46 protein-coding genes and 1 tRNA gene (1 of these 47 running past the window's edge) are annotated in these 57,671 nt (G+C 71.5%); 33 read left to right on the top strand and 14 right to left on the bottom strand.

The window, feature by feature from the left end:
* A protein-coding gene (locus tag ABZZ74_RS05995) for a DEAD/DEAH box helicase (RefSeq protein ID WP_356762102.1) crosses the window boundary here: on the bottom strand, positions 1–2,294 show its 5' portion. 466 nt of this gene lie to the left of the window's left edge; only the first 2,294 of its 2,760 coding nucleotides appear in the window; it begins with the start codon at positions 2,292–2,294; its stop codon lies off the left edge, out of view.
* A 471-nt stretch (positions 2,295–2,765) separates the two neighbouring features.
* Between ABZZ74_RS05995 and ABZZ74_RS05990 the strand changes: the two genes are divergently transcribed.
* Positions 2,766–3,503, top strand: coding sequence for a ferritin-like domain-containing protein (locus ABZZ74_RS05990; RefSeq protein ID WP_207929807.1), 738 nt, complete (start codon positions 2,766–2,768; stop codon positions 3,501–3,503).
* A 203-nt stretch (positions 3,504–3,706) separates the two neighbouring features.
* Here ABZZ74_RS05990 and ABZZ74_RS05985 read toward each other — a convergent pair whose 3' ends face one another.
* The 4 genes from ABZZ74_RS05985 to ABZZ74_RS05970 form a co-directional block, all read right to left on the bottom strand.
* Positions 3,707–3,976 (bottom strand): hypothetical protein, encoded by a 270-nt coding sequence (locus tag ABZZ74_RS05985; RefSeq protein ID WP_356762298.1) that lies wholly within the window; start codon positions 3,974–3,976, stop codon positions 3,707–3,709.
* Positions 3,977–4,177: 201 nt separating this feature from the next.
* Positions 4,178–4,405 carry a DUF3107 domain-containing protein gene (locus ABZZ74_RS05980; protein WP_133044496.1) on the bottom strand — a complete coding sequence of 76 codons (228 nt, stop codon included), beginning with the start codon at positions 4,403–4,405 and terminating at the stop codon, positions 4,178–4,180.
* A 177-nt stretch (positions 4,406–4,582) separates the two neighbouring features.
* Positions 4,583–5,227, bottom strand: a complete 645-nt coding sequence (locus ABZZ74_RS05975) for a TetR/AcrR family transcriptional regulator (protein ID WP_133044497.1) — start codon at positions 5,225–5,227, stop codon at positions 4,583–4,585.
* A gap of 201 nt (positions 5,228–5,428) precedes the next feature.
* The gene (locus ABZZ74_RS05970; RefSeq protein ID WP_133044498.1) at positions 5,429–5,653 is read right to left on the bottom strand and encodes a hypothetical protein; all 225 of its coding nucleotides are present in this window, start codon (positions 5,651–5,653) and stop codon (positions 5,429–5,431) included.
* A gap of 268 nt (positions 5,654–5,921) precedes the next feature.
* Between ABZZ74_RS05970 and ABZZ74_RS05965 the strand changes: the two genes are divergently transcribed.
* The 12 genes from ABZZ74_RS05965 to moeZ all read left to right on the top strand — a co-directional run bounded on the left by ABZZ74_RS05965 (position 5,922) and on the right by moeZ (position 20,871).
* Positions 5,922–7,112, top strand: a complete 1,191-nt coding sequence (locus ABZZ74_RS05965) for an alpha/beta hydrolase (protein WP_356762101.1) — start codon at positions 5,922–5,924, stop codon at positions 7,110–7,112.
* Positions 7,113–7,120: 8 nt separating this feature from the next.
* On the top strand, positions 7,121–8,773 hold the full coding sequence (locus ABZZ74_RS05960; protein WP_356762100.1) for a DUF3152 domain-containing protein: 1,653 nt from the start codon (positions 7,121–7,123) through the stop codon (positions 8,771–8,773).
* Between the two features lie 56 nt (positions 8,774–8,829).
* On the top strand, positions 8,830–8,922 hold the full coding sequence (locus tag ABZZ74_RS05955; protein WP_356762099.1) for an Ms4533A family Cys-rich leader peptide: 93 nt from the start codon (positions 8,830–8,832) through the stop codon (positions 8,920–8,922).
* A 185-nt stretch (positions 8,923–9,107) separates the two neighbouring features.
* The gene (locus ABZZ74_RS05950) at positions 9,108–10,826 is read left to right on the top strand and encodes an ABC transporter substrate-binding protein (RefSeq protein ID WP_356762098.1); all 1,719 of its coding nucleotides are present in this window, start codon (positions 9,108–9,110) and stop codon (positions 10,824–10,826) included.
* Between the two features lie 4 nt (positions 10,827–10,830).
* A complete protein-coding gene (locus tag ABZZ74_RS05945) occupies positions 10,831–11,817 on the top strand; it encodes an ABC transporter permease (protein WP_356762097.1) in 987 nt (328 codons plus the stop codon).
* Entirely contained in the window at positions 11,814–12,812 is a 999-nt protein-coding gene (locus ABZZ74_RS05940; protein ID WP_356762096.1) for an ABC transporter permease, read from the top strand. The genes ABZZ74_RS05945 and ABZZ74_RS05940 overlap by 4 nt, the downstream gene beginning before the upstream one ends.
* Positions 12,809–14,467, top strand: coding sequence for an ABC transporter ATP-binding protein (locus ABZZ74_RS05935; RefSeq protein ID WP_356762095.1), 1,659 nt, complete (start codon positions 12,809–12,811; stop codon positions 14,465–14,467). The genes ABZZ74_RS05940 and ABZZ74_RS05935 overlap by 4 nt, the downstream gene beginning before the upstream one ends.
* 190 nt (positions 14,468–14,657) lie before the next feature.
* Positions 14,658–16,352 (top strand): DUF3492 domain-containing protein, encoded by a 1,695-nt coding sequence (locus tag ABZZ74_RS05930; RefSeq protein WP_356762094.1) that lies wholly within the window; start codon positions 14,658–14,660, stop codon positions 16,350–16,352.
* A complete protein-coding gene (locus ABZZ74_RS05925) occupies positions 16,349–17,521 on the top strand; it encodes a hypothetical protein (protein WP_356762093.1) in 1,173 nt (390 codons plus the stop codon). The genes ABZZ74_RS05930 and ABZZ74_RS05925 overlap by 4 nt, the downstream gene beginning before the upstream one ends.
* 411 nt (positions 17,522–17,932) lie before the next feature.
* The gene (locus tag ABZZ74_RS05920; protein ID WP_356762092.1) at positions 17,933–18,892 is read left to right on the top strand and encodes an NAD-dependent epimerase/dehydratase family protein; all 960 of its coding nucleotides are present in this window, start codon (positions 17,933–17,935) and stop codon (positions 18,890–18,892) included.
* On the top strand, positions 18,880–19,629 hold the full coding sequence (locus ABZZ74_RS05915) for a spherulation-specific family 4 protein (RefSeq protein WP_356762091.1): 750 nt from the start codon (positions 18,880–18,882) through the stop codon (positions 19,627–19,629). Before ABZZ74_RS05920 ends, ABZZ74_RS05915 begins: the two co-directional genes overlap by 13 nt.
* A gap of 63 nt (positions 19,630–19,692) precedes the next feature.
* Entirely contained in the window at positions 19,693–20,871 is a 1,179-nt protein-coding gene (moeZ, locus tag ABZZ74_RS05910; protein ID WP_356762090.1) for an adenylyltransferase/sulfurtransferase MoeZ, read from the top strand.
* A gap of 92 nt (positions 20,872–20,963) precedes the next feature.
* Here the strand turns inward: moeZ and ABZZ74_RS05905 are convergent, their stop codons facing one another.
* The 3 genes from ABZZ74_RS05905 to ABZZ74_RS05895 form a co-directional block, all read right to left on the bottom strand.
* Positions 20,964–22,526: an alpha/beta hydrolase gene (locus ABZZ74_RS05905; RefSeq protein ID WP_356762089.1), complete on the bottom strand. Its 1,563-nt coding sequence runs from the start codon at positions 22,524–22,526 to the stop codon at positions 20,964–20,966.
* A gap of 136 nt (positions 22,527–22,662) precedes the next feature.
* Positions 22,663–24,210, bottom strand: coding sequence for an alpha/beta hydrolase (locus tag ABZZ74_RS05900; protein ID WP_356762088.1), 1,548 nt, complete (start codon positions 24,208–24,210; stop codon positions 22,663–22,665).
* 93 nt (positions 24,211–24,303) lie between these two features.
* Positions 24,304–27,036 (bottom strand): lysylphosphatidylglycerol synthase domain-containing protein, encoded by a 2,733-nt coding sequence (locus tag ABZZ74_RS05895; protein ID WP_356762087.1) that lies wholly within the window; start codon positions 27,034–27,036, stop codon positions 24,304–24,306.
* A 186-nt stretch (positions 27,037–27,222) separates the two neighbouring features.
* Between ABZZ74_RS05895 and ABZZ74_RS05890 the strand changes: the two genes are divergently transcribed.
* The 5 genes from ABZZ74_RS05890 (at position 27,223) to nudC (ending at position 37,290) form a co-directional block, all read left to right on the top strand.
* A complete protein-coding gene (locus tag ABZZ74_RS05890) occupies positions 27,223–27,600 on the top strand; it encodes an MGMT family protein (protein ID WP_356762086.1) in 378 nt (125 codons plus the stop codon).
* Between the two features lie 257 nt (positions 27,601–27,857).
* A complete protein-coding gene (locus ABZZ74_RS05885) occupies positions 27,858–31,184 on the top strand; it encodes an ATP-dependent DNA helicase (RefSeq protein ID WP_356762085.1) in 3,327 nt (1,108 codons plus the stop codon).
* A 101-nt stretch (positions 31,185–31,285) separates the two neighbouring features.
* On the top strand, positions 31,286–34,777 hold the full coding sequence (locus tag ABZZ74_RS05880) for an ATP-dependent DNA helicase (RefSeq protein ID WP_356762084.1): 3,492 nt from the start codon (positions 31,286–31,288) through the stop codon (positions 34,775–34,777).
* Positions 34,778–34,787: 10 nt separating this feature from the next.
* On the top strand, positions 34,788–36,200 hold the full coding sequence (locus tag ABZZ74_RS05875) for a dipeptidase (RefSeq protein WP_356762083.1): 1,413 nt from the start codon (positions 34,788–34,790) through the stop codon (positions 36,198–36,200).
* A gap of 148 nt (positions 36,201–36,348) precedes the next feature.
* Positions 36,349–37,290: an NAD(+) diphosphatase gene (gene nudC / locus ABZZ74_RS05870; protein ID WP_356762082.1), complete on the top strand. Its 942-nt coding sequence runs from the start codon at positions 36,349–36,351 to the stop codon at positions 37,288–37,290.
* A 71-nt stretch (positions 37,291–37,361) separates the two neighbouring features.
* Here nudC and ABZZ74_RS05865 read toward each other — a convergent pair whose 3' ends face one another.
* The gene (locus ABZZ74_RS05865) at positions 37,362–37,604 is read right to left on the bottom strand and encodes a mycoredoxin (RefSeq protein ID WP_133044516.1); all 243 of its coding nucleotides are present in this window, start codon (positions 37,602–37,604) and stop codon (positions 37,362–37,364) included.
* Between the two features lie 184 nt (positions 37,605–37,788).
* Here ABZZ74_RS05865 and ABZZ74_RS05860 point away from each other — a divergent pair, with 184 nt between their 5' ends.
* The 5 genes from ABZZ74_RS05860 to ABZZ74_RS05840 all read left to right on the top strand — a co-directional run bounded on the left by ABZZ74_RS05860 (position 37,789) and on the right by ABZZ74_RS05840 (position 41,679).
* The gene (locus ABZZ74_RS05860) at positions 37,789–39,984 is read left to right on the top strand and encodes an ATP-dependent DNA helicase UvrD2 (RefSeq protein ID WP_356762081.1); all 2,196 of its coding nucleotides are present in this window, start codon (positions 37,789–37,791) and stop codon (positions 39,982–39,984) included.
* Positions 39,985–40,149: 165 nt separating this feature from the next.
* On the top strand, positions 40,150–40,473 hold the full coding sequence (locus ABZZ74_RS05855; protein ID WP_356762080.1) for a hypothetical protein: 324 nt from the start codon (positions 40,150–40,152) through the stop codon (positions 40,471–40,473).
* A 176-nt stretch (positions 40,474–40,649) separates the two neighbouring features.
* On the top strand, positions 40,650–41,018 hold the full coding sequence (locus ABZZ74_RS05850) for a WhiB family transcriptional regulator (protein ID WP_133044518.1): 369 nt from the start codon (positions 40,650–40,652) through the stop codon (positions 41,016–41,018).
* Positions 41,015–41,338 (top strand): hypothetical protein, encoded by a 324-nt coding sequence (locus tag ABZZ74_RS05845; RefSeq protein WP_356762079.1) that lies wholly within the window; start codon positions 41,015–41,017, stop codon positions 41,336–41,338. Before ABZZ74_RS05850 ends, ABZZ74_RS05845 begins: the two co-directional genes overlap by 4 nt.
* Positions 41,339–41,469: 131 nt before the next feature.
* Positions 41,470–41,679: a hypothetical protein gene (locus ABZZ74_RS05840; RefSeq protein ID WP_356762078.1), complete on the top strand. Its 210-nt coding sequence runs from the start codon at positions 41,470–41,472 to the stop codon at positions 41,677–41,679.
* On the opposite strand, the gene ABZZ74_RS05835 is transcribed toward ABZZ74_RS05840, so the two are convergent.
* Both ABZZ74_RS05835 and ABZZ74_RS05830 read right to left on the bottom strand, forming a co-directional pair.
* A complete protein-coding gene (locus ABZZ74_RS05835; RefSeq protein WP_356762077.1) occupies positions 41,680–43,047 on the bottom strand; it encodes an AarF/ABC1/UbiB kinase family protein in 1,368 nt (455 codons plus the stop codon). It abuts the gene before it with no gap.
* On the bottom strand, positions 43,040–44,287 hold the full coding sequence (locus tag ABZZ74_RS05830; protein ID WP_356762076.1) for a TOMM precursor leader peptide-binding protein: 1,248 nt from the start codon (positions 44,285–44,287) through the stop codon (positions 43,040–43,042). The genes ABZZ74_RS05835 and ABZZ74_RS05830 overlap by 8 nt, the downstream gene beginning before the upstream one ends.
* A 278-nt stretch (positions 44,288–44,565) precedes the next feature.
* Here ABZZ74_RS05830 and ABZZ74_RS05825 point away from each other — a divergent pair, with 278 nt between their 5' ends.
* From ABZZ74_RS05825 to ABZZ74_RS05810, 4 genes are all read left to right on the top strand, one after another.
* On the top strand, positions 44,566–45,162 hold the full coding sequence (locus ABZZ74_RS05825) for a M48 family metallopeptidase (RefSeq protein ID WP_356762075.1): 597 nt from the start codon (positions 44,566–44,568) through the stop codon (positions 45,160–45,162).
* 111 nt (positions 45,163–45,273) lie between these two features.
* Positions 45,274–46,968 (top strand): TerD family protein, encoded by a 1,695-nt coding sequence (locus ABZZ74_RS05820; RefSeq protein WP_356762074.1) that lies wholly within the window; start codon positions 45,274–45,276, stop codon positions 46,966–46,968.
* A gap of 11 nt (positions 46,969–46,979) precedes the next feature.
* A complete protein-coding gene (locus tag ABZZ74_RS05815) occupies positions 46,980–47,660 on the top strand; it encodes an AIM24 family protein (RefSeq protein WP_133044525.1) in 681 nt (226 codons plus the stop codon).
* An 18-nt stretch (positions 47,661–47,678) separates the two neighbouring features.
* On the top strand, positions 47,679–48,434 hold the full coding sequence (locus ABZZ74_RS05810) for an AIM24 family protein (RefSeq protein ID WP_356762073.1): 756 nt from the start codon (positions 47,679–47,681) through the stop codon (positions 48,432–48,434).
* Positions 48,435–48,489: 55 nt separating this feature from the next.
* Here the strand turns inward: ABZZ74_RS05810 and ABZZ74_RS05805 are convergent, their stop codons facing one another.
* Positions 48,490–49,011 carry an NUDIX hydrolase gene (locus tag ABZZ74_RS05805; protein ID WP_356762072.1) on the bottom strand — a complete coding sequence of 174 codons (522 nt, stop codon included), beginning with the start codon at positions 49,009–49,011 and terminating at the stop codon, positions 48,490–48,492.
* Positions 49,008–50,432 (bottom strand): zinc-dependent metalloprotease, encoded by a 1,425-nt coding sequence (locus ABZZ74_RS05800; protein WP_356762071.1) that lies wholly within the window; start codon positions 50,430–50,432, stop codon positions 49,008–49,010. Before ABZZ74_RS05800 ends, ABZZ74_RS05805 begins: the two co-directional genes overlap by 4 nt.
* Positions 50,433–50,624: 192 nt before the next feature.
* Between ABZZ74_RS05800 and ABZZ74_RS05795 the strand changes: the two genes are divergently transcribed.
* The 4 genes from ABZZ74_RS05795 to ABZZ74_RS05780 all read left to right on the top strand — a co-directional run bounded on the left by ABZZ74_RS05795 (position 50,625) and on the right by ABZZ74_RS05780 (position 53,772).
* Positions 50,625–51,737 (top strand): SDR family oxidoreductase, encoded by a 1,113-nt coding sequence (locus tag ABZZ74_RS05795; protein ID WP_356762070.1) that lies wholly within the window; start codon positions 50,625–50,627, stop codon positions 51,735–51,737.
* Positions 51,738–51,836: 99 nt separating this feature from the next.
* On the top strand, positions 51,837–52,298 hold the full coding sequence (locus tag ABZZ74_RS05790) for a molybdenum cofactor biosynthesis protein MoaE (RefSeq protein ID WP_356762069.1): 462 nt from the start codon (positions 51,837–51,839) through the stop codon (positions 52,296–52,298).
* 160 nt (positions 52,299–52,458) lie between these two features.
* Entirely contained in the window at positions 52,459–52,623 is a 165-nt protein-coding gene (locus tag ABZZ74_RS05785) for a hypothetical protein (protein ID WP_356762068.1), read from the top strand.
* Positions 52,624–52,674: 51 nt separating this feature from the next.
* Entirely contained in the window at positions 52,675–53,772 is a 1,098-nt protein-coding gene (locus tag ABZZ74_RS05780) for a PDZ domain-containing protein (protein WP_356762067.1), read from the top strand.
* Positions 53,773–53,844: 72 nt separating this feature from the next.
* On the opposite strand, the gene ABZZ74_RS05775 is transcribed toward ABZZ74_RS05780, so the two are convergent.
* On the bottom strand, positions 53,845–54,387 hold the full coding sequence (locus tag ABZZ74_RS05775) for a PPA1309 family protein (RefSeq protein WP_356762066.1): 543 nt from the start codon (positions 54,385–54,387) through the stop codon (positions 53,845–53,847).
* A gap of 166 nt (positions 54,388–54,553) precedes the next feature.
* Between ABZZ74_RS05775 and ABZZ74_RS05770 the strand changes: the two genes are divergently transcribed.
* Both ABZZ74_RS05770 and ABZZ74_RS05765 read left to right on the top strand, forming a co-directional pair.
* A complete protein-coding gene (locus tag ABZZ74_RS05770; RefSeq protein WP_356762297.1) occupies positions 54,554–57,490 on the top strand; it encodes a UPF0182 family protein in 2,937 nt (978 codons plus the stop codon).
* A 43-nt stretch (positions 57,491–57,533) separates the two neighbouring features.
* A tRNA-Met gene (locus tag ABZZ74_RS05765) sits at positions 57,534–57,607 on the top strand.
* Positions 57,608–57,671 lie beyond the last annotated feature (64 nt).

Below are 57,671 nucleotides of genomic sequence, written 5' to 3'. Positions count from 1 at the left end.
GTCCGACGCGGCGAGGCCACGGCGGATTCCTCGGCCGTCGCGGTGGCCGCGGTCTTCCGCGTGCGGCGCGGCTTGGCCTCGGTGGCCTCGGCGGTGTCCACAGCGGCTTCCGGGGCTGCTGCTGCCGTCTTGCGGGTGCGCGTGCGGGGCTTGGTCTCCGTGCCCTCCGCCGTGTCGGCAGCGGTCTCCGCGGTGGCCGTCGCCTTGCGGGTGCGGCGCGGCTTGGCCTCCGTGCCTTCGGCCGTGTCGACCGCGGCTTCGGACGCTGCGGCGGTCTTACGGGTACGGCGCGGCTTGGCCTCGGTCGCCTCCGGGGCCTCGACGGCCACGGTGGGCTCAGCGGCCTTGCGGGTGCGGCGCGGCTTGGCCTCCGTACCCTCGGCCGTGTCGACCGCGGCTTCGGCCGGGGCCGTCGCCTTGCGCGTGCGGCGCGGCTTGGCCTCGGTGGCCTCGGCGGTGTCCACAGCGGCTTCCGCGGCGGCTGCTGCCGTCTTGCGGGTGCGCGTGCGGGGCTTGGTCTCCGTGCCCTCCGCCGTGTCGGCAGCGGCTTCCGCGGCCGCCGTCGTCTTGCGGGTACGGCGGCGCGGGCGGGCGGCGGCCTCGGACCCGGCGGCTTCCTCAGCGACCGGAGCCGGCGTGACGACCGGAGCCTCGGTGGCGACCGGCGTCTCCACGGCCGGCGGCGTCTCCACGGTGGCCGGTGTCTCCGTCGTCGCCGGCGTCTGCGAAGTCGCCGTCAGATCCGCTGACCTGCGGGTGCGTCGGCGGCGCGGCTTGGCGGCGGCTGCGGTCTCGGCGTCGAGGGTCGGGCCCTCGGCCGTCTCGACGGCGGTCTCCGCGGAGCTCACCGGCGTCACCTGCTCGGACGAGGCGCCCGCCCGGGTGCGGCGACGGCGACGCGGCGTGCGGGTGGCCGTCGCCTCCTCACCAGCCGTGACCTCGGACGCGGGCGCCGGGGCAGCCGTACCGTCCGTCAGGGAGCCGCCGCGCGTGCGGCGGCGACGGCGCGGTGTGCGGGACGAGCGCTCCTGGTCCTCGGTGTGGGAGTCGGACCGGCCGTTGCGGTCGCCCCGGCCACCGCGCCCGCGTCCACCGCGGCCGCCGGTCTCGCCCAGGTCCTCCAGCTCCTCCGCGTCCAGCCCCGCGCGCGTGCGCTCGGCGCGCGGCAGGACACCCTTGGTGCCTGCGGGGATGTTCAGCTCCTCGAAGAGGTGCGGGGAGGTCGAGTACGTCTCCGGCGGGTCGTTGAAGCTCAGCTCCAGCGCCTTGTTGATCAGCTGCCAGCGCGGGATGTCGTCCCAGTCGACCAGCGTGATCGCGATGCCCTTCTTGCCCGCGCGGCCGGTTCGGCCGATGCGGTGGAGGTAGGTCTTCTCCTCCTCCGGCGACTGGTAGTTGATGACGTGCGTGACGCCCTCGACGTCGATGCCGCGCGCGGCGACGTCGGTGCAGACGAGGACGTCCACCTTGCCGTTGCGGAAGGCGCGCAGCGCCTGCTCACGGGCGCCCTGGCCGAGGTCGCCGTGGACCGCGCCGGAGGCGAAGCCGCGCTGCTTGAGCTGGTCGGCGAGGTCGGCCGCCGTGCGCTTCGTACGGCAGAAGACCATGGCCAGCCCGCGGCCTTCGGCCTGCAGTATCCGCGCGACCATCTCGGGCTTGTCCATGTTGTGCGCGCGGTAGACGTACTGCGCGGTGTTCGCGACGGTCGCGCCCTCGTCGTCCGGCGCGGTGGCGCGGATGTGTGTGGGCTGCGACATGTAGCGGCGGGCGAGACCGATGACCGCGCCCGGCATGGTCGCCGAGAACAGCATGGTCTGCCGCTTGACCGGAAGCATGTCGATGATCTTCTCGACGTCGGGCAGGAAGCCCAGGTCGAGCATCTCGTCGGCCTCGTCCAGGACCAGGCACTTCACGTGCTTGAGGTTGAGCTTCTTCTGGCCGGCCAGGTCGAGCAGACGGCCGGGCGTGCCGACGACCACGTCGACGCCCTGCCTCAGGGCCTCGACCTGGGGTTCGTAGGCCCGGCCGCCGTAGATGGCGAGGACGCGTACGTTGCGCACCTTGCCCGCGGTCAGCAGGTCGTTGGTGACCTGCGTGCACAGCTCGCGCGTGGGGACGACGACGAGTGCCTGCGGGGCGTCGGTGAGATCCTCAGGCTTCGCGCGGCCCGCCTCCACGTCCGCGGGGACGGTGACGCGCTCGAGGAGCGGGAGGCCGAAGCCGAGCGTCTTTCCGGTGCCGGTCTTGGCCTGGCCGATGACGTCCGTGCCGGAGAGGGCGACGGGGAGGGTCATCTCCTGGATGGGGAAGGGGGTGATGATGCCGACGGCCTCGAGGGCCTCGGCGGTCTCGGGAAGGATTCCGAGATCTCTGAACGTCGTAGTCAGGGTGCTGCCTCTTCTGTGTGGCGCGGTGCGAGGCGAGCGCGGGGGTCTTTGACGGACCGTGCCGGGGGACGTCGGCGGCCTTACGGGCTTGCCGTAGGGCACGGGACCACTGCCGACGCTCTAGCGCTCGTACCGCTGAGGGTGTCCCTCCGGGCGCCGTACGCAATGTGCCGTACGGTGTGGAGGGCTGTCGGGTCGGAGCCGATCGGGCCACCGACCGGGCATCCTCATACGTGCGGCCCGTCGAGTACTCGGCAGGCGCATTACCACCATACCCCGGAATCGCGCACACGCGATGGCCGATTTGGTCACGTCGCCGTCATCACACTGATTGACCAGGGACTTCCCCAGCTCGACGAGCGGACTATTGTGCGCTGCATGACGACGCCTGACAACACCTCTGACGCACCCGCCGAGCACACCGGAGTGGCCGCCCAGAACTGGGACCGGTCCTCCTCGGACCCCCAGTACCGGGCCGCGGTCGTCGACCTGCTCGGCGCGCTCGCGTACGGCGAGCTCGCGGCGTTCGAGCGGCTCGCGGAGGACGCCAAACTGGCGCCCACGCTGGCCGACAAGGCGGAGCTGGCGAAGATGGCGTCGGCCGAGTTCCACCACTTCGAGCGGCTGCGGAACCGGCTGACGGAGATCGGGGAGGAGCCGACGCGCGCGATGGAGCCGTTCGTCGCCGCGCTGGACGGCTTCCACAAGCAGACCGCGCCGTCGGACTGGCTGGAGGGGCTGGTCAAGGCGTACGTCGGCGACTCGATCGCCAGTGACTTCTACCGGGAGGTCGCGGCCAGGCTCGACTCGGACACGCGCGAGCTGGTGCTGGCCGTGCTGGACGACACGGGCCACGCGGGCTTCGCGGTGGAGAAGGTACGCGCCGCCATCGACGCTGATCCGCGGGTCGGGGGGCGACTCGCGCTGTGGGCGCGGCGGTTGATGGGCGAGGCGCTGTCCCAGTCCCAGCGGGTCGTCGCCGACCGCGACGCGCTGTCCACGATGCTCGTGGGCGGGGTCGCCGACGGATTCGATCTCGCCGAGGTGGGGCGGATGTTCTCGCGGATCACCGAGGCGCACACCAAGCGGATGGCCGCGCTGGGGCTGGCGGCCTAGCGTTCCGCGTCGGCCCCGCGCCGCTGGAGGGCGTTGCCGCCGACGTCATTCAGGTCGTCGTCCCTTGGGACGTCTCTTCGGTCGTTGTCCCTGGAGACGTCCCCGGAGACGTGCCTGGACGCGGCCCTTGTGACGGGCCTCGGGTCGTCTCTCGGGGCGTACTCCCTTGAGGCTCTTGAGACGTGTGAGTCGCTGTCGCAGTGTCACGCCGGCGCCTGGCGCCGGCGGAGTCGCCCCGACGGACGCAGGAGCAGCGACACGGAGGCCGCCGAGACGATCGCCGCGCCGAGCAGGACGAGGAGGACGGTGCCGGGGTCGAAGGCGCTGTCGGTGACGAAGGCGCCGAAGAGGGCTCCGGCGACGCCGGTCGCGAGGACCAGGGAACGGGCCGGCAGTCGATGGCCGAGGCGGCGGTCCGCCGCCCACGCCAGGACCAGGCCGAGCAGGGCGGAGCCGAGCGCTTCGAACAACATCATGGGGGTCCCTCCCACACGGCCACACTGCCCATCACGGTCGTAGCCCGTCATACCCGTGACCTGCGGAATGCAATCCTCCTCTGTGCGGCACTTGTGTTCCGCATGTGGAGGAAAAAGGGGCCCGGCGACCTGTCGGTCGCCGGGCCCCTTCGTGCCGTCTTCCGTGCTGTCTTCCCAGCTGTCTTCCCAGCTGTCTTCCTACAGCGCGCCGAAGCCCACCTTGCGCGGGGCCGGCTCGCCCAGCTCGACATAGGCGAGACGCTCCGCCGGGACGAGGACCTTGCGGCCGTGCTCGTCCACGAGGGTCAGCAGCTGCGACTTCCCGGCCAGCGCCTCGGCCACGATCTGCTCGACCTCCTCGGCACTCTGACCGCTCTCCAGAACGATCTCGCGGGGCGCGTGCTGCACGCCGATCTTGACCTCCACGGCTATGTCCCTCCGACGGTCAGTGAAGTGCGCGACCTTTACGCGCCGTACCCAGCACACATTAGCCCGGTGAGGGGACGTGCACGCTCCGCCCGGGAACGCCAAGAGCGAACAGCGACCGGGAACAAATGTCCTCCGGCCCGCCTTCATGAGCGCTGCTTCCGGACGGCGCCGCCTTCAGTGGGGCTGTTCGACGCCGTGCAGCGGGAAGCCCGCGATACCGCGCCAGGCCAGCGAGGTCAGCAGCTGCACCGCCTGGTCGCGCGGGACGCTGCGGTCGCTGTGCAGCCAGGAGCGGGCCACGACCTGGGCGAGTCCGCCGAGACCGGAGGCCAGCAGCATCGACTCCGCGCGCGAGAGGCCGGTGTCTTCGGCGATCACGTCGCAGATCGCCTCCGCGCACTCGTTCGTGACCTTGTCGACGCGCTCGCGCACCGCGGGCTCGTTGGTCAGGTCCGACTCGAAGACCAGCCGGAAGGCGCCGCCGTCGTCCTCGACGTACGCGAAGTAGGCGTCCATGGTCGCCCGTACGCGCTGCTTGTTGTCGGTCGTCGACGCCAGCGCGCCGCGTACCGCCTGGATCAGCGACTCGCAGTGCTGGTCCAGAAGAGCCAGGTAGAGGTCGAGCTTGCCCGGGAAGTGCTGGTAGAGCACCGGCTTGCTGACGCCGGCGCGCTCGGCGATGTCGTCCATCGCGGCCGCGTGGTAGCCCTGCGCCACGAAGACTTCCTGGGCGGCGCCCAGCAGCTGATTCCGTCGGGCACGGCGCGGCAGGCGCGTCCCCCGCGGGCGTGCCGCCTCTGTCTGCTCGATGGCTGTCACGCCGCCTCCCAATGTCGTCCACATGCGGTGTGCGCCGCGCGGCCATCGTACTTTTCGGTAACCGTGGTGTGCGCGGTGAGAGCGCAGAATTTCACGGACCGGACGGCGACGAAAGCCGCGCAGAAGGTTTCAAACCGGGCCAGAGCGGGCAAGGGGTGACCCCTTTCCAGCTCAGCACCCTCCGGCGCGCCGATGTCCCCGTCAGCGGTAGTCGTCCTCGTCGATGGAGACGACGCGACGCTGTTCGATGAGGTCGGCCTCGTCCGCCCGGCCGGGGTCGACGTCCTCCAAGGGGTCGTCGCGGTCCGGGGTGAGCGGGGCGGACTGCTCCGCCGCGTCGTTCTCCGGAGCCTCGACGTCGATCTCCGGCGCCGTCTCGGCGTCATCGTCCTCGAACGTCTCGGGGTCGGTGGGGTCGATGGCCATGGTGGGCTCCCTTCCTACGTCTCCTACTTCCCACGCCTGGGAATCCACGCGAATCTCGCTGGAAGAAGCAGGGGTCACACGCGGGTGCCCTTTTTATGAGCCTAGGAGACACGCGGAGCGGACGCTATCGGGTGTGTGGGTGTGTGTACGGGGCGTGTGTTCGGGTCGTGCACGGGGCGTGTGTATGTGCGGGTGCCCGTGCTGCGCCCGGACCGTCTGTGACGGCGAACACAGCAGTCCCTGCGTGATCGTCTCGTAACATTGCCGCATGTCTTCGACCGAGCTGCCGTCCGTACCGGCGTCCAATGTGCTCCCGAAGGTGGCGCCCGTCAGGGTCGCCGAGGGCGAGCGGCTCAGGTTGGTGGGCTTGCCGGGGATCACCTTGACCGTCCGTTCGAGGCCCCCCGCGCGCGAGGGGCTGCCGCCCGCGCTGTACGTCCACGGGCTCGGCGGTTCCTCGCAGAACTGGTCGGCGCTGATGCAGGAGCTGGAGGGCGTCGTCGACGGCGAGGCCGTCGACCTGCCGGGCTTCGGCGACTCCCCGCCGCCGGACGACGGGGACTACTCCGTCACCGGGCACGCGCGCGCGGTGATCCGTTACCTCGACTCGGCCGGGCGCGGTCCGGTGCATCTGTTCGGCAACTCGCTGGGCGGCGCGGTCTCCACGCGGGTCGCGGCGCTGCGGCCCGACCTCGTGCGCACCCTCACGCTCGTCTCGCCGGCCCTGCCCGAACTCCTCGTTCAGCGCAGCGCCGTGCCCACGGCCCTGCTGGCGCTGCCGGGGGTGGCCGGGCTCTTCACTCGCTACACCAAGGAGTGGACGGCGGAGCAGCGGGTCCGCGGCGTCCTGATGCTCTGCTACGGCGATCCCGGGCGGGTGACGCCGGAAGGTTTCCGCAACGCGGTCGAGGAGATGGAGCGGCGGCTGCGGCTGACGTACTTCTGGGACGCGATGACGCGGTCCGCGCGCGGGATCGTCAACGCGTACACCTTGGGCGGCCAGCACGGGCTCTGGCGCCAGGCCGAGCGCGTCCTCGCGCCGACGCTGCTCGTGTACGGCGGACGCGATCAGCTGGTCGGCTTCCGCATGGCCCGCAGAGCGGCCCGCGCGTTCCGCGACTCCCGCCTGCTCACCCTGCCGGAGGCGGGCCACGTGGCGATGATGGAGTACCCCGAAACGGTGGCTCGAGCGTTCGTCGAACTCCTCGCGGACAAGGGCGAGTTGCCGGACGGGGTGACGGTGGGGCCGGTACGTCCGGGTGCCGCCGGAACCCCGGATGCCGTGGCAGCCGCCGGTGACGGGGCGGGGGGCGGCGCGAAGCGCACGGCTTCCGCCGACGCCGACGGCCGCGGTTACGCCACGGGCGGTACGACTCCGGCCGAGGCCGGCGGTTCCGCCGACGGTGGCGCGGTCGTCGCGGGTGACGGTGAATCCGGTGCCGAGAGCACGGGGAGCTGAGGGCCGACGTGGGACGCCACAGCCGCCGCGGACGCACGGACGCGGCGAAGGGTGACGCAGGGGACATACAGGCCGGCTCCGCGCCGAGGCCTCGGGGAGCCGGAGGCTCCGGTGTAGCCGGGCCGGCGGACGGGGCTGGGGGACCCGCGCGCGGAGGGGCGGCGAGGCCTGGAGGAGCGGACGGTCGAGCCGGAGGGGCGGCTGGGCCTCGGGGAGCCGACGGTCGAACTGGACGGGCGGCGGAACCCGGGGGAGTTGGGCGAGCTGGGGCGGCTGACGGCACCCCCGCGCGTGGGGTGCCGCGTTTCGCGGACGGCACTCCTGCGCATGGCATGCCCCGCCTTTCCGAGGGGACGTCCGCGGCTGGAACCCCTCGGTACTCCGCTGGCACTCCTGCGCGTGGTGTGCCTCGGATGTCGGACGGCACTCCCGCGCGTGGCGTGCCTCGGATGTCGGACGGCACTCCCGCGCGCGGTGTCCCTCGCATGTCCGGCGGTACTCCCGTGCAGGGCGGTCCCCGAGTGCGTGGTGGACATCCGCAGCAGCGGGAAGCCGGGGGTGGCTGGGGGGAGTTGGCGCGTGAGTGGGGCGAGGGCGGACGTGGGATCTCCGCCGGGCCCCGCGTGAGTATTCCGCGGCAACGGCAGGCGCCCCCTGGTGGGCCCGCGCCCCGGCAGGATTACCTGGACGCCTTCGACGAGGAGGACGACGTCTTCTCGCCCCGTACGGGCGCCTCCGCACACCCCGTCGATCCGTACGGCTCCGTCACCGACTGGGACCGCACCGGTGTCGGCGTCCCTTCCGACACCGACGGCAGTGACGACGACGCGCCCCCCACCGGTGTGCCCGCACAGGCGAAGGGATCCAAGGGGCGGACGTTCACCGGCATCGCGGCCGCCGCCGTCACCACCGTGCTGGCCGTCGTCGTCGCCGGCCAGGTCACGCACGGCCGCGACGACACCACCGCAGGCACGCGGTCGGCCACCGGCCAGGCGCGGGACGCCCGGACCTCGGGCGGTACCGGCTCGGCAGCGCCCTCCTCCGCGCCCAGCACGGCGACACTGACGTACGCGCAGGCCATGGACACCAAGTACCCGCTCAGCGCCACGCTCCGGGGGCCGGGCAAGTTCGACGCGGTCCCCGGAGTCGACAAGGCACCGGGGAAGGGGCAGAAGTACACCTACCGGGTCGATGTCGAACAGGGCCTCGGACTGGACGGCAAGCTCTTCGCCGAGGCGGTACAGGCGACGCTCAACGACGGCCGCAGCTGGGCCCATGACGGCGCCCGCACCTTCGAGCGGATCGACTCCGGCAAACCCGACTTCGTGATCACACTCGCCAGCCCCGGCACGACCGCGAAATGGTGCGCCAAGTCCGACCTGGACACCAGCGAGGAGAACGTCTCCTGCGACTCCGCCGCCACCGAACGCGTCATGATCAACGCGTACAGATGGGCACAGGGATCGAAGACCTATGGTGCGGACATCCATGCGTACCGCCAGATGTTGATCAACCATGAGGTCGGTCATCGACTCGGCTACAGCCACGTCGAGTGCACCAAGAACGGCCAGCTCGCGCCCGTGATGCAGCAGCAGACCAAGTTCCTCGACCACGACGGGATCCACTGCCTGCCCAACCCCTGGCCGTATCCCCGGAGTTGACAGCGGCCGCACATGTCACATTGACATGCGCAGAAAGTTCATACATATTTCTGGGCATGTCGACCCCCCACGCCTTCCGTCGCGCTGCCATCGAACTGGCGCTCATCGGCGTGACCCCCATCTGCGTGGCCGACATTCACTGTCGCTGACGTCCGCCTCCAGGCGTTTCGCGTCGCGATCCTGCTTCCCACCGTGACCGCGTCACGACCGTGATCTCCTCACGACCGTGACTTCGGCACACACTTTCCGACGACCTGACGCCCGGGCAGACGTCTGTTCACTTTCGTCTCACTCCTCGTCCACCCGTCTCACCATTCGAGAGGTCGTCCATCCGATGCGTCATCCGTCCCCCACAGCCCGCCGTGTGGCCGCGGCATCCGTAGGCCTGGTCCTGGCGGCGGGAGCCGCCGCCTGCGGGCCGAAGGACAACGATGCCAAGGGCTCCGGTGGCGACTCCACCCCCCACAAGGGCGGCACCCTGACGGTGCTGAACTCCAGCCCCCAGGAGAACTTCGACCCCGCCCGCCTCTACACCTCCGGCGGCGGAAACGTCCCGTCCCTGGTCTTCCGCACGCTCACCACCCGCAACCGCGAGAACGGCGCGGCCGGCGCCAAGGTCGTCCCCGACCTCGCCACCGACACCGGGCGCCCCAACAAGGACGCGACCGTGTGGACGTACACCCTGAAGAAGGGCCTCAAGTACGAAGACGGCACGCCGATCACGTCCGCCGACATCAAGTACGGCATCGAGCGCTCCTTCGCGCCCGAACTCTCCGGCGGCGCGCCCTACTTGCGGGACTGGCTGGTCGGCGCCGCCAACTACCAGGGCCCGTACAAGGACAAGAAGGGCCTGTCGGCGATCGAGACGCCGGACGCGCGGACCATCGTCTTCCATCTGAACAAGCCCGAGGGCGAGTTCCCGTACCTGGCCACACAGACGCAGTTCACGCCCGTACCCCAGAGCAAGGACACGGGTACGAAGTACGCCGAGCACCCCGTCTCGTCCGGCCCCTACAAGGTCGTCAAGAACGACAACAACGGTGAGCACATCGTCCTGGAGCGCAACACCTACTGGTCGGCGGCGACGGACGCCGAGCGCAAGGCGTACCCGGACAAGGTCGATGTGAAGTCGGGGCTCGACTCGTCCGTGATCAACCAGCGGCTGTCGGCGTCCCAGGGGACGGACGCGGCCGCCGTCACGACGGACACCAACCTCGGCCCCGCCGAGCTCGCCAAGGTCACGGGCGACAAGGAACTCGCCTCCCGCGTCGGCACCGGCCACTTCGGCTACACGAACTACATAGCGTTCAACCCGACGGTCAAGCCGTTCAACAACGTCAAGGTGCGCCAGGCGATCTCGTACGCCATCGACCGTTCGTCCGTGATCAACGCGGCCGGCGGCAGCGCCCTCGCCGAGGCCGCGACGACCTTCCTGCCCAACCAGAAGTCCTTCGGCTACGAGCCGTACGACCTCTTCCCGGCGGGCGCGACCGGCGACCCCGCCAAGGCCAAGGAGCTGTTGAAGCAGGCCGGTTACCCGAGCGGGCTCACCGTCACCCTGACCCACTCCAACGCCAAGGACTTCGAGACCAGCCCGGAGATCGCGACCGCGATCCAGGACGCGCTCAAGAAGGCCGGCATCACGGTCAAGCTGCAGGGTCTGGAGGACAACGACTACTCCGACACGGTCCACAGCGTGAAGACCGAGCCCGGGTTCTTCCTCGCCCACTGGGGCGCCGACTGGCCCTCCGGCGGCCCCTTCCTCGCGCCGATCTTCGACGGCCGGCAGATCGTCAGGGACGGCGCCAACTTCAACACGGGCCTGCTCAACGACAAGTCGGTCAATGCCGAGATTGACGCGATCAACAAGTTGACCGACCTTGACGCCGCCGCCAAGAGGTGGGGCGCCCTGGACAAGAAGATCGGCGAGCAGGCGCTGACCGTGCCGCTGTTCCACCCCGTCTACAAGCGACTGGTCGGAAAAGACATCAGGAACGTCGTGATCAGCGACTGGACCGGTGTCCTGGACATCTCGCAGGTCGCGGTGAAGTAGCGCCGTGAGCGAGGCACTTGTCGCCGCCGAGACCCCCGAGGTGTCCGCCTCGGGGGTCTCGGGGGCCCGTCAGTTCTGGCGGCGGCTGCGAGCGCAGCGCGCCGCCCTCGTCGCGGCGGCCGTCGTCGCGCTGCTGGTCCTCGTCGCGCTCGCCGCGCCGCTGCTCACGGCCATCGAGGGCCAGGACCCGACCACCTATCACCCGTCCCTCATCGACTCCGCGCGCGGAGGCGTGCCGACCGGCTCCTTCGGCGGGATCGGCGCCGACCACTGGCTGGGCGTGGAACCGCAGACCGGGCGGGACCTGTTCGCCCGACTGGTGTACGGCGCCCGGGTGTCGCTGGGCGTCGCGCTGGGAGCCACCGCCGTGCAGGTCTTCCTCGGTGTCGTCGTCGGCATCGCCGCGGGGCTCGGCAACCGATGGGTTGATCAACTGTTGAGCCGCATCAGCGACATCATCGTGGCCATGCCGCTGATGATCATGGCGCTGGCCCTGCTGGCCATCGTCCCCGGCAGTTTCCCGAGGCCGGTCCTGGTCGCGCTCATCATCGGGTTCGTCGCCTGGGGCACCATCGCCAAGATCACCCGCGCGGCGACGCTCACCCTCAAGGAACTCGACTACGTCGCCGCCGCCCGGCTCAACGGCTGGTCCACTCTGAGAATCGCCCGCCGCGAGTTGCTCCCCGGCCTGGCCGCACCCGTGATCACGTACGCCGCGCTGATGGTGCCCGTCAACATCGGCATCGAGGCCTCCCTGTCCTTCCTCGGCGTCGGCGTGAAACCGCCGACCCCGTCCTGGGGACAGATGCTCACGTCGGCCAACGTCTGGTACCAGGCCGCCCCGCAGTACCTGCTGCTGCCCGCGGGCGCGCTCTTCGTGACCGTCCTCGCCCTCACCGTCCTCGGCGACGGCGTACGCACCGCCCTGGACCCGCGCGCGGCCTCGCGCCTGCGCGTCGGCACCGGTCGCAAGGGGGAGGCGAAGGCATGACCGGCTTCACCGGATTCGCCCTGCGCCGGGCCGTGGGCGCGATCGTCACCCTGCTCGCCATCTCGGTGATCGTCTACGTGGTCTTCTACGCCACTCCCGGCAACGTCGCCCAGATCACCTGCGGTCCGCGCTGCTCGCCCGAACAGGTCCACCAGGTCGCCCAGCAGCTCAAGCTCGACGACCCGCTGTACCTGCGCTACTGGCACTTCCTGCAGGGTGTCGTCGTCGGCCAGGACTACTCGACCGGCACGTCCGTGGAGCACTGCTCGGCGCCCTGCCTGGGGCTGTCGTACCAGAGCGACCAGCAGGTCATGCAGATCATCGTGGGCAAGCTCCCCGTCAGCCTGTCGCTGGTGCTCGGCGCGATGGTGCTCTGGCTGCTGCTGGGCGTCGGCACCGGTGTGCTCTCCGCGTGGCGGCGCGGCCGGCTGAGCGAGCGGGCCCTGACCGGAGTGACCCTCGCGGGCGTCGCCACACCGTCCTTCGTCATCGGCCTCGTCCTGATGATCGTGGTGTGCGGGCAACTGGAACTGCTTCCGTTCCCGGAGTACGTCCCCCTCTCCGACGATCCCGAGCAGTGGATGTGGAACCTGCTGCTGCCCTGGCTGACCCTCGCCCTCGGCGAGGCGGCCTACTTCGCCCGGCTGACCCGGGCGTCGATGCTGGAGACGCTCGCGGAGGACCACATCCGCACCTTCCGGGCCTACGGCGTCGGCGAGCGGTCGATCGTCGGCCGCCACGCCCTGCGCGGCGCCCTCGCGCCGATCATCGCGCTGAACGCCAACGACGTCGGCGCGATGGTGGGCGGCGCGGTGCTGACCGAGACCCTGTTCGGCCTGCCCGGCATCGGCCAGGAACTCGTCCACGCGGTCAACGTGGTCGACCTCCCGGTCGTCGTCGGCATGGTCCTGGTCATCGGGTTCTTCGTGGTCCTCGCCAACGCCGTCGCGGACGTGCTGTACGCGGTGGCAGACCGACGGGTGGTACTGACGTGAGTCTCGTCCAAGTCACGGATCTGACCGTCGAGTTCGGCGACCTCAGAGCCGTCGACGGCCTCTCCTTCACTCTGGAGCAGGGCGCCGCCCTGGCCCTGGTCGGCGAGTCCGGCTCCGGCAAGTCCACCGTCGCCTCGGCGCTGCTGGGTCTGCACCGCGGCACGGGAGCGCGGGTCGGCGGCTCGGTCGAGGTCGCCGGCGTCGACGTACGGAAGGCGCCCGACGAGGAGTTGCGGCGGCTGCGCGGTGCGAAGGCCGCGATGGTCTTCCAGGACCCGCTGTCCTCCCTCGACCCCTACTACGCGATCGGCGACCAGATCGCCGAGGTGTACCGCGTGCACACGCGCGTGTCGCGACGAGCGGCACGCGCGCGTGCGGTGGAGGTGCTGGACCGGGTTGGGATTCCGGACGCACAACGCCGGTCCCGCTCCCGTCCGCACGAGTTCAGCGGCGGCATGCGCCAGCGCGCGCTCATCGCCATGGCGCTGTCCTGCGAGCCCGACCTGCTGATCGCCGACGAGCCGACCACCGCGCTGGACGTGACCGTCCAGGCCCAGATCCTCGACCTGCTGCACACCCTGCGCGAGGAGACCGGGATGGGCCTGCTGCTCGTCACCCACGACGTGGGGGTGGCCGCGGAGAGCGTCGACGAGGTGCTGGTCATGCGGCACGGACGCGTGGTCGAGCACGGCCCCGTGGCGGACGTACTGGGGGCGCCCGCGGAGACGTACACGCGCGAACTGCTGGCCGCGGTCCCGCGCGTGGACGCGCCCCGCGCGGAGTTCCCGGCGCGCGAGGCCCGGGGCGGCGCCTCCCCCGAGGGCCGGACGCAGACCGGCCCGGACGTGCCGTCCTCCACCGAGGACGTCGTCCTGGAGGCCGTCGGGCTGCGGCGTGAATTCGGGCGCGGCAAGCGGGCGTTCACCGCTGTGGACGACGTGTCGCTGACCGTACGCCGGGGCGAGACCCTCGGGGTCGTCGGCGAGAGCGGCAGCGGCAAGACGACCCTGGGCCGGATGCTGGTCGGGCTGCTGGAGCCGACCGGGGGCGAGGTCCGGGACGACGGCCACGCGCGCGTGGGGGTGAATCCGGCGGTGCAGATGGTCTTCCAGGACCCGGTCTCGTCCCTCAATCCCCGCCGTAGCGTGGGCGAGTCGATAGCCGACCCGCTCCGCGCGCGGGGCGAGCGCGACGAGGTACGCATCCGGGGGCGCGTGACGGAACTGCTGGAGCGCGTGGGGCTCGAAGGGGCGCACTACGACCGCTATCCGCACGAGTTCAGCGGCGGCCAGCGCCAGCGCGTGGGCATCGCGCGGGCGCTCGCGGCCGACCCGCGCGTCATCGTCTGCGACGAGCCCGTCTCCGCCCTCGACGTCACCACCCAGGCCCAGGTCGTCGCCCTGCTCGCCGAACTCCAGCGCGAACTCGGCCTCGCCCTGGTCTTCGTCGCGCACGACCTCGCCGTGGTCCGCCAGGTCAGCGACCGCGTCGCGGTGATGCGCCAGGGCCGCGTCGTGGAGTCCGGGACCGCCGACGAGGTGTACGACAACCCCCAGGACCCGTACACCAAACAGCTCCTGGCCGCCGTACCCGCCCTCGACCCCGCGGTCGCGGCCCGGCGCAGAGCGGCCCGACGAGAGCTGGCCGCAGCCTGACCGTACGTATCCAGATGATCTCGTAGCGCGATCGAACGCGACTCGCACGGGAAAGTTACGACCGTTCACCCCTTTTGGTGGCGCGATGGACAACCGTCCGTCGCGCCACCGCCTTGTCCGCATACGTTCTTCCCGCTGCGAGCCGTCGGGTCAACGGCGGCTCTCCATACGGGAGATCGGGGGTGCACTCGTGCGCATCGGACTGCTTACGGAGGGTGGTTATCCGTATGTGAGCGGTGACGCCAGGCTCTGGTGCGACCGGCTCGTGCGCGGGCTCGGGCAGCACGAGTTCGACCTCTACGCGCTCAGCCGCAGCGAGCGCCAGGAGGACGAGGGCTGGCTCCCGCTGCCGCCGCAGGTCAGCCGAGTGCGGACGGCCCCGCTGTGGACGGCGCGGGACGACGGCGTCGGGCACGGGCGGCGGGCGCGGCGCCGGTTCGCCGAGTGCTACGGCGAGCTGGCCGCCGTGATCTGCGGCTCCGGGGCCTCCACGGAGCCGCCGACCGCCGAGGCGGACCGTTTCCGCAACGCGCTGTACGGGCTCGCCGAACTCGCCCGTGACGAGGGCGGGCTGGTGGGAGCGCTCCGCTCCGAGGGCGCCGTACGCGCCCTGGAGCGCGCCTGTCGTGCGCCGGGCGCGCTACGGACGGCGCGCGAGGCGCGCGTACCTGATCTGCTGACCGTGGCTGCGCACCTCGAACGCGCCCTGCGCCCTCTCTCGCTCGACTGGTACGAGGACGACGGCCTGGGCGCCGTCGACCTCTGCCACGCGACCTCCGGCGGCCCCGCTGCCCTTCCCGCCCTGCTCGCCCACCACTTCTCCGGCGTACCGCTGCTGCTGACCGAGTACGGCGTACGGCTGCGCGCGCACTACCTCGCCGCGACGGACGCCCCGCCCGCCGTCCGGTCCCTGCTCGCCACCTTCCACGGCCGCCTCGTCACCGAGATCTACGAGCGCGCTGCAGTCGTCACGCCCGGCAACGCGCACGCCCGCCGCTGGCAGGAGCGCTGCGGCGCCGACCGCGCCAAGATCCGTACGGTCTACCCGGGCATGGACGCGTCCCCCTTCGCGGAGGTGGGCGAGTCCACGGAGGGCGCTGCCCCCGACACCCTGGTGTGGGTAGGCCGGGTCGAGCCCGCCAAGGACCTGGTGTCGCTGCTGCACGCCTTCGCCGAGATCCGCAAGGACGAGCCGAAGACCCGGCTGCGGATCGTCGGCACCCCGGCCGGCCCCGAGGGCGAGGCCTACCTGGGGCACTGCAGGGCGCTCGCCGCCCAGCTCTTCCCCGACGAGGCCGAGGGCCCGCACTCCGTCGGCCAGAACCCGGTCTCCTTCGAGGAGATCGGCGGCCCGGAACTGCCGACCCTGGCCGACGCGTACGCCGTCGGCGCCGTGACCCTGCTGTCCAGCGTCGTCGAGGGCTTCCCGGTCAGTCTGGTCGAGGCCATGTTCTGCGGTCGCGCCACGGTGTCCACCGACGTCGGCGCGGTCGTCGAGGTCATCGGCGGCACGGGGCTCGTCGTACCACCGCGCAACCCCCGGGCGTTCGCGGAGGCGTGCGTGGCGCTGTTGCGCGACCCCGAGCGCCGTGCGCGCCTGGGTGCGGCCGCACGCGCGCGTGCGCTCGAACTGTTCACCGTCGAGCAGAACATCACGGCATTTCACAGCATTTACCTGGAGATCGTCTCGCGCACGCCGGTGCGCAGGGTCGTGCTCGACGGCGCCGGTGAGCCACTGCCCTTCGCCGCCCCGGCCGAGGCCCACGTCCCCGGCCGCTGGACGGACACCGCCACGCGCGTGGTGGCACGCGGCGGCCCCTCCTGGGCAGGTGGCACCCCGGTACGTGCCACCACGCCGTTGCCGGCCGCGGAGGGGGCCCGATGAGCGGTCTGGGAGAACTGGACCACCCAGGCGCGCCGGAGAGCCCCGGCGCCTGGGACGAGCGGTCACAGCAGTGGATCACGACCCCTGCCGAAACGGCCTCCACCCCGCCCCGCCGCACCACCGCCGACCCCGTACGAGCGCTGATGCACCGTCACCGGGACCTGTGCGAAGGAGCCGTCGACCCCCTGGAGATCGCCGCCGGTCTGGAGGCGCACGGCGTCACCGACCGCACCGCGGCCCGCTTCCGCCACCGGGACGTGTTCTCCCTGGCGGAGGAGATGTTCGCCCGCGCCGCCCACGAAGAGGACCCACAGCACCGGACCACCCCCCTCGCCACCCCCCGGGTACGAGCCGACTGGATCCTGCTCACCCTCCTCCCGGGCACCGTCGCCACGGCGACTGCGGCAGCCCTGCGCCTCACCCACGGCCAAACCCGCCTGGCCCTCGCCGCAGCAGGCGTCCTCGCCCTGGCCCTCAGCGCCCGAGCCGCCCTCTCCCGCGGTCCCCTGGCCACCACCCGCACTGCCACGGGCGCCTGGACGTACTGGCTCATCGCCTACACAGTCCTCGGCGACGGCCTCCTCCACGCGGCCATCACCGGCGGCCCCGACGCCCCACCGACCACCACCGCCTGGCCCATCACCACGGCCCCCGTCCTCGCCCTCGCCTGGTCATTGGCCCCAGCGGCCTGGACCACCCACCTCTTCACGACCCGAGCCCGCCACAAACTGCCCACAAGCCGCGGCCTACAGGACTTCGCCACCGCAGTACGGCCCGTCTTCCTGGGCACCTTCGCCCTCTACCTCGCCACCCTGACAGCCCTCTGCACCGCCACTCTCCCGGAACCCCCCGCCTACGCCCAGACGCTTCCCCTCGGCGCACTCCTCCTCCTGGCCCGCCTCCTCACCATCCACGGCTTCCCCCGAGCCCCCGGGCTCGCCCTGGCCGCCGCAGCGACAGCCGAGGCAACGGCCCTGGCAACCCCCTTCGCGGCCCGCCTCCCCGGCTGCGCCTTCCTGGCCACCCCCGTGGAGACCCTGGTGAACGCCTGGGGCCCCGCCGCCGTCCCTGCCCTCACCTGCACGGCGGCAGCACTGCCCCTCCTGATCCACGCGACCCGCACCCTCACCAGGGCATCGGCCCACGCCCCCACGGAGCCCCGGTGCTGAGCCGCACCCGCGTACGGCGCGGAGGGGACGTGGCGGGGGGTGTCCGCCCGCAGCGGCGGGCGTCAACACCGCGCACCGCTAAACCAACGGCACCGCACGCCCGAGGACGGACACCCCCCGCCACGGCCCCGCCCCACCCACCGTCCAGGCGCGACGCGCACCCCCACGGCCCCGGCACAGGCACCGCAGGCACCCCCACCCCCGCCGCAGCCGCAGCGGCAGTCCCACCCACCCGTCCAACCACCGGCGCCCCCGACCACAGGGCCGCCCGCCCCCCGAGCCCGCCCCCGCCCCCGGCGCCCCCAACCCGGCGCCCGGCCAAAGCGCCGCAGGCACCTGCACCGCCCCCTCCGAAGGAGAACCCCAGATGATCACCTCCCGACCCGACGCCTCGGCCCCGGGAGCCGCCCGATGAGAGTCCTGCTGATCGGAGCCAACGGCTACCTCGGCCGCTTCGTCGCCGACCGCCTGCTCGCCGACCCGGCCGTCCAGCTCACCGCCCTCGGCCGCGGCGACGACGCCGACGTCCGCTTCGACCTCGCCGCGGGCAGCCCCGGCGCCCTCACCCGCTTCCTCGACGCGGTCCACCCCGGCGTCGTCATCAACTGCGCCGGCGCCACCCGCGGCGGCGCCCGGGAACTCACCCGCCACAACACCGTCGCCGTCGCCACCGTCTGCGAGGCCCTCCGCCGCAGCGGCTGCGGCGCCCGGCTCGTCCAGATCGGCTGCGGCGCGGAGTACGGCCCGAGCCAGCCCGGCTCCTCCACCGCGGAGGACGCCGTGCCCCGCCCCGGCGGCCCGTACGGCGTCAGCAAGCTCGCCGCCACCGAACTGGTCCTCGGCTCCGGCCTGGACGCGGTCGTGCTCCGCGTCTTCTCCCCGGCCGGCCCCGGCACCCCCGCCGGGTCGCCGCTCGGCCGCCTCGCGGAGGCCATGCGCCGCGCCATGCAGTCCGGCGACGGCGAACTCAAACTCGGCGGCCTCGGCGCACAGCGCGACTTCGTCGACGTACGCGACGTGGCCCGCGCGGTGCACGCCGCGAGCCTCTCCGCCGCACAGGGCGTCATCAACATCGGCTCGGGCCGCGCAGTGCGTCTGCGCGACGCCGCCGCCACGCTCGCCCGCGTGGCCGGATACGGCGGCGCACTGCACGAACTCGACGGCCCGCCCGGACCGCTGCGCGCCGCCATCGGCCACCCGCGCGCGGACTCCGACCACGCGGCCCCGGTCGCGTACCCGTACCCCGACGGCTGCGGCAGCTGGCAGCAGGCCGATGTGCGCACCGCGCGCGACCGGCTCGGCTGGCGGCCCCGGATCAACCTCGAAGAGTCCCTCGCCGACATCTGGATGGAGGCGGCATGCCGCATCTGACCAGCACCACAGCAGGCACCACGAGCACCGACGTCCGCACCGGCTTCGGCGTCCCCGGCTACGCCCACCCCCTTCTCGCCCCCGCCGAGTGGGGCGAACTCGCCCGCCCCGGAACCCCGCTGCACTGGGTCGTCCTCAACGTCGCCGACGGCCCCGGCAGCCGCCCCGACCCGCACTGCCTGGAGGCGGCCGGTCGTCTGCGCAACGCGGGCGTCCGCGTCCTCGGCCATCTCGACGCCGCCCGCGGAGCCCGTGGCTTCGTCGAACTGGTCCATGACGCGAACCGCTACCTCGACTGGTACCAGGTCGACGGCTTCCTCCTGGACCGCTGCCCGACCGAGCGCGCCTGTCTCCCGGAGATCCACCGCACCGTCACCACCCTGCGCGCGGTCCGGGAGGACGCCCACATCGTCCTCGGCCACGGCACCCACCCGTATCCCGGCTACGCCGAGTGCGCCGACCAACTGGTCACCTTCTCCGGGTCCTGGAACGACTACCGCTGGTCGCAGGTGGCGGAGTGGACCGCCGACCATCCGCCCGAGCGCTTCTGCCACCTCGTCCACGGAGTGCCCCGCCCGCACCTGGAGGAAGCCTTGCGCATCGCCCGCTGGCAGGGCGCGGCGACCGTCTGGTTCACCGACCGCACGGACCACGGCGGCCGCACCGACCCCTGGGAGGCCATGCCCGGCTACTGGGACGAGATCGTCTCGCGGATCGGGACGGGTGTCTCGGAATGAAGAAGGCCGTGGCAGTGTTACAGAGAGAACAACTGTAGTGATTGACCGATCAACGGAGTCCCCGTGTCGCTGCCACCCCTGGTCGAGCCAGCCTCTGAGCTCACCGTAGACGAGGTCCGCAGGTACTCCCGCCACCTGATCATCCCGGACGTCGGGATGGACGGGCAGAAGCGGCTGAAGAACGCCAAGGTGCTCTGTGTCGGCGCCGGCGGCCTGGGCTCGCCGGCGCTGATGTACCTGGCTGCCGCGGGCGTCGGCACCCTCGGCATCGTGGAGTTCGACGAGGTCGACGAGTCGAACCTGCAGCGCCAGATCATTCACAGCCAGGCCGACATCGGCCGCTCCAAGGCCGAGTCCGCCCGTGACTCCGTCCTCGGCATCAACCCGTACGTGAACGTGATCCTTCACGAGGAGCGGCTCGAGGCCGACAACGTGATGGACATCTTCAGCCAGTACGACCTGATCGTCGACGGCACGGACAACTTCGCCACCCGCTACCTGGTCAACGACGCGTGCGTGCTGCTGAACAAGCCGTACGTGTGGGGCTCGATCTACCGCTTCGACGGTCAGGCCTCCGTCTTCTGGTCCGAGCACGGCCCCTGCTACCGCTGCCTCTACCCGGAGCCCCCGCCGCCGGGCATGGTCCCCTCCTGCGCCGAGGGCGGCGTCCTGGGCGTGCTGTGCGCGTCCATCGGCTCCATCCAGGTCACCGAGGCCATCAAGGTCCTCACCGGCACCGGCGAGCCGCTGGTCGGCCGACTGATGATCTACGACGCCCTGGAGATGCAGTACCGCCAGGTCAAGGTCCGCAAGGACCCGAACTGCGCCGTCTGCGGCGAGAACCCGACCGTCACCGAGCTCATCGACTACGAGGCCTTCTGCGGCGTCGTCTCCGAGGAGGCCCAGGAGGCGGCGGCCGGCTCGACGATCACTCCCAAGCAGCTCAAGGAGTGGATCGACGACGGCGAGAACATCGAGATCATCGACGTCCGCGAGATCAACGAGTACGAGATCGTCTCGATCCCCGGCGCCAAGCTGATCCCGAAGAACGAGTTCCTCATGGGCACCGCCCTGGAGACCCTCCCGCAGGACAAGAAGATCGTCCTGCACTGCAAGACGGGTGTCCGCAGTGCGGAAGTCCTCGCGGTCCTGAAGTCCGCGGGCTTCTCCGACGCCGTGCACGTGGGCGGCGGCGTGATCGGCTGGGTCAACCAGATCGAACCGGACAAGCCGGTCTACTAGACCCAGGCTCTCCCGGAAGGGGCTCGGCACCATGCGTGCCGGGCCCCTTTCCGTCGCCCGGGCCAGAAACGCCCCAGGTGCCGGAGCCCGGGCTACGAGGAGCAGACCTTCCCGTCCCGCGGCACCGTGCCGTCCAGCAGGTACGCATTCACCGTCGAATCGACGCAGTCGCTCCCGCTTCCGTACGCCCCGTGTCCCTCGCCCTTCCAGGTGAGCTCCACACCGACGCCCTTGCCCAGCTCGTCGGCCATCTTCCGGGCGCCCTCGTACGGCGTCGCCGGGTCGCCGGTGTTGCCGACCACCAGGATCGGCGCCGCACCGGCCGCGCTCACCTCCGGGGTGTCGTACTGCCCGGAGACCGGCCAGTCGTGGCACCAGCCGGCCGTGTCCCAGCCGAGGAAGTCCCCGAACACCGGCGAGATCTTCTCGAACGTCGGCAGCAGCTTCTTGGTCTGCTCGGAGGTCGGCCGCTGCCTGTCGTCCAGGCACGATATGACCCGTTGCGAGTGGGTCGTCGTGCCGTAGTGCCCGGAGGCGTCGCGTTCGTTGTAGCCGTCGGCGAGTTGCAGCAGCTCCGAGCCGTCGCCCTGTTGCGCCGCATCCAGGGCGCTGGTCAGGGTCGGCCAGCCGGACTTGCTGTACAGCGGCAGGACGATGCCGGTGAGGGCGAGCGACTGGGTCAGCTTGCGACCGGACGACGTCGGCAGCGGGGCTGCGTCGAGCCGCTTCACCAGGTCCGCGATCTTCCGGGTGCCCTGCTTCGGGTCCTGGCCGGTCGACCTCAGGTAGTCGTCCAGGGCCCGCTGGAACCCCCTGGCCTGGTTCTCCGCGTGTCCCACCGAGTCGGCGGTCGGGTCGACGACCGCGTCCAGGATCAGCCGTCCCACGTTCCTGGGAAACAGATGGGCGTAGACACCGCCCAGCTCGGTGCCGTACGAGATGCCGAAGTAGTGCATCTTCGTGTCGCCGAGGACCTGGCGCATCAGGTCCATGTCGCGGGCGGTGTCGGTCGTCGACACGTGCGCCAGCAGACTCCCGGCGGCCTTCTGGCAGCCCTTGCCGAAGGAGACCGCGTCCTGGAAGTACGCGTTCTCCTCGGCCGCGGTGTCGGGGGTTGCGTCGATGTCCTCTGCGGCCTGGATGGCCTTGTCACTGCGGCAGCGCACGCCCTCGCTGGCGGCCACCCCGCGCGGGTCCCAGCTCACCAGGTCGTACCGCTCGCGCAGCTTGGACACCGTGGCCGCGTACTGCGGCATCATGGACACGCCCGAGCCGCCCGGGCCGCCGAAGTTGAACAGCAGCGAGCCGATGCGCTTGCCCCCGTTCGCCCGGGCGCGGATGAGGGCGAGGTCGATCGTTCGGCCGTCCGGCTTCGACCAGTCCAGCGGGGTCTTGAGGGTCGCGCACTGCCAGTCGCTGCCCGGGGCGGGGGAGTCCGCGGTGGCTTTGCAGCGCCCCCAGGCGAGCTTCTGCGCGGTCAGCGAGGACGGCAGCGCGGCGGTCGTATTCGAGGAGCCGGTCGGCGGTGGGGCGGCCGCGCTCGTCTTGCCGCCTCCCTTGTCACTTTTGTCGTCGGACGACGAGCCTCCGCCACATCCGGCCACCAGCAGTGCGGCGGCGGCCCCGAACGCCGCCCACCGTACGAATCGCGCCATGTGCGTTCCCCCCTGAAAGGCCATCCGCACCGTGCGGCGAACGGCTGTCCGGCCATAGTAGGCGGAGCGCGTCGGACTCGCGCAGCCCTGTGGATAACCTTCTGACCTGCGCATTCAACCGGAATCCGGTCGGCCGTCAGGAGCAGACGGTTCCGGCCGGCGGCACCTTCCCGTCCAGCAGATAGCCGTTCACCGCGCTCTGCACGCACTTGTTCTTGCTGTCGTACGCGCCATGCCCCTGACCCTTGTACGTCAGCTCGACGCCGACGCCCTTGCCCAGCGCGTCCACCATCCTGCGCGCGCCCTCGTACGGCGTGGCCGGGTCGCCGGTGTTGCCCACGACCAGGATCGGCGCGGCGCCGGGCGCGCTCACGTCGGGGTGATCGGCCGCGCCCGCGACCGCCCAGTCGGTGCAGCTGACCATGCCCCAGGCGAGGAAGTCGCCGAACAGCGGAGAGGCGGCCTGGAACTCGGGCAGCTTCCCCTCCACGTACCCGGGGCTGTATCGGGGCTTCTCGTCGGCGCAGTTGATGGAGATGTTGGCCGCGGTGATGTTGCTGTACTCCCCGTTCTGGCTGCGGCCGTTCATCGAGTCGGACAGCAGCATCAGGACCTGGCCGTCGCCGTGGTACGCCTGCTCCAGGCCATCGGTGAGGTACTGCCAGAAGTCCTTCGAGTACAGGGCCTGCGCGATGCCGTTGGTGGCGGCGGTCTGGGTCAGCTGACGGGGGAGGATGCCGGGGATCGGCTTGCTGTCGAGGTTCTTCAGCAGAGTGGCGATACGGTCCTTCACGTCCTGCGCGCTGTCGCCGACCGGGCACGGCTCGGCCTTCGACGTGCAGTCCTCGGCGAAGTTGTCCAGCGCCAGCTGGAAGCCCTTGGCCTGTCCGAGCGAGGCCTGCTCCGGGTTCTGCGTCGGGTCGACGACCGCGTCGAAGACGGCCCGGCCCACGTGCTTGGGGAACAGGTGGGCGTAGACACCGCCGAGTTCGGTGCCGTAGGAGATGCCGAAGTAGTAGAGCCTCTTGTCACCCAGGATCTGGCGCATCAGGTCCATGTCACGGGCCGCGTCCGTGGTCCGCACATGGGACAGCACCTTCGTGGAGTGCTTCTCGCAGGCCGCGTTGAACTTCTTGGTGTTGTCCAGGTACTCGGTGCGCTCGCCGGCGTCGTCGGGCGTCGCGTCCTGCTGGAAGTAGGCGTCGAGCTGCTGGTCGTTCTCGCACTCCACGGGTGCGCTGCGGCCGACTCCGCGCGGGTCGAAGCTGACCAGGTCGTAGCGGGTGCGCAACTTCGCGTAGTCCGCCCCGAAGGCGGGCAGCGTGGTGACGCCGGAACCGCCGGGGCCGCCGAAGTTGAACACGAGCGAGCCGATGCGCCTGTTCGCGGCGCCGCTCGTCCTCGCCCGGATCAGCGCGATGCCGATGGTGTCGCCCTTGGGCTTGTTCCAGTCGAGAGGCGCCTTCATGGTGGCGCACTGCCAGGTGCCGCCGTTGGGCAGCGGCGAGGGGCTGTCGCCGCCGCCCTCCGCCGCGTTCGGGGCCGGACAGTCCTTCCAGTCCAGTTTCTGCGCCGACAGGTCCCCGTCCTCGCTGTCGTCGCCGGTACAGCCGGCCAGCACGGAGGACAGCAGCACGGCGGTGGCGGTCAGTGCAGCGGCACGCGCGCGGGGAGGCTTCGGCATGCTTCCATCCTGCGGTCGCCTGCGGTCCGGCGCTCGGGGCACGGGCCGTATGAGGTACGCGCGCGTACAGCCTTCGTACCCCCGGCTGTCGTACTAGAGCGCGCCCTTGCGGGACAGCTGGTTGAAGGCCAGCCAGCCCGGCAGGACCGGCAGCCACAGCGTCAGCAGCCGGAACAGCAGCACGGCCGGGGCGGCGACCTCCTTGGGCAGGCCCACGGCGATCAGGCCGACCGTCAGGGTGGCCTCCACCGCGCCGACGCCGCCGGGGGTCGGGGCCGCCGAGCCGAGCGCGTTGCCGGCGAGGAAGACGACGGCGACGCTGGCGATGCTGAGCGAGGTTCCGTGCTGGCCGAAGGCGCGGATCGACGCGTCCAGGCACATCACGAAGCAGGCGGTCAGCAGCAGCATGCCGCCGATGCCGGTGACCAGCTTCTGCGGCCGCTGCAGCACGTCCAGCATGCGCGGCACGACACCCGCGAAGAGCGAGCGCACACGCGTGACGACGAACTTCCGCAGGAACGGCACCGAGGTGACCACGAGGACGAGCACCGCCACGGTCAGCAGACCCGCGATGACCGTACGGGACGGCGACAGCGACGGCGTCTTCTCGGTGCCGGTCAGATAGCCGAAGGACAGCAGCATCAGGATGTGGCAGCCGAGCCCGAACAACTGCGAGGCGCCCACACTGGCGACCGCGAGCCCGGGCCGCACGCCCGCGCGTTGCAGGAAGCGGGTGTTGAGCGCGACACCGCCGACCGCGGCCGGCGCGACGATCTTGACGAACGACCCGGCGACCTGCGCCCCCACGGCCCGCAGGAACGGCACCCGCTCCGGCACGAATCCCAGCAGCGCCATCGCCGCCGCGAAGTAGCTGCCCGCCGAGAACACCACGGCCGCCAGCACCCAGCCCCACTGCGCGTTCTCGATCAGCGGCCCGAACTCGATGTGGGTGAGCTGCGTCAGCAGGAAGTACGCGCCGATGGCGCCCGCGATGAAACTGATCAGGGTGCGCGGCCGCACCCGCTCGAGCCGGGCCGGCTCGACCGGCGCCTGCGGCCTGATGAGGAGCACCTGGTGCCGGATCTGCGTCAGCAGATCCTCCTCGCGCGCTTCCTCGATGGCCTCGTCGATGGCCCGCTTCTCAGCCCGCTGCTCCGCCCGTACGGCCTTCTTGTCGGGTTTCTCGAGAGCGGAGTGGGTGTGCTCCTCGGCCGCTTCCAGACGGGCCTGCTTGGCTTGCCTGGAGGCCTCCAGGACCGCTTCCCGCTCGCGCTGGGCCCGCTCCCTGGCCAGCCTGCGCAGGGTCGCGCGGGAGGTGCGGCTGAGCGCGATGGGCTGCAGCATCGGCAGACAGTCGGCCACCGCGTCCGGGCCGAGCACGCCCACTGCCGAGGCCACGGCCCGCTCCGCGCCCACCCGCAGCCCGAGCGTCACCAGGAGCTGCGAGACGTCCATGCGCAGCAGCAGATCGCCGGCCGCGATCTCGCCGACGCGCAGGTCGGTCAGGATGACCGTGCCGGAACGATCCACCAGAATCGCGTCGCCCACCAGCCTGCGGTGCGCGATGCGCCGGGACTGCAGCGCGCGTACCTGGTGCCAGGTGTCGTGCAGCAGTGCGTCGGTGATCTCGTCGTCCGTCAGGGAGTCGAGCGTGCGTCCGCCGGTGTGCTCGTAGACCAGCATCACCGCGTCGGGGCCGAGTTCGGAGGTCGCGATCAGCTTGGGGGCGTTGGCGCCGGCCGCGATGGCCGCGTACGCCAGCAGCGCCTCCTGCTCCAGGGCCTGGCGCAGCGACTGGAGGCTGCTGCGGGTGGCGAAGCCGCGCAGGGTCAGGTTGCGCCATGCGCGGTAGAAGAAGCCCTGCGCCTGCTGCTCCCGGTCGACCACCGTGACGTCCAGTGGCGGGCCGTCCTCGAGGGTGACGAAGTAGCGCCGGCCCCGGTCGCCGGTCTCCGGGTTCTCCGGCATCTCCTCGCGGGCCGCCGTGACCGGGCGGAACCCCACGTGCCGCAGGCCCGCCATCAGCGTCCGCCCGGTGGGGCGGACGTTGGGCGAGCCGACCGCGTAGAGCGTTCCGTAGGCGATGCTCCAGCCGATCAGCACCGTCAGGATGATCGAGAACGGTGTCGTGTAGCCGGTGACGAGCATCGAGAACGCGTCGAGGAGCAGCACGATCCACAGCACCGCGCGCCAGCGCGGCCGCCGGGACATGCCGACGGCGGTCATGTACGCGATGACCGGGGCGAGATAGCCGTGCACGGGATCGGTCAGCGCGTGGATGTCGCCGGGGGAGGGCTGGGTGAGCGCCTCCTGGATGGAGCCCGGGGCGCCCTTGGCCACCCACAGGTCGGTCGCGAGCGTCACGCCGTGTGCCAGGACCGCCGCGAGCACGCCGTCGGCGATGCGCAGCCCGTCCCGCTTGATCAGCCGCTCGATCGCGAAGGCGACCGGCACCAGCAGGATCGCGATGCTCGAGGCCAGCCCGGCGATCTTGATGAGCAGGTCGGGCGCCTGACCGGTGCCCTTGTTGATGTCCTGTTCGAGCCCCGAGGTGGTGCCGTGCGCGAAGGCGGCGATCGCGAGGAGCAGGATGATCCCGAGCAGCCCCACCAGAAGGCGCATCAGGTCGGAGGGCCGGTGCACGCGCGCGGGCAGGAGCGGTTCGTCGCCCTCCACCTCGTCGATGTGGGCCTCTTCGACGAACTGCGCGTCGTCCCCGCCGGGTTCCTTCCCGGAGGCGCTCTCGGTGTCGGGGTCGGTGTCCGGGCGCGACGAAGCGTCGGACGCGTTCGGCGCGTCCTCCGGGTGCACACCCTGCTGCTTCATCGTCTCTTCTTGATCTCGTATCACCGGTCACCGCTCGCATGATGGTGGCATGTCCCACCGACACGCGGGGGCATCAGGGTGCGGACGCGGGGGCGCACAGTCTGCCCGAAGCCACGCGCGGGGGCGAGGGATACGCACAGTGGCCAGCGCGTCACACTGTCGGTGGGGTGCGGCAGGATGGGCCGGATGAGTGAGGAGAGCCTGCCGCCCGAGGACGGTCCGGACGCGCTGCCGGAGTACGCCGAGCGCGTCCTCGAGGTCGCCGAACTGATCCCGCCCGGGCGTGTCATGACGTACGGCGACGTCGCCGAGTGGCTGGAGGAGGGCGGCCCGCGCCAGGTGGGCCGGGTGATGGCCCTCTACGGGGGAGCGGTGCCGTGGTGGCGCGTGGTCCGCGCGGACGGCGTCCTGCTCCCCGGACACGAACTGCGCGCGCTCGACCACTACCGCGTCGAGGGCACTCCGCTGAAGGAGGCGAGCAGGGCAGCCGAGGGCCATCTGCCGCGCCTCGACATGAAGCGCGCGCGGTGGGACGGCGGCGGACGCGCGGAGGGTCACACCTGACAGCTTCCGCCATCGGGCGAACCCGTGTGTGACCCGTGATCCGTACGGGGGAAGCGGGGCACGTCCGTGCCATGACGTACGTTCGTGGGGCGAGGGGCGTACGTGTCGCGAGTGGCCGGAGGGAAGAAGCGGAAGCTCTGCTTCCGAGTCGCCCGTCGGCGTAGCGTCGGCTGCGCGTTCCCCCCTCACCCCCCGATCACCGCCCCGCACGCACGGTGGTCCGACAACCAGCACACCCACCAGGACCGGCGAACCACGTGAGCTCCTCTTCCTCCACCAGGCGCCTGTCGCACCCCCCGGTGCGACAGGGGAACCGTGGCGCTTACCGACTGGTGCGTACCCCGCCCGCCCGACCGGTCCCCCCTCGTCTGGACGCCGCACAGCGCTCCGTGGTTGACCACACCGGCGGTCCGCTGCTCGTCCTGGCAGGGCCGGGCACCGGAAAGACCACCACGCTCGTCGAGTCGGTGGCGGCGCGAATCGCCCGTGGCGGTGACCCCGAGCGCATCCTGGTGCTGACGTTCAGCCGCAAGGCGGCCGTCGAACTGCGCGACCGCATGGCGCTGCGCGTGGGGGCCGCCCGCGCGCCCCGGGCGACCACCTTCCACTCGTTCTGCTACGCCCTGGTCCGCGCCCACCAGGACAGCGACCTGTTCGTGGAGCCGCTGCGGCTGCTGTCCGGTCCCGAGCAGGACGTCGCCGTCCGTGAACTGCTCGCCGGTCAGCCGGACCTGCAGCGGCTCGGTCTCGCGCACGTGCGCTGGCCCGACGAACTGCGCGCCTGTCTGACAACCCGGGGCTTCGCCGACGAGGTCCGGGCCGTCCTCGCCCGCAGCCGTGAACTGGGCCTCGGCCCCGGCGCCCTGGACGCCTTCGCCCGACGCATCGGGCGCCCCGACTGGCGTGCCGCGGCCGCCTTCCTCGCCGAGTACCTGGACGTGCTCGACATGCAGGGTGTGCTCGACTACGCGGAGCTGGTCCATCGCGCGGTCCTCCTCGTCCGCCGCCCCGAGGTCGCCGAACGGCTGGCGGCGCAGTACGACGCCGTACTGGTGGACGAGTACCAGGACACCGACGCGGCCCAGGTACGGCTGCTGCACGCCCTCGCGGGCGGCGGCCGCACCCTGGTCGCCTTCGGCGACCCCGACCAGTCGATCTACGCGTTCCGTGGCGCCGACGTCAACGGCATCCTGGAGTTCCCGGAGACCTTCCCGCGCGCGGACGGCCGTCCGGCGCCCGTGGAGGTCCTGCGTACCTCCCGTCGCTCTGGCGCCGCCCTGCTCGCCGCGACCCGTCTGCTCACGCAGCGCATGCCCCTGACCCGTCTTCCGGCGGAGAAGGTTCGGGCGCACCGCGAGCTCGCCCCGGTACGGGACGGCGGCAGCGTCGAGGTCTTCACGTATCCGACGCCCGGTACGGAACTCGACAACATCGCCGACATCCTCCGCCGGGCCCACCTGGAGGACGGCGTCCCCTGGGGTGAGATGGCCGTCCTGGTCCGCGCCGGCTCCCGCACCATCCCGACGGTCCGCCGAGCCCTCACCGCGGCCGGCGTCCCCCTGGACATCGACGGCGACGACCTCCCCCTGCGCCACGAACCGGCGGTGGCCCCCCTGCTGACGGCCCTACGGGCGGTGGCGACGGCGGAGACGGCCTCAGGAGTGGCCGACGGGGGCGTGCGGGGAGACGACGAGGACGGGAACGAGCCCTGCTGGCTCGACACCGAAACCGCCCTCAGCCTCCTCGCCTCACCCCTCGCCGGGATGGACGCCGCCGACCTGCGCCGTCTCGGCCGTGCTCTGCGCGACGAGGAGCGGGCCGGGGGCAACCCCCTGCCGCCGCCGTCCGACGAGCTGCTCACGCGGGCGCTCGCCGAGCCGGAGCGCCTGGCCGTGCACGACCCCGCGTACGCGCGGGGCGCCCAGCGGCTCGGCGCGCTGCTGCGCAAGGCCCGGGAGCGCCTCGCGGGCGGCGGTACGGCCGAAGAGGCGCTGTGGGACCTCTGGGAGGGCACACCCTGGCCCGCGCGCCTGGAGCGGTCCGCCCGGCGCGGCGGCGCGGCCGGACGCAACGCCGACCGTGATCTGGACGCCGTCTGCGCGCTGTTCGCGACCGCCGCGCGCGCGGAGGAGCGCACCGGCGGCCGGGGCGCCCTCAACTTCCTGGAGGAGATCGACTCCGAGGACATCGCCGCCGACACCCTCACACGACGCGCGGTCCGTCCCGACGCGGTACGTCTGATGACCGCGCACCGCTCCAAGGGGCTGGAGTGGCGCCTGGTCGTCGTCGCCGGTGTGCAGGAGGGCCTGTGGCCCGACCTGCGCCGCCGCGGCTCGCTGCTGGAGGCCGACCGCATCGGGCGCGACGGACTCGCCGAACCGCTCACCCCGGGCGCGCTGCTCGCGGAGGAGCGCCGGCTGTTCTACGTCGCCGCCACACGCGCGCGTGAACGACTCGTCGTCACCGCCGTGAAGGCCGCCGCCGACGACGGCGACCAGCCCTCCCGCTTCCTCACCGAACTCGGCGTCGAACCCAAGGACGTCACCGGCCGCCCCCGCCGCCCGCTCTCCGTCGCCGCGCTCGTCGCCGAACTGCGCGCCACGACGGTCGACCCGCGCGTCTCGGACACCCTCAGGGAGGCCGCCGCCCACCGGCTGGCCCGTCTCGCCGCGCTCGCCGACGAGGACGGCCGCCCGCTCGTCCCCTCGGCCCATCCCTACCGCTGGTGGGGCATGTACGAGCCGACCGAGAGCAAGGTGCCCCTGCGCAACCGCGACCAGCCCGTCGTGCTCTCCGGCAGCGCCCTCGACCAGCTCGCCAACACCTGCGCCCTGCAGTGGTTCCTGGGCCGCGAGGTGAAGGCCGACGCACCGGCGACGGCCGCCCAGGGTTTCGGCAACGTCGTGCACGTCCTCGCCGACGAGGTCGCCTCCGGGCACACCCCCGCCGATCTCGCCGTCCTCATGGAGCGCCTCGACTCCGTGTGGAACGCGCTCGCCTTCGACGCGCCGTGGAAGTCGGCGCAGGAGAAGGAGAACGCGCGCGTGGCGCTCGAACGCTTCCTGAAGTGGCACGTCATGGACCGCACCGGCCGCACCCCCGTGGCCAGCGAGCACGACTTCGACGTCACCCTCGAAGCGGGCGACTACGAGGTCCGCATCCGCGGCCAGATGGACCGCGTGGAGGCGGACGGCGAAGGGCGGGCCTACGTCGTCGACTTCAAGACCGGCAAACAGCCCCTCAGCAAGGCCGAGGTGGCCCGCCACCCCCAGCTCGCCGTCTACCAGCTCGCCGTCCGCGAGGGCGCCGTGGACGAGGCGTTCGACGGGGCCCGCCCCGAGCCCGGCGGCGCCGAACTGGTCCAGCTGCGCCAAGGCGCCGCCCAGCGCGACGGCGGCGAGGCCCTGCCCAGGGTGCAGGCCCAGGAACCGCTGGAAGGGGAGTGGGTCGGCGAGTTGCTGGCCACGGCCGCCGGGAAGGTGCTCGACGAACGGTTCACGCCGACCACCGGACAACACTGTGCCCACTGCGCGTTCCAGGCGTCCTGCAGTGCCCGGCCGGAGGGACGGCACGTCGTCGAGTAACCCGGGTGATCGACGACACCCCGTGCGCCGACCTGCGTTTTTCCCCGGCTCCGGGGGCGATCCGGCCTCCGCTGTCAGTGGCCGCCGCTAGCCTCTCTGACGTGCCGCCCCGTATCACCGATCCCGATCAGCTCAAGGAACTCCTCGGGATCCCGTTCACCCCGGAGCAGACGGACTGCATCATCGCGCCGCCCGCCCCGCAGGTGATCGTGGCCGGAGCAGGCTCGGGCAAGACGACGGTGATGGCGGCCCGCGTGGTCTGGCTGGTCGGCACCGGCCAGGTCGCCCCCGAGCAGGTCCTCGGCCTCACCTTCACCAACAAGGCGGCCGGCGAGCTCGCCGAACGCGTGCGCAAGGCGCTGATCAAGGCGGGCGTCACCGACCCGGACGTCATCGACCCCGACAACCCGCCGGGCGAGCCGGTGATCTCCACCTACCACGCCTTCGCGGGCCGCCTGCTGACCGACCACGGCCTGCGTATCGGCCTGGAGCCGACCTCCCGGCTGCTCGCCGACGCCACCCGTTTCCAGCTCGCGGCGCGTGTGCTGAGGGAGGCCCCCGGCCCCTACCCCGCGCTCACCCGCTCCTTCGCCGACCTCGTCAGCGACCTGCTCGCCCTGGACTCCGAACTCGCCGAGCACCTCGTACGGCCCGAGGACGTGCGGACGTACGACGCCGGACTGCTCGCCACCCTGGAGGGTGTCCGGCTCAGCAACGACGCCTTGCGGCAGGTCCCCAAGGCCGCCGCCGCCCGCCGGGAACTCGCCGACCTGGTGGTCCGCTACCGCGCCGCCAAACGCGAACGCGACCTGCTCGACTTCGGCGACCAGATCGCCCTGTCCGCGCGGCTCGCGCGGATCCCCGAGGTGGGCCGGATCCTGCGCGACGAGTTCCGGGTGGTCCTTCTCGACGAGTACCAGGACACCTCGGTGGCCCAACGCGTCCTCCTGGCAGGCCTGTTCGGCAACGGCACCGGCCACCCGGTGACCGCCGTCGGCGACCCCTGCCAGGCGATCTACGGCTGGCGCGGCGCCTCCGTCGCCAACCTCGACGACTTCCCGGAGCACTTCGCGCACCCCGACGGCCGCCCCGCGACCCGCCAGGCGCTCAGCGAGAACCGTCGCAGCGGCGGCCACCTCCTCGACCTCGCCAACGGCCTCGCCGAGCCCCTGCGGGCCATGCACGCGGGCGTGGAGGCCCTGCGTCCCGCCCCGGGCGCCGAGCGCGACGGCATGGTCCGCTGCGCGCTGCTGGCCACCCACGCCGAGGAGATCGAGTGGGTCGCCGACTCCATCGCCCACCTGGTACGCACCGGCAAGGCGCCCGGCGAGATCGCCGTCCTGTGCCGTACGGCGACGGACTTCGCCGAGATCCAGGGCGCCCTGGTCTCCCGGGACGTCCCCGTCGAGGTCGTCGGCCTGTCCGGGCTGCTGCACCTGCCCGAGATCGCCGATCTGGTCGCCGTCTGCGAGGTCCTCCAGGACCCCGGAGCCAACGCCTCCCTGGTGCGCCTGCTGACCGGCCCGCGCTGGCGCATCGGCCCGCGCGACCTCGCCCTCCTGGGGCGCCGTGCCCGGCTGCTCGTCGCCCACGCGCGCGTGGAAACCGGCGACGACCGGGACCGGAGGCTCGCCGAGGCCGTGGAGGGGGTCGACCCGTCCGAGGTGATATCGCTCGCGGACGCCCTGGAGACCTTCCTGGAACTGCCGCTGGACGCCGAGCAGGAGGACGACGGGCTGCCGTTCTCGCCCGACGCGCGCGTGCGGTTCGCCCGCCTCGCCGCCGAACTGCGCGATCTGCGACGGTCGTTGGCGGACCCGCTGATGGACGTGCTGCACCGGGTCCTCGCCGTCACCGGCCTGGAGGTCGAGCTGTCCGCGTCCCCGCACGCCCTGGCCGCCCGGCGCCGCGAGACCCTGTCGAACTTCCTGGACATCGCCGCCTCCTTCGCCGCCGGCGACGGCGAGGCGACCCTGCTCGCCTTCCTCGGCTTCCTGCGGACGGCCGCCCAGTACGAGAAGGGCCTGGACAACGCCCTCCCGGGCGGCGAGAACACCGTGAAGGTGCTCACCGCCCACAAGTCCAAGGGCCTGGAGTGGGACGTCGTCGCCGTCCCCGGCCTGGTCAAGGACACCTTCCCCAGCACCAAGGGCCGGGAGAAGTGGACCGCGCAGGGCAAGGTGCTGCCGCACGAACTGCGCGGCGACGCCGACACCCTGCCCGACGTCACGTCCTGGGACGCGCGCGGTCTGAAGGCCTTCCAGGAGGCGATGAAGGACCACCAGCACACCGAGGAACTCCGCCTGGGCTACGTCACCTTCACCCGCCCGCGCACCCTTCTGCTCGGCTCCGGCCACTGGTGGGGCCCCACCCAGAAGAAGCCGCGAGGCCCCTCCGACTTCCTGCAGGCCCTCCACGACCACTGCGAGGCCGGGTACGGCGAGATCGAGGCCTGGGCCGACGAGCCGGCCGAGGACGCGGAGAACCCCGCCCTGCACGCCGCCGACGCCGACCAGGTCTGGCCCCTGCCCCTCGACGAGGCGTCCCTCACCCGTCGACGGGCCGCGGCCGAGACCGTCCTGGCCCACCTGGATGACCTCGCCTCCCACGAGGAGGTCCACCCCGCGGCCATGCACGACCCCGACGACCACCAGGATCCGGACTGGCCGCCGCCCCCGGGCGACGACGAGCCGTACGCGGAGGACCCCTTCCCGGACGAGGAGCCCGCCGACTGGGACTCCTTGTCCACGGACCGCCCGGCCGTCCCGCACCAGGCCGGAGCCCCGGAACGCGGCATCGACGAGAGCGCACGCGCGCGCCGGACGGCGCCCGCGACGGCCCCCACCCGGCTCACCCCGGAGGAAGCCCGCGCCATCGCCTCCTGGGACCGCGACCTCGACGCCCTCACCGGTGAACTCCTCCGCGCGCGCGAGGCCGTCACCGACGTCCCCCTGCCCGCCTCGCTCACCGCCTCCCAGGTGCTGCGGCTGGCCGCCGACCCGGACGGTTTCGCACAGGAACTCGCCCGCCCCATGCCACGCCCCCCGCAACCCGCCGCGCGCCGGGGCACCCGCTTCCACGCCTGGGTCGAGGCCCGCTTCGAGGAACTGACCCTGCCCGTGCTGGAGCCGGAAGAACTGCCCGGCAGCGAGGCCGAGATCGCCGACGAACGCGACCTGGAAGCCCTCAAGGACGCCTTCGAGCGCACCGAGTACGCCCACCGCACACCCCACCGCGTCGAGGCACCCTTCCAGCTTGTCATCGCCGGCCGGGTGGTCCGGGGCCGGATCGACGCCGTCTACAAGGAGGGCGACGGCGAGGGGACGACGTACGAGATCGTCGACTGGAAGACCAGCCGCAATCGCACCGCCGACCCTCTCCAGCTCGCCCTGTACCGGCTCGCCTGGGCCGAGCAGCAGGGCGTTCCGCTGGAGTCCGTCAACGCGGCGTTCCTGTACGTCCGAACCGGTGAGGTAGTACGACCACAGGGTCTGCAGGACCGGGCCGCGCTGGAGCGGCTGCTGCTGGAGGGGCCGGCCGCGCAAGCAAACTGTGAGGAACCGCCCAACCAGGATGTCGGTGCGGGCCGATAGGCTCGTGACCATGAGCCAGTCCGTTGACAGTGCCGTCAGCGCCGTCCGCGCGTATATCGAGCACCACCGTGCCGCCTTCCTCGAGGACCTCGCGGAATGGCTGCGCATCCCGTCCGTGTCGGCCCAGCCCGACCACGCGCCCGATGTACGCCGCAGCGCCGACTGGCTCGCCGCCAGGCTCCGGGAGACCGGCTTCCCGACCACGGAGGTCTGGGAGACCCCGGGTGCCCCCGCCGTCTTCGCCGAGTGGCCCGCCGCCGATCCCGGGGCACCGACGGTCCTGGTGTACGGCCATCACGACGTCCAGCCCGCCGCCCTTGAGGACGGCTGGGACAGCGAGCCCTTCGAGCCCGTCGTCCGCGACAACCGCCTCCACGCGCGCGGGGCGGTCGACGACAAGGGTCAGGTGTTCTTCCACACCCTCGGCGTCCGCGCCCACCTCACCGCCACCGGCCGCACCGCCCCCGCGGTCACCCTGAAGCTCCTGGTCGAGGGGGAGGAGGAGTCCGGGTCGCCGCACTTCCGCGCCCTCGTCGAGCAGCACGCCGACCGGCTGGCCGCCGACGCGGTGATCGTCTCCGACACCGGCATGTGGTCCGCGGACACCCCCACGGTGTGCACCGGCATGCGCGGCCTCGCCGAGTGCGAGATTCACTTCTTCGGCCCCGACCAGGACATCCACTCCGGCTCCTTCGGCGGTGCCGTGCCCAACCCGGCCACGGCGGCCGCCCGCCTGGTCGCCGCCCTGCACGACGAGCACGGGCGCGTGGCCGTCCCCGGCTTCTACGACGGCGTCGTCGAGCTCACCGACCGCGAACGCGAACTCTTCGCCGAGCTGCCCTTCGACGAGCAGGAGTGGCTGCGCACCGCCAAGTCCCACGCCACCCACGGCGAGGCCGGACACACCACCCTGGAGCGCGTCTGGGCCCGCCCCACCGCCGAGGTCAACGGCATCGGCGGCGGCTACCAGGGCCCCGGCAGCAAGACGATCATCCCCTCCTCGGCCATGGTGAAGCTGTCCTTCCGGATGGTCGCGGGACAGGACCCCGACCACATCGAGAAGGCCGTCCGCGCGTGGGCTGCCGAGCAGGTGCCCGCCGGGATCCGCCACGAGATCACCTTCGGCGCGGCCACGCGCCCGTGTCTGACACCGCTGGACCACCCGGCCCTGCAGTCCGTGGCGCGCGCCATGGGCCGCGCCTTCGGCCGGCCGATCCGCTTCACACGCGAGGGCGGCTCGGGGCCGGCCGCCGACCTCCAGGAGGTCCTCGGGACGCCGGTGCTCTTCCTCGGCATCTCCGTCCCCTCCGACGGCTGGCACGCGCCGAACGAGAAGGTCGAGATCGACCTGCTCCTCAAGGGCGTCGAGACCACCGCGTACCTGTGGGGCGACCTCGCGGACACCTGGCGTCATGCGCCCTGAGCCGCCCGCGCAGTCCGGGACGACACCGCGCGCGGGGCACACTGGGGGCGACGCCCCCGCACCGTCCGGTCCCGGTCGCCGCCCGCCGTACGCCCCGCCGAACCGCCCGCCGAAACAATCCGTTGCCCTGGGGGAGTTGGAAGCACCCGTGACCACCTGGACCGACCACACCGCCGACCGACCCATCTCGCTCACCGCCCCGAGCGGCATCGACCGCGCCGCCCACCACCGGCTCGACGAGGCCTGGCTCGCGGCGGCCTGGAGCCACCCCACGACCCGCTGCTTCGTGGTCTCCGGCGGGCAGGTCCTCATCGACGAGACGCCCGACGGCCGTACCGAACTCGTCATGACCCCCTCCTTCGAAGCCCCCCTGACCGAGGCGCACCGCTACTTCCTCGGCACCGACGCGGACGGCGTCAGCTACTTCGCCCTCCAGAAGGACGCGTTGCCCGGACGCATCGACCAGTCCGCACGGCCCGCGGGCCTGCGCGAGGCCGGTCTGCTGCTGTCCCCGCGTGACGCGGGTCTCATGGTGCACGCGGTCGGCCTGGAGAACTGGCAGCGCACTCACCGGTTCTGCTCCCGCTGCGGCGAGCGCACGGTGATCGCCGCCGCCGGCCACATCCGCCGCTGCCCGGCCTGCGGCGCCGAGCACTACCCGCGCACCGATCCTGCCGTGATCATGGCGGTCACCGATGCCGACGACCGCATCCTGCTCGGCCGGCAGGTCCACTGGCCCGAGGGCCGTTTCTCGACGCTCGCCGGCTTCGTCGAACCCGGGGAGTCCATCGAGCAGGCCGTGCGGCGCGAGGTCTTCGAGGAGGCCGGCATCGACGTCGGCCAGGTCGAGTACGTCGCCAGCCAGCCCTGGCCCTTCCCGTCCAGCCTGATGCTCGGCTTCATGGCCCATGCCACCTCGACCGAGATCGAGGTCGACGGCGACGAGATCCACGAGGCCCGCTGGTTCTCCCGCGACGAACTGGGCGCCGCCTTCGACTCCGGCGAGGTCCTCCCGCCGTACGGCATCTCGATCGCGGCCCGCCTGATCGAACTCTGGTACGGCAAGCCCCTGCCCACGCGGAGCGTGTGACAAGGCCGGAAGCACAAAAGGCGGTTCCCGAGTCGCCTCGGGAACCGCCTTTTGGGCGAACCAGGGAGCGCTTACGCGCCGATCTTCTGCTTCACCTGCGCCAGCGACGGGTTCGTCAGCGTCGAACCGTCGGGGAACAGCACGGTCGGGACGGTCTGGTTGCCGCCGTTCGCCTTCTCGACGAACGCCGCGGACTCCGGGTCCTGCTCGATGTTGATCTCGTCGTACGTGATGCCCTCGCGGTCCAGCTGGCTCTTCAGCCGACGGCAGTAGCCGCACCACGTGGTGCTGTACATCGTCACAGTGCCCGGCATGTCTCTCGCGCTCCTCAACTGCTTGGGGGATCGGTGCTCGCAGAGGGGGAACGTACGTGAAACAGCCACCATTCCCGCGCACGGGGCCCCGCCCGACGTGACGCCTGCCGCATTAGTACGACTACGAGCCCCTGCCTGTGGACAACCGCCGCACCCGTCTCCGCCGACCTGGCAGCATGGCGGTGTGACAGCAGCAACGCACTCCACGCTCTTCCCGCAGGTCCCCGACTCGGCCGACGCGGTGCTCGAAGGGCTCGACCCCGAGCAGCGCGAGGTGGCCACCGCCCTGCGCGGCCCGGTGTGCGTGCTCGCGGGCGCCGGCACGGGCAAGACCCGGGCGATCACGCACCGGATCGCCTACGGGGTGCGCGCCGGGATCCTCCAGCCGTCCAGCGTGCTGGCCGTCACGTTCACCAACCGAGCCGCGGGCGAGATGCGCGGCCGGCTCCGTCAGCTCGGCGCCGCCGGCGTCCAGGCACGCACCTTCCACTCCGCCGCCCTGCGTCAACTGCAGTACTTCTGGCCGAAAGCGGTCGGCGGGTCCATGCCCCGGCTCGTCGACCGCAAGATCCAGCTCGTCGCCGACGCGGCCGCCGCCTGCCGCATCCGCCTCGACCGGGGTGAACTGCGCGACGTCACCGCCGAGATCGAGTGGTCCAAGGTCACCCAGACCGTCCCCGCCGACTACGCGGCGGCCGCCGCCAAGGCCGGCCGGGAGGCCCCCCGCGACCCGGCCGAGATCGCCCAGCTCTACTCCGTCTACGAGGACCTCAAGCGGGACCGCTCCGTCATCGACTTCGAGGACGTCCTGCTGCTGACCGTCGCCGTCCTCCAGGACCGCCACGACATCGCCGAGCAGGTGCGGGCCCAGTACCAGCACTTCGTGGTCGACGAGTACCAGGACGTCAGCCCCCTCCAGCAGCGCCTGCTGGAACTGTGGCTCGGCGAGCGCGACAGCCTCTGCGTGGTCGGCGACGCCAGCCAGACGATCTACTCGTTCACCGGAGCAACTCCCGACCACCTCCTCGACTTCCGCACCCGCCATCCCGGAGCCACCGTCGTCAAGCTGGTCCGCGACTACCGCTCCACCCCCCAGGTCGTCCACCTCGCCAACGGCCTGCTCGCCCAGGCCCGCGGCCGCGCCGCCGACCACCGCCTGGAGCTGGTCTCCCAGCGCTCGGCGGGCCCCGAGCCCCTCTTCACCGAGTACGCCGACGAGCCCGCCGAGGCCGAGGGCGCCGCCCGCCGTATCGCCGAACTCATCGCGGCGGGCGTCCCGGCGAGCGAGATCGCCGTCCTGTTCCGCACCAACGCCCAGTCCGAGACCTATGAACAGGCCCTCGCCGACGCCGGAGTCCCCTACCAGTTGCGGGGCGCCGAGCGGTTCTTCGACCGGCCGGAGGTGCGCAGAGCCATCGTCAACCTGCGGGGGGCGGCCCGCTTCGGCGGCAACGACTCCCTCCTCGACGACGCCGTCGACCTGCCCTCCCAGGTGCGGGCGGTGCTGTCCGGGGAGGGCTGGACACCCCAGCCGCCCGCCGGTTCCGGTGCCGTCAGAGAGCGCTGGGAGTCACTGGCCGCCCTGGTCAACCTCGCCCAGGACTTCGCCGCCGCCCAGCCCGGCGCCACCCTCGGCCACCTCGTCGCCGAACTGGACGAGCGGGCGGGCGCCCAGCACGCCCCGACCGTGCAGGGTGTCACCCTGGCCTCCCTGCACTCCGCCAAGGGCCTCGAGTGGGACGTCGTCTTCCTCGTCGGCGTCGCCGAGGGCATGGTCCCGATCACCTATGCGAAGACCGACGAGCAGATCGAGGAGGAACGGCGTCTCCTCTATGTCGGGGTCACCCGCGCCCGTGAGCGCCTGCACGTCTCCTGGGCCGTGTCCCGGTCACCCGGCGGTCGCCCGAGCCGTCGCCCGAGCCGTTTCCTGGACGGCCTGCGCCCCGGATCCGCCTCATCGGCCGCACGGACGGCGGCGGGTGGCCCCGGCGGCGTCGAGCGCGGACGCACCCGAGGACCGGAGGCCGTCCCGCGGCGCGCCCAGCGCACCCCGGCCCGCTGCCGGGTGTGCGGGCGCACGCTCACCGAGGCGGGCGAGATGAAGCTGATGCGCTGTGAGGAGTGCCCCTCCGACATGGACGAGGGCCTGTACGAGCGGTTGCGCGCATGGCGTGCGGAACAGGCGCGGCGCAGCGGGCAGCCCGCCTTCTGCGTCTTCACCGACAAGACGCTGATGGCGATCGCCGAGGCAGTCCCCGACGACGAGGGCGAACTGGCCCGCATCCCCGGGGTCGGAGTACGCAAGTTCAACCGCTACGGCGCCGATGTCCTGGCCATCTGCGCAGGCCAGGACCTCGCGGAGGGCGACGACGAGGACTGACGCAAACTCGTCGGAAAAATAGTTTGCGCATGCCCCAGCAATCCCCATAGGTTCTTAGCCACGGGGACGGAGGCCTTCTCGGAGGCCCCGATTCCGTGTTCTACTTGCATACCCGTCGGACTGGTTCACCCCAGTCCCCCGAGACGCCGAGAGGAGGCGAGTCCAGTGATCAGCATCAAGAAGAGCTCCACCACCACCGTCAAAATGACCGATCGCTCGGTCGTCGCCTCCCTGTGCATGCTCGACGCCTCCACCCGGGGCACCGGTCTGTCCGGCATCCGTGCCGTCCGTCCGGCGTCCTCGGTGTCTCTCGCGGGTCTTCCCATCCGTGAGCGCAATGAGCGACCGACCAAGGCACTGGAAGCAGTAGCGGCACAGGCGCAGGCCTATGCCTTTACGGCGGCCGGTGCCGGTAGCCGGAAGCAGACGAAGCAGCACCACCTGATGTGGGCCTTCCGTGGGCCAGAACCCTGGAGTGATCCAGCCTGATCGGCGATCAGGCCGGCGCCTTCAGGGCCGCGGAACCCCATCCGGGATCCGCGGCCCTTCTGTTTGTCCCCGACCGGGGACGACGGAGCGAAGGGGCCTCGGAACAAGAAAAGAACCGGGTACCAACCGCCTCCCGGTCCAACAGGACCGGAACGAACAGACGAGGAAGACGAATCGTGCAACTCGAAGCGCACGCCCCGTCCGTACCGCCTTCCGAAACGATCCCGCCGCCCGGCCCCACGGAGGACTCCGCCTTGATCCCGCTCACCGCGCTCACCGCGCTCGACGACGCCATCGAGAACCTCGGCGTACCCGTCCCCTGCCGTTCCTACGACCCGGAGGTCTTCTTCGCCGAGTCGCCGGCCGACGTCGAGTACGCCAAGTCCCTCTGCCGCACCTGCCCGCTGATCGAGGCCTGCCTCGCCGGCGCCAAGGAGCGGCGTGAGCCCTGGGGCGTCTGGGGTGGCGAGCTGTTCGTCCAGGGTGTCGTCGTCGCCCGGAAGCGGCCGCGTGGCCGCCCGCGCAAGAACCCGGTCACGGCATGAACATCACAGGAACGATCGACCGCCCCCTCACGCACGACCCCAAGAAGCAGGCCCCGATGAAGCCGTCCACCAACGAGCCCGCCGGCTCCGCGATCGAAGACACCACGATGACCGGCGCGACCCGTTCGCGTCAGAACAGGACCCGAGAGATGCAACTCATCCCAGAAGCCCTGGCACGTGCGCATATGCACGAGCGCCTGCGTGAGGCCGAGCGGGAACGCCCGGCCGCGCGCCTGGTGGCCGCCCGCCGTATGCAGCGCCGGGCCGAGCGTGCCTCGCGGCGCGCCCGCCGCGCGCTCGCCATGGCGGTCATGCAGTAGCCGACCACATCTGAAGCGATGGCCTCCCGACCTGGGAGGCGGTGGCTCCCCGCGGGGGCCGGTCCGAACGGACCGGCCCCCGCGGTGCGTTGTGCCCGGCGTTCCCGCGGCGGCGGCGTTATCGTCGCCGAATGACGAGTCCTCCCGCGGACAGCGACGACTCGGGCGCCCCCGCGGAGCCCCAGCCCCTGGTGTGCGCCCGCTGCGGCCGCCGGGCCGAAGGCCCGCAGCCCACCTGGACGTTCTCCGTGGAGAACGGCAAGCACCAGTACTTCTGCGACGCCTGTTCGCGGGAGAACCTCAGGGCGATCGAGGGGCGGCTGGACTCGGACTGGTGGTGATCAGGCCTCCACGACCGACTCCTGCTCGTCGCCCTCCTCCACGACGAAGCCCGGCAGCCACTCCTCGAGTTCCTCACGCAGCCGGACCGTCGCCCCGAGCTGGCACAGCACCCCGATCGTGCTCAGCGTCACCCGGTGTATCAGCAGGTACGCCGGAGGCAGATTGAGCTGCTTGCCCAGTTGGTAGGCGGGGGAGCGGGGGTCGGCGATACGGGCCGCCTGACTGCGCATCCAGCCCCGGGTAAAGGTGAACGCGTCGGCCCGGGCCGGTTCGATGATCGGCAGGAGGTAGTCGAGGACGGCGGCCGGGTCCAGCTCTATGGACTCCTTGACGAAGCCCTCCTCGCGGAGGAGTTCGTAGACGGCCTCCGCGTCGCCGTCGAGGGTCATGCGCAGTGAATCACCGATGGGGGTGGGCAGACCGCCCGGGAGCCGGTCGACCGTGCCGAAGTCCAGGACGCCCAGGCGCCAGTCGTCCTCGCCGGCCGGACCGCCGGGCAGCAGACGGAAGTTTCCGGGGTGGGGGTCGGCGTGCAGCAGGCCGGTACGGGCCGGGCCGGAGAAGAGGAAGCGGGCCAGGAGCTGTCCGGCGCGGTCGCGCTGCTCCGGGGTGCCGTCGGCGATGATCTCCGACAGCGGGACGCCGTCCATCCACTCGGTGATCAGCACCTGGTCGCACTGGTGGACCACCCGGGGCACCACCACGTCGGGGTCGTCCGTGAACTCCTCTGCGTGCGCCGACTGGGCCTGGGCCTCCAGCCCGTAGTCGAGTTCCTCGGAGACACGGTCCCTCAGTTCCGCGATCAGGGGCTTGACGTCCATGCCGGGGATGAGCGGGCCCAGCAGACGGGCGAAACGGCTCAGTTGGTTCAGATCGGACAGCAGGGCCTCGCCGGCTCCCGGGTACTGCACCTTGACCGCCACCTCGCGGCCGTCGTGCCAGATCCCCCGGTGCACCTGGCCGATCGAGGCCGCGGCGGCCGGCTTGTCCTCGAACTCCAGGAACAGCTCCTGCCAGTTCTCGCCCAGCCGCTCGCCGAGCACGGTGTGCACGGTGCGCGTCGGCATCGGGGGCGCCGCCTCCTGCAGCTTCGTCAGGGCGGCGCGGTAGGGGCCGGCGACCTCCTCGGGCAGCGCCGACTCGAAGACGGACAGGGCCTGGCCGAACTTCATCGCGCCGCCCTTGAGCTCGCCGAGCACCTTGAACAGCTGCTCCGCCGTGCGCTGCTGCAACTCGCGGCCGACGATCTCCGCCGACTCGCCGACGATCCGCTTACCCAGTCCCCAGGTCGCCCGCCCGGCGAAGCCGAGCGGGAGCGCGGCGAGCTTGGCGGTCCGGGTGACCGCCTTGCGGGGAAGATCAGACATGCGCCCTCCAAGTCCCTGCCGGCCGCGCCGCGTCTGCCCTACGGCCCAACTCATTCGGCGTCTGCTCGTCCATTGTCTCGTGCCGGTTCCCGTGCTCGGCGGCCTGTTCCCCCTTCTTACCTTTCTCCGCTGCGCCGCAGGGGCATGCGGGGTGCGCCCAGACCGGTCGGGCATGCCAGTTCAGACCGGGCAGGGACACCTCCCAGCGGGCACCGGCGCTGGTCGGCACCATGCCGTCCAGGAACGCGAGCGCGTGCGCGGCCGCCAGCCCGGCGACCGTTGTCGCCAGGGTCAGATCGCATGCGCGCACCTGCCGCGACCTGCCCGAACCCGAGCGCCACTGGGCGACCAGACGGGGCCACGCAGGGTCCCGGTCGGTGCGCCCCTCGTGCAGACAGCCGGCGCAGCCCGTCTCGCCCGGCAGGACGAGGGGGCCGACGACACCGGTGGCCTCCACGACGCCGGCGTACAGATGAGGCGTACCCGAAGTGATGAGGGGTTCGGCGGCGGAGGGCGCGGGCGCGTGCACGGCGACGTCGTCCCGTGGGGCGAGGATCACCAGCGAGAACCCGGGGTCGCCGGCCGGCACGGGTGCCGCGGTACCGCGGCGGGGCGGGCGGCCGGGGGTGGAGCGGCGTACCGCCTGCCGGGCGGCCTCGTCCCTGCGGGCGCCGAGGGACTCGGCGGGCAGTCCGCCCGGCGCCACGTCCCACGGTTCCACCGGGCCGATGTCGCGCACGTCGATCTCGCCGACGCCGGCGCCCGCGAGCAGTGAGGCCAGCGTCGCACCCACCCGGCCCGCGCCCACCACCTGCACGCGCAGTGAGCGCCGGGCGGCGAGACGGTCGATGGCGTCGCCGGGTTCGCCGGTGAGCAGGGACAGGGAGGCGAGGTCCGGGCGCAGTCTCTCGAGGGTGTCCTTGCTGCGGCGCAGGGCGTCGGCGGCCGGCCCGCCGCCCTTCGCGTCATCCAGCAGCCCCGCCCGGGACAGTCTGCCGACCAGCGTGTCCACATGCCCCTCGGGCAGGCCCATGCGGCGGGCCTCCTCGCGCAGCAGCGGCAGCCCGCGGGTGCCGTTGAGCAGGTCGAGGAAACTGGCCGTCGCCGGGTCCATCGGGCCCAGCGTCAGCGCGTGCGCCGGTGCCATCCCGAACTGCACGGTGTTGAGATCACGCCAGCCGCGCCTGAGCGCGGGCTTCATCATCGGAACGGCCGGAACCGCCACGTCCACAGCATCCATGTCAGGCCCCCGTAGCCCTCGTGGAGCACGCCCCTGGTGGGACATGCCCGTCGTAGAACATCCCCGTACGCCGGGCGAGGTCGGTCGTGGAGCGGTCGACGGTCGGTCGATCGCGGATCACCCGGCGAGGACCAGCATGCCCGGCCGTGACGGAGGGCACCGAAAGTTGTCCACAGGCGGTGGGTATTCGTCGTACAAATCAAACGCTCGGTGGGGGATCGGCACGGAACCGTCCCGGAGGCGGGACTTCCCCCGTGTGCAGCGGGTAACGTCGGGGCGTGTCCGCCGACCCACTCCACCGCGCCGGAGCACCACAGCGCAGCACGACGAGCCAGCCGCCGAGCGGCTCGGGGGCGAGCGCGATCGAGGTCCGCAGAAGCACCCGGCGCCGCCGGACGGTCTCCGCGTACCGCGAGGGCGATCGCACCGTCGTGCTCATCCCCGCCCGGATGTCCGAGGCGGAGGAGCAGCGCTGGGTCACCGTCATGCTCGACAAGCTGGCCGCCCAGGAGAGCAAACGGGTCCTCGGCGACGACGAGCTGACCGAGCGGGCCACGCGGCTGTCCGCGCAGTATTTCGACGGCCGGGCCCGGCCCACCTCGGTGCGCTGGGTCACCAACCAGAACACCCGCTGGGGATCGTGCACCCCCGCCGAGGGCAGCATCCGTCTCTCGCACCGGCTGCAGGGCATGCCCGAGTACGTGATCGACTACGTCCTGCTGCATGAGCTGGCGCATCTGCTCGTGCCCGGACACGGGCCCCGGTTCTGGCGGCTCCTGGACGCCTATCCACGCACCGAGAGGGCCCGGGGCTACCTCGAAGGGGTGGTCGCCGCCGACCGGTTGCCGCATTCTGCGCCCACCCGCGGCGAGTGAGCGCCCTCCCGGTCTTGTGTACCGGGTCTGTACCGACTTCTTCCGGTGTCCGAGTTAGCCGTTAGCCTTGCGCGACGCACTCACATTCGGGATGGGGGACGGTCGTTACGCATGGCCAGGGAATTCCAACGCGGCCACAAGGCCAGGATCAGTGACCTCACCGCGGGCACCGATCTGTACGTAGGCGTGCAGATCAGCGGCCCCGGACTGACGTTCGACATCAGCTGCTTCGGTCTCGACGCCGACGAACGGCTCTCGGACGACCGCTACTTCGTGTTCTTCAACCAGCCGAAGTCCCCCGAGGAGTCCATCCAGCTCCTGGGCGCCCAGGCCGGTGACACGGAGTCCTTCCGGATCACGCTCGACGGGATCCCGCCGCAGATCCAGAAGCTGTCCTTTACGGCGACCCTCGACGGCGCCGGGCAGATGTCGCAGATCGCCCCCGGGTACATCCGCATCGTCGCGGGCGGCGAGGAGGTGGCCCGCTACTCCTTCAACGGCTCGGAGTTCTCCACCGAGCGGGCCGTGATGCTCGGTGACTTCTACCTGAAGGACGTGTGGCGGTTCGCGGCCGTCGGACAGGGCTTCGACGGCGGCCTGGAGGCGCTGCTGAAGAACTTCGGCGGCGAGGTCATGGAGGAGGAGGCACCCGCGGCCCCCGCACCGCAGCAGCCGCAGACCGGCGCAGCCCCCGGCTTCGCCCCGCCCGCCTTCGCCGCCCCGGCCGCGCCGGCCCCAGCCCCGCAGCCCGTCCAGGGCTTCGCGCCGCCGCCGGGTTCGACCCCGCCGCCCCCTGCGCCGGCTCCCGCCCCGGACGTGCACGCCGCGCCCACCCTCGTCGCGCCGATGAGCCCGCCCGGCGTCGCCCCCGTCCCGCCCCCGGCCCCTGCGCCCGCGCCCTACGGCCAGCCGCCCCAGCAGCAGCCGTACGGACAGCCTCCCGGCCAGACCGCCCCGCCGCCGCCCGGCTACGGCCAGCCGCCGGCCCCCCAGGCCCCCGCCCCGCCGCCCGGTTACGGACAGCCGACCCCGCCTCCGGGGTACGGCCAGCCGACCCCGCCCGCCGGTTACGGTCAGCAGCCGCCCTTCGGGCAGGTCCCGGGACAGCAGGCGTACGGCGTCCCGCAGGGCGCTCCCCAGGGTGGTGCCGGTGTCGGGGCCGCTCTGCAGAAGTTCAAGGAGACGCCCACCGGGCAGCGCTGGACCCTGCAGAACAGCAAGCTGGTCCGCGTCGACCTCGGCGTCGGCGGCCAGCCCGTGCTCGCGCGTCAGGGCAGCATGGTGCTCTACCAGGGCAAGGTCGACTTCGCCTACAAGGGCGCCGGCATCATGGGCCGGGTGGTGGGCAACGCCACCGGCCAGGAGATGCAGCTGATGCGCTGCACCGGCCAGGGGCAGGTGTTCCTCGCCGAGCAGGCCACCTATCTGCACCCCGTCGAACTCCAGGGCGACGCGATCTGCGTGTCCGCCGAGAACGTCCTCGCCTTCGACGAGAGCCTCCAGTACGAGGTTCGCCGGATCGAGGGACACGGCATCCCCGGGGGCGCTCTGTTCACGATGCAGTTCCAGGGCACCGGCACGCTCGTGGTCAAGACGCACGGCACGCCCGTGGTGCTGCCGGTCACGCCCACCACGTTCGCCGACGCCAACGCCGTGGTCGCCTGGTCGGCCGCCGCCCAGGTGATCGTCTCCAGCCAGGTCCGGATGCGGCGCAACGCCTATCCGGGCGACACCGGGGAGAGCGTCAACCTGCAGTTCCGGGGCGCCCCCGGGAACTTCATCGTCGTCCAGCCGTACGAGGTCTGAGGGAGCCCGTCATGAACCAGCCGCTCGCGGGCTTCGCCCCCGCACCCGTCACCGCCCGTATGGACACCCACGGCGACCACATGCTCAAGGTCGCCATGCAGACCGGACAGGACCTCTTCGCGCGCGTGGGCTCGATGATCGCCTACGAGGGCTTCATCCAGTACGAGCCCAACCCGCCGGCCGTGCGCCAGATCGCCCGGGACTGGATCACCGGCGAGGGCGCGCCCCTGATGAAGTGCTCCGGCGACGGGCTGCTCTACCTCGCCGACTACGGGGCAAACGTCGTCGTCATCAACCTCAACGGTGATGGCATTTCCGTCAACGCCACCAACCTCCTCGCCTTCGACGCCCACCTCACCTGGGGCGTGGAGCGGGTCAAGGGGCTCGCGAAGTTCGCCGGGCAGGGTCTGTGGAACACCAAGATCTCCGGGCAGGGCTGGGTCGCGCTGACCTCCCGGGGCAAGCCGATCGTCGTCGACTGCGGCGGCGGCGAGGACGAGACGTACGTCGACCCGGACGCGCTCGTCGCCTGGTCCCCGAACCTCAGGGTGAAGGGCAAGCGCAGCTTCAAGGCGCAGTCGCTGATCGGCCGCGGCAGCGGCGAGGCCTACCAGATGGCCTTCTCCGGTCAGGGCATCGTCGTCGTCCAGCCCAGCGAGGACAGCACCGACCGCCTGCGGTTCCGGGGCTGAGGGGGAGCCAGAAACGCCATGCAGAGTCCGCTTTTCGCCTTCAACGACTCGCAGTCCCAGGAGCGCTACAGCCTGCAGAACAAGCAGCTGCTGCGCGTCGCCCTGCAGGGCCACGACGACATCCTCGCCCGCAAGGGCACCATGGTCGCCTACCAGGGGCTCGTCGAGTTCGACGCCGAGTACCAGAGCAACCAGCAGGCACGCGCGCGTGCCTACACCGGCGAGGGCCTGAGCCTGATGCGCTGCCACGGGCAGGGCACGGTCTACTTCGCCAACCTCGCCCAGCACATCCATGTGGTGGACGTCGAGCAGGACGGCCTCACCGTCGACAGCGGCTACGTCCTCGCGATGGACTCCTCGCTGCACCACGAGGTCATCGCCGTCGACAGCCTCTACGGCATCTCCGGCTCGGGGAAGTACCAGCTGAACATCACCGGCCGCGGCAAGGTCGCCCTGATGACCTCAGGGGCGCCCCTGGTGATGCAGGTGACGCCCGACAAGTACGTCAACTGCGACGCCGACGCCATCGTCGCCTGGTCGACCGGGCTGCGGGTGCAGATGCAGGCCCAGACGCACTCCTCCGGGGTGTGGCGGCGCCGCGGCAACACCGGTGAGGGCTGGGAGCTCAGCTTCATGGGCAGCGGCTTCGCGCTGGTCCAGCCGAGCGAACTGCTGCCGCCGCAGAACGCGCAGATCGGGCAGGGCCTCGCCGCGCAGTACGGCATGGGGCAGCACGGGGTGCGCGCGCAGAACCAGGGCAACGTCTGGAGCTGAGCGTCCAGGAAGCAGACGTAAGGGGCGCCCGCTGTTGCCGGCGCCCCTTACAGGTTCACAGCCTGGCGCGCGTCGCCTCGAGCAGACGTACGACGGATTCGTCGGCGACGTCCGCGACCTCGCCGTACGGGAACCATCTGACGTCCAGCGACTCGTCGCTGATCGTGACGTCCGCCTTCGGCGGTGCCAGGACGGCGTACTGCACGTCGAAGTGCCAGTGACACGGCGCCGGGATGGGGTGCCGGTCCAGGCGGACCGGGCCGCCCGGCAGCAGCGTCAGCCCGGTGACACCGGACTCCTCCGTCGCCTCTCGCAGGGCCGCCGCCTCCAGCGACGTGTCCTGCGGCTCGCAGTGGCCGCCCATCTGCAGCCACATCCGCAGCTTGCGGTGCAGCGTCAGCAGGACGCGCTCGCGCGAGGGGTCGATCACCAGGGCGCTCGCCGTGATGTGACCCGCGTGGCACGCCTTCCACAGGCCGTCCGGGTGAGCCGCCAGATGATCCAGATAGGCCTGGCGCAGCTCTTCCTGGTCCTCGTACCCCTTCAGGACGAGGACCGCGTCGTCGTACAGGCTCACTCGGAGTCGTCGTCCTTCTTCAGGTCCGGCTTTCCGGCGGAGCCGTCCGCGGCCTCGCCCAGCATCTTGTCCAGCTCGGAGAAGTCCAGCTGCTCGCGGTGGACGAAGCCGTCCGGGTCGTCCAGGTCGGAGGCCGTGGGCAGCATGTCCGGGTGGGACCACAGGGCGTCGCGGCCGTCCACCCCGCGCGCGTCCGTGAGCGAGGCCCACAGACGGGAGGCGTCCCGCAGCCGTCGCGGACGCAGCTCCAGGCCGATCAGCGTGGCGAACGTCTGCTCGGCCGGGCCGCCCGTCGCACGGCGGCGGCGCAGGGTCTCACGCAGGGCGTCGGCGGACGACAGGCGCGGTTTCGCGGCCGCGTGCACCACCGCGTCCACCCAGCCCTCGACGAGCGCCAGAGCCGTCTCCAGACGGGCCAGGGCCGCCTTCTGCTCGGGCGTGTCCTCCGGCTGGAACATGCCCTGCTGGAGGGCGTCCTGCAGCTGCTCCGGGTTCTGCGGGTCGAACTGGCCGACCACGTCCTCGAGCTTGGCCGTGTCGACCTTGATCCCGCGCGCGTACCCGTCGACGGCGCCGAACAGGTGTCCACGCAGCCACGGCACGTGCGCGAAGAGGCGCTGGTGGGCGGCCTCGCGCAGGGCGAGATACAGCCGCACCTCCTCCTTGGGCACGCCCAGGTCCTTGCCGAACGACTCGATGTTCACCGGCAGCAGCGCCGCCTTGCCGGCCGGGCCGAGCGGCAGGCCGACATCGGTGGAGCCGACGACCTCGCCCGCGAGCACGCCGACGGCCTGTCCGATCTGCGTGCCGAACATGGCGCCGCCCATCGAGCGCATCATGCCGATCAGCGGGCCGGCCATGGCCTGCATCTCCTCCGGCAGGACATCGCCCATGGCCGCGCCCACGCGCTCGGCGACCGGGTCGACGAGCTCCTTCCAGGCCGGCAGGGTCGCCTCGACCCACTCCGCGCGGGACCAGGCCACCGCGGAGCCGGCGCCGGACGGCAGGGACGTCGCGTCGTCCAGCCACAGGTCGGCGAGACGGACGGCCTCCTGGACGGCGTTGCGCTCGGCGGGGCCGACGCTCGTGTCCTTCACACCGTCCGCGGTGCCCTGGGAGACGGTCTGGCGGGCGATCTGCTTGGCCATGTCCCAGTTCACCGGGCCGCCCTCGTACGAGAGCATCTGGCCCAGCTGCTGGAAGGCGGCGCCCAGGTCGGAGGGGTTCAGCGAACCGAACATGGCAGCGAGCGGATTGTCCGCACCGGGGCCGCCAAAGCCCCCGGCTCCGGGCAGCCCGCCGAAACCGAACGGGTTGGCCGGGCCCTGACCACCGCCGCTCTCCTGGTCCTTCTTCTTGCCCTCGTCGCCGTCTTCCGGCTCCTCCGGCGGAAGGCCGAATCCGAATGGGGTGTCACTCACGGGATTCCTCGGCTGGTAAGGCCGCCGGTTGTCTCCGACGGCACGACTGCCCGATAACACCACCCAGCGTAGACACCATGGGCGGTTCGGGCCTCGGTGCTTCGCCGACTCTTGGCCTGCGGCAGGATGGATGCCACCTGGTACGGACGCCTCATGCGCGTTCGTACTGAAGACAACCGCTGGAGACGCCCGGTGAGTTCCCTAGATCCGCAGGTTCGCGCAGCGCGAAACGAGTCAACCCCGCCGACCGTACGCGGACCCGTCGTCGCGGTCACCGGTGCCGCGTCCGGTATCGGGGCGCTGCTCACCGAGCGGCTCGCCGCGTCGGAGGAGATCAAGCAGGTCGTCGCCATCGACGAGCGGCGCGGCGAGTGCGCGGCGGCGCAGTGGCACATCCTGGACGTGCGGGACCCGGCCATCGCGGACAAGCTGCGCGGCGCGGACGCCGTGGTGCATCTGGCGCTCGACCTCGACCTGGAGAGCGATCCCGCCGCCCGGACGGCGTACAACGTCCGGGGGACGCAGACCGTGCTCACCGCCGCTGCGGCGGCCGGTGTCCACCGGGTCGTGCTGTGCACCTCCGCGATGGTCTACGGCGCGCTGGAGGACAACGAGCTGCCGCTGTCGGAGGACGCGGAGCTACGGGCCACCGCCGAGGCCACCGGTGTGGGCGACCTCCTGGAGATCGAGCGGCTCGCGCGGCGCGCGCCACGCGCGCATCCCGGGCTCAATGTCACCGTGGTGCGGCCCGCGGTGCTGGTGGGAGGGACCGACACCGCGTTGACGCGGTACTTCGAGTCGCCACGGCTGCTCGTCGTCGCCGGGTCGCGGCCCGCGTGGCAGTTCTGCCACGTCGAGGACCTGTGCGGCGCCCTGGAGTACGCCGTCCTGGAGAAGGTGGACGGGGAACTCGCCGTGGGGTGCGACGGGTGGCTGGAGCAGGAGGAAGTCGAGGAGCTCAGCGGGATCCGGCGGATGGAGCTGCCCTCCGCGGTGGCGCTGGGCGCCGCGGCCCGGCTGCACCGGATCGGGCTGACGCCGTCCCCGGCGGGGGATCTGGCCTACACGATGTACCCGTGGGTGGTGAGCGGGAGCCGACTGCACGACGCCGGGTGGCGGCCCCAGTGGACCAACGAGGAGGTGCTCGCGGAGCTGCTGGAGGAGGTTTCCGGCCGGCACACGGTCGCCGGACGGCGGCTCGGGCGCAAGGACGCGACGGCGGCGGGGGCCGCGGGCGCGACGGTGGCCCTGCTGGGCGCGGCGGCGGTGGTGCGGCGGGCCCGCAAGGCGCGGCGGCGGATCTGAGCCGGGTCCCGCGGCTGTAGGAGGCTCCAAGAGGGCACGCGCGTGTGCCTGGTGAACGTCGCATTCCTCGCTGTCACACGCGTGAGGCACGATGGACGTATGGCACCCACTTACGACCATCCCGGTGAGCGGGCCGCGGGCGACCCCGTCAAGCTCATCGGCATCCGGGAGACCCCGCTCTCCGTCGACGAGGTCTTCCGGGCCGTCGGCGACGACGCCGCCGGTGGTACGGCGTTGTTCGTGGGAACCGTGCGGAACCACGACGGGGGCGCCGATGTCGACCGGCTCGGGTATTCGTGCCACCCGAGCGCCGAGGCAGAGATGCGGCGGATCGCCGAGAAGGTCGTCGCGGAGTATCCGGTGCGGGCGCTGGCCGCCGTTCACCGGGTCGGTGACCTCCGGGTGGGTGACCTGGCCGTCGTCGTCGCCGTTTCGTGTCCGCACCGGGGCGAGGCCTTCGACGCCTGCCGCAAGCTGATCGACGACCTCAAGCACGAGGTGCCGATCTGGAAGCACCAGACCTTCTCGGACGGCACGGAGGAGTGGGTCGGCGCCTGCTGACTCCCTTCGTGGCCTGCCGAGCTTCTTCGGGTCCGCCGAACCCCCTTCGTCGGGCCTCCGGTTGCGTAACCGCACCCCTGCCGTGAGCGTTGTCAGTGCGGACGGTTAATCTGCTGATCAGTCAGTTCTTGCGGTCGCTCACCGGGGTTGGGAGGTCGGCATGGGAGCACTCGTCTGGTTGTTGATTCCGCTGATGGCCGGGATCGTCGCCGGTCTGTGGGGCAGCTGGGCCGCCCGGACCCGGAAGGTGCGCAGCGACGGACCCGAGCTCGACGGGTACGCGCGCTTCCGCGAGGCCATGGAGAAGTCCCACTCCGGTACATGACAGAGGTGGGGCTGACGGTGCGCTGACAGCGTCGTCCCGTACTGTCTTGGCATGCCACGCCGCACCGCGACGATGCTCGCCTCCACCCTGATGCTGATCGCGCTCCTGTGCGCGGGAGTCTTCATCCCCGTGCCGTACTCGGAGATGTCCCCCGGGCCCACCGTGAACACGCTGGGGGACCACGACGGCGAGCCGGTGCTGCAGATCTCCGGGCACAAGACGTACGCGGCGAGCGGGCATCTGAACATGACCACGGTGCGGGTCACCAGCGCCGACTACAAGATGAACCTCGTCGAGGCCGTCTACGGATGGCTGGCGCACGACTACAAGGTCGTGCCGCACGACACCCTCTACCCGAACGGCAAGACCGAGCAGCAGTCGACCCAGGAGAACGCCGAGGAGTTCAGCCAGTCCCAGGAGAGCGCCAAGGTCGCCGCCCTGAAGGAGCTGAACATCCCGGTGAAGTCCTGGGTGATCGTCTCGACCGTGGTGAAGGACTCGCCGGCCGAGGGCCGACTGCACGCCGGTGACGTCATCAAGGCCGTGGACGGCACGGCCGTCAAGCAGCCCACGGACGTGGCCAAGCTGGTGACCAAGCACCAGCCCGGCCAGAACGTCGTCTTCACGGTGGTGCCCGCGAAGGACCAGGCCGCCGCCGAGAAGGCGAACAAAACGGCGACCAGTACCGAGGACATCACGATCAAGACCGCCACCTCGGACGACGGCGACCCGAAGCGGGCCATCGTGGGGATCTCGGCGGGGACCGACCACACCTTCCCGTTCTCGATCGACATCAAGCTCGCCGACGTCGGCGGTCCCAGCGCCGGCCTGATGTTCGCCCTCGGCATCTACGACAAGCTCACCCCGGGCGACCTGACCGCCGGCAAGTTCGTCGCCGGCACCGGCACGATCGACGACACCGGCAAGGTCGGCCCGATCGGCGGTATCGAGATGAAGACCGTCGGCGCGCGCAGCAAGGGCGCCCAGTACTTCCTGACCCCGGCGGAGAACTGCGCCGCCGCGGCCAAGGACACCCCCGGCGGGCTCAGGCTGGTCAAGGTGAACACCATCGCGGACGCCCTCGGCGCCCTGAAGGACATCCGCAGCGGTGACACCGCCGCTCTGCCGAAGTGCACGACCAAGGGCTGAAAAACGGGTCCGGTACGACGACGGGGGCGCCCTCGCACAGCAGGGGCGCCCCCGTCGTCGTACCCGAAGAGATCAGTCCTCGAAGGTCGCCGCCAGGGCCTCGGCGAGGCCGGGAACGAGGTCGGAGCCCGTGAGGACCTCCGTCGGCGCGTCCTTCTCGCGCAGCCTGAGGGCCGACTCGCGGGCGCCGTCGCGCAGGACCGCCACCGTCATCCGGACCTCCTGCCGGTCCGGGTGCTCGGCGACCCAGCGGGCGAGCTTCCTGTCGTCCAGGCCCTCCGGGACGGACGCCTCGGCGGCCGGCGGCAGCATCAGCCGCTCCACCGTGAGCGCGCAGCCGGCCACCGCGTCGGGCCAGGCGATGGTGGCGAGGAACTCGTCCAGCGGGCTGTTCGCCGGGATCTCGTCCTGCTCGATGGGGGTGAGACCCGAGGACTCCTGCTCGTCCTCCAGGCCGAGCTGGGCGGCGAGAGCCGGTTCCTCGGCCCGCAGCCGAGCGGTGTCTACGAGGGCGAAGAGGCGGGCGGGCTGGTCCCAGCCGAGGCCGGAGGCGTACTCGTCGATCTCGAGCACGGCCCGGGTGAGCGGGCTCGCCGCCATGGGGGTGTTGGACATGGTCACAATCCTGCCTCGTTCATGGCCGGAATCGGGAACCGAGTAAACGGTGAGTAAGTTGCATAGGTGTGGGCCCGCGATCACGGGGGGCCACGGAGGGGCTCACGAACACGCGGGGGCCTGACGAACCGACAGCGACTTCGAGGTGCGCACCTTGGCTTTCCAGATGCCGGACCGCGGCGGAGGCCCGACGGGGCCACGGATCAGAGTGGGCCGCCCGTCCCGGCGAGTCCGGACCCTGCTCATGACACTGGGCGTGCTCTCCGTTCTCGGCATGGCCTTCACCATGTTCGCGGGTTTCTGGGCGGACTGGCTCTGGTACCGCTCGGTGAAGTACTCGTCCGTCTTCACCACCACGCTGTGGACGAAGATCGGCCTGTTCTTCGTCTTCGGTGTGCTGATGGCCCTCGCGGTCGGCGTCAACGTCTGGCTCGCGCACCGGCTGCGGCCCCCGCTGAGCGCCATGTCCATGGAGCAGCAGAGCCTGGACCGCTACCGGATGGGCATCGCGCCGTACAAGAAGTGGCTGCTGCTCGGGATCACCGCCCTGGTCGGGCTGATCGCCGGTGCCTCCGCCTCCAGTCAGTGGCGGACCTGGCTGATGTGGGTCAACGGCGTGCCCTTCCACCAGAAGGACCCCCAGTTCCACCTCGACGTCTCCTTCTACGCCTTCGACCTGCCCTGGTACCGGTTCCTGCTCGGTTTCGGCTTCGCCGCCGCGATCCTCTCCCTGATCGCCGCCGCGCTCACGCACTACCTGTACGGCGGCCTCAGGATCACCTCCCCGGGCGCGCGCGCCACCGCCGCCGCGACCGGTCATCTCTCCGTGCTGCTCGGCATCTTCGTCGCGCTGAAGGCGGTCGCGTACTGGCTCGACCGGTACGGCCTCGCAGTCAAGTCCAGCGACTTCAAGGCGACCGGCAACTGGACCGGCCTCAGGTACGTCGACGCCAACGCCTATCTGCCGGCGAAGACGATCCTGTTCTGCATCGCCGTCATCTGCGCGCTGCTGTTCTTCGCCACCCTGTGGCGGCGCACCTGGCAGCTGCCCGTGATCGGCTTCGGGCTGATGGTGCTCTCGGCGATCCTGATCGGCGGCCTGTACCCGGCGATCGTGCAGAAGTTCCAGGTCCAGCCCAACGAGCAGGCCAAGGAAGCGCCGTACGTCCAGAAGAACCTCAAGGCGACCCGCGAGGCGTACGGCATCGACGACACCAAGGTGACCGAGTACTCGGGGACGAGCACCACCAAGGACAAGACCAAGCTGCGCGACGACGTCGACTCCACGGCGAGCATCCGCATCCTGGACCCGAACATCGTCTCGCCGACCTTCCAGCAGCTCCAGCAGATCAGGAACTACTACGCGTTCCCGAACAATCTGGACGTCGACCGGTACAGCAAGGACGGCAAGGAGCAGGACACCGTCATCGGTCTGCGGGAGCTGAACCTCAACGGCATCCCGAAGAACAACTGGATCAACGACCACTTCCGTTACACCCACGGCTATGGCGTGGTCGCCGCCAAGGGCACCGAGGTCGAGGACGGCCAGCCCGTCTTCACCGAGTCCGATCTGCCGTCCACGGGTGACCTGGGCGAGTACAAGCAGCAGATCTACTACGGCGAGAAGACCACCACGTACTCGATCGTCGGCGGTCCCCAGAAGGAGATCGACTACTCCGACGACAGCGGCGAGAAGACCACCAGTTACAAGGGCAAGAGCGGGATCAACCTCGACAACCCGGTCAACCGGGCCGCCTACGCGGTGGCGTTCAACGAGCCGCAGATCCTCTACTCGGGCGCGATCGGCAAGGGTTCGCGGATCCTCTACAACCGCACGCCCAAGGAGCGCGTCGAGGCGGTGGCGCCCTGGCTGACCATCGACGGCGACGCCTATCCGGCGGTGGTGGGCGGCCGCATCCAGTGGATCGTCGACGCGTACACGACGACCAACGGCTATCCGTACGCCTCCCGTACGACGCTGGGCGACACGACGGCCGACTCGCTGACCGCGACCAACAACAACCGCGCGGTGGTGGCCCAGCAGAACCAGGTCAACTACATCCGCAACTCGGTGAAGGCGACCGTCGACGCGTACACCGGTGAGGTCAAGCTCTACCAGTGGGACACCCAGGACCCCGTCCTGAAGACCTGGATGAAGGCGTTCCCGGGCACGGTGGAACCGAAGTCGGACATCTCGCCCGACCTGCAGGCCCACTTCCGCTATCCGCAGGACCTGTTCAAGGTCCAGCGCGAGCTGCTCACCCGCTACCACGTCACCGACGCGCAGACCTTCCTCACCGGCAGCGAGGTGTGGCAGGTGCCGGACGACCCGACCAACAAGTCGGGCAACGCGGTGCCGCCGTACTACCTGAGCATGAAGATGCCCGGGCAGTCCGCGCAGGCGTTCTCGCTGACGACGACCTTCACACCGAACGGCCGGGACAACCTCAGCGCGTTCATGGCGATCGACGCCGACGCCAGTACCAGTGACTACGGCAAGATCAGAATCCTGAAACTGCCGACGAGCACGACCGTCGACGGACCCAAACAGGTCCAGAGCAAGTTCAACTCCGAGCAGGACATCGCCGCGGCGATCAGACTCCTCAAGGGCGGCGACTCCGACATCGAGTACGGCAACCTGCTGACGGTGCCCCTCGACGGAGGACTGCTCTATGTGGAGCCGGTCTACGTACGCGGTGGTGGACTGAAGTACCCGCTGCTGCGGAAGGTGCTGGTGACCTACGGAGGCAACACCGCCTTCGAGGACACCCTGGACGAGGCCCTCAACAAGGTCTTCGGGGCGCAGAGTTCGACCTCGCCGCCGGACCAGGGGACGACCACCCCGCCGCCGACGTCCAGCAACCCGACGGTCCAACAGGCCCTGAACGACGCCCAGAAGGCCTTCGACGCGGGCCAGGAGGCCCTGAAGAAGAACGACTGGACGGCGTACGGCAAGGCGCAGAAGGATCTCGAGGACGCGCTCAAGCGGGCCGAGGCCGCGCAGTCCCAGGCCGACAGGACCAGCGGCAACGGCAACAAGAGCGGGAGCAGTGCCAAGCCCAGCAGCAGCCCCAGCCCGAGCGGCAGTTCGGGCGGCGGCTGATCAACTGCCCCTCCCGCGTCGTGGTACCGTTGCCGAACAACGACGCGGGGTGGAGCAGCTCGGTAGCTCGCTGGGCTCATAACCCAGAGGTCGCAGGTTCAAATCCTGTCCCCGCTACTGCAGTCGAGTGGCCGGGGCGACGATCGGGTCCGGGCGGGTGTGTTTTTGGTAGGGGGGGGCT

Origin of the sequence: Streptomyces sp. NPDC006476, from assembly GCF_040612015.1 — a bacterium.
Classification (GTDB): domain Bacteria; phylum Actinomycetota; class Actinomycetes; order Streptomycetales; family Streptomycetaceae; genus Streptomyces; species Streptomyces griseorubiginosus_B.
Note: the sequence above shows the minus strand (reverse complement) of the source record. Positions and strands in the feature narration are given on the sequence as shown.

What these genes read in the sequence shown, in the direction of transcription:
- ABZZ74_RS05990 (WP_207929807.1), top strand. Translation starts at nt 2,766, where the DNA reads ATGACGACGCCTGACAACACCTCTGACGCACCCGCCGAGCACACCGGA.
- ABZZ74_RS05985 (WP_356762298.1), bottom strand. Translation starts at nt 3,976, where the DNA reads ATGTTGTTCGAAGCGCTCGGCTCCGCCCTGCTCGGCCTGGTCCTGGCG.
- ABZZ74_RS05970 (WP_133044498.1), bottom strand. Translation starts at nt 5,653, where the DNA reads ATGGCCATCGACCCCACCGACCCCGAGACGTTCGAGGACGATGACGCC.
- ABZZ74_RS05965 (WP_356762101.1), top strand. Translation starts at nt 5,922, where the DNA reads ATGTCTTCGACCGAGCTGCCGTCCGTACCGGCGTCCAATGTGCTCCCG.
- ABZZ74_RS05955 (WP_356762099.1), top strand. Translation starts at nt 8,830, where the DNA reads ATGTCGACCCCCCACGCCTTCCGTCGCGCTGCCATCGAACTGGCGCTC.
- ABZZ74_RS05950 (WP_356762098.1), top strand. Translation starts at nt 9,108, where the DNA reads ATGCGTCATCCGTCCCCCACAGCCCGCCGTGTGGCCGCGGCATCCGTA.
- ABZZ74_RS05940 (WP_356762096.1), top strand. Translation starts at nt 11,814, where the DNA reads ATGACCGGCTTCACCGGATTCGCCCTGCGCCGGGCCGTGGGCGCGATC.
- ABZZ74_RS05925 (WP_356762093.1), top strand. Translation starts at nt 16,349, where the DNA reads ATGAGCGGTCTGGGAGAACTGGACCACCCAGGCGCGCCGGAGAGCCCC.
- ABZZ74_RS05920 (WP_356762092.1), top strand. Translation starts at nt 17,933, where the DNA reads ATGAGAGTCCTGCTGATCGGAGCCAACGGCTACCTCGGCCGCTTCGTC.
- ABZZ74_RS05915 (WP_356762091.1), top strand. Translation starts at nt 18,880, where the DNA reads ATGCCGCATCTGACCAGCACCACAGCAGGCACCACGAGCACCGACGTC.
- ABZZ74_RS05905 (WP_356762089.1), bottom strand. Translation starts at nt 22,526, where the DNA reads ATGGCGCGATTCGTACGGTGGGCGGCGTTCGGGGCCGCCGCCGCACTG.
- ABZZ74_RS05900 (WP_356762088.1), bottom strand. Translation starts at nt 24,210, where the DNA reads ATGCCGAAGCCTCCCCGCGCGCGTGCCGCTGCACTGACCGCCACCGCC.
- ABZZ74_RS05895 (WP_356762087.1), bottom strand. Translation starts at nt 27,036, where the DNA reads ATGAAGCAGCAGGGTGTGCACCCGGAGGACGCGCCGAACGCGTCCGAC.
- ABZZ74_RS05890 (WP_356762086.1), top strand. Translation starts at nt 27,223, where the DNA reads ATGAGTGAGGAGAGCCTGCCGCCCGAGGACGGTCCGGACGCGCTGCCG.
- ABZZ74_RS05875 (WP_356762083.1), top strand. Translation starts at nt 34,788, where the DNA reads ATGAGCCAGTCCGTTGACAGTGCCGTCAGCGCCGTCCGCGCGTATATC.
- ABZZ74_RS05865 (WP_133044516.1), bottom strand. Translation starts at nt 37,604, where the DNA reads ATGCCGGGCACTGTGACGATGTACAGCACCACGTGGTGCGGCTACTGC.
- ABZZ74_RS05845 (WP_356762079.1), top strand. Translation starts at nt 41,015, where the DNA reads ATGAACATCACAGGAACGATCGACCGCCCCCTCACGCACGACCCCAAG.
- ABZZ74_RS05840 (WP_356762078.1), top strand. Translation starts at nt 41,470, where the DNA reads ATGACGAGTCCTCCCGCGGACAGCGACGACTCGGGCGCCCCCGCGGAG.
- ABZZ74_RS05835 (WP_356762077.1), bottom strand. Translation starts at nt 43,047, where the DNA reads ATGTCTGATCTTCCCCGCAAGGCGGTCACCCGGACCGCCAAGCTCGCC.
- ABZZ74_RS05830 (WP_356762076.1), bottom strand. Translation starts at nt 44,287, where the DNA reads ATGGATGCTGTGGACGTGGCGGTTCCGGCCGTTCCGATGATGAAGCCC.
- ABZZ74_RS05820 (WP_356762074.1), top strand. Translation starts at nt 45,274, where the DNA reads ATGGCCAGGGAATTCCAACGCGGCCACAAGGCCAGGATCAGTGACCTC.
- ABZZ74_RS05815 (WP_133044525.1), top strand. Translation starts at nt 46,980, where the DNA reads ATGAACCAGCCGCTCGCGGGCTTCGCCCCCGCACCCGTCACCGCCCGT.
- ABZZ74_RS05810 (WP_356762073.1), top strand. Translation starts at nt 47,679, where the DNA reads ATGCAGAGTCCGCTTTTCGCCTTCAACGACTCGCAGTCCCAGGAGCGC.
- ABZZ74_RS05790 (WP_356762069.1), top strand. Translation starts at nt 51,837, where the DNA reads ATGGCACCCACTTACGACCATCCCGGTGAGCGGGCCGCGGGCGACCCC.
- ABZZ74_RS05785 (WP_356762068.1), top strand. Translation starts at nt 52,459, where the DNA reads ATGGGAGCACTCGTCTGGTTGTTGATTCCGCTGATGGCCGGGATCGTC.
- ABZZ74_RS05780 (WP_356762067.1), top strand. Translation starts at nt 52,675, where the DNA reads ATGCCACGCCGCACCGCGACGATGCTCGCCTCCACCCTGATGCTGATC.
- ABZZ74_RS05775 (WP_356762066.1), bottom strand. Translation starts at nt 54,387, where the DNA reads ATGTCCAACACCCCCATGGCGGCGAGCCCGCTCACCCGGGCCGTGCTC.
- ABZZ74_RS05770 (WP_356762297.1), top strand. Translation starts at nt 54,554, where the DNA reads ATGCCGGACCGCGGCGGAGGCCCGACGGGGCCACGGATCAGAGTGGGC.